Annotated in this window: 62 protein-coding genes (2 of these 62 cut by a window edge); 34 read left to right on the plus strand and 28 right to left on the minus strand. The window is 56.8% G+C overall.

Annotated elements, in window-relative coordinates; genetic code table 11:
* Nucleotides 1-494, minus strand: the 5' portion of a protein-coding gene (mltA, locus tag ACJ5NV_RS06830) for a murein transglycosylase A (RefSeq protein WP_411642891.1). It extends 478 nt beyond the left edge of the window; only the first 494 of its 972 coding nucleotides appear in the window; the start codon lies at nt 492-494; the stop codon falls past the left edge of the window.
* An 18-nt stretch (nt 495-512) separates the two neighbouring features.
* Nucleotides 513-1,175, minus strand: a complete 663-nt coding sequence (locus tag ACJ5NV_RS06835; protein WP_411643125.1) for a Tim44/TimA family putative adaptor protein — start codon at nt 1,173-1,175, stop codon at nt 513-515.
* A 109-nt stretch (nt 1,176-1,284) separates the two neighbouring features.
* Here ACJ5NV_RS06835 and ACJ5NV_RS06840 point away from each other — a divergent pair, with 109 nt between their 5' ends.
* Together ACJ5NV_RS06840 and secB are read left to right on the plus strand one after the other, a co-directional pair.
* Nucleotides 1,285-1,758 (plus strand): FxsA family protein, encoded by a 474-nt coding sequence (locus ACJ5NV_RS06840; protein ID WP_411642892.1) that lies wholly within the window; start codon nt 1,285-1,287, stop codon nt 1,756-1,758.
* 57 nt (nt 1,759-1,815) lie between these two features.
* Nucleotides 1,816-2,313, plus strand: a complete 498-nt coding sequence (gene secB / locus ACJ5NV_RS06845) for a protein-export chaperone SecB (RefSeq protein ID WP_411642893.1) — start codon at nt 1,816-1,818, stop codon at nt 2,311-2,313.
* On the opposite strand, the gene dnaQ is transcribed toward secB, so the two are convergent.
* Genes dnaQ through ACJ5NV_RS06865 form a run of 4 tightly spaced genes read right to left on the minus strand, consistent with a single transcriptional unit; the run spans nt 2,310 to nt 5,044 of the window.
* Nucleotides 2,310-3,041, minus strand: coding sequence for a DNA polymerase III subunit epsilon (gene dnaQ / locus ACJ5NV_RS06850; protein WP_411642894.1), 732 nt, complete (start codon nt 3,039-3,041; stop codon nt 2,310-2,312). The two genes, secB and dnaQ, sit on opposite strands and share 4 nt — an antisense overlap.
* Complete coding sequence (gene coaE / locus ACJ5NV_RS06855) at nt 3,034-3,624, minus strand: dephospho-CoA kinase (RefSeq protein WP_411642895.1); 591 nt, start codon at nt 3,622-3,624, stop codon at nt 3,034-3,036. Before coaE ends, dnaQ begins: the two co-directional genes overlap by 8 nt.
* Nucleotides 3,621-4,448, minus strand: coding sequence for a shikimate dehydrogenase (locus tag ACJ5NV_RS06860; RefSeq protein WP_411642896.1), 828 nt, complete (start codon nt 4,446-4,448; stop codon nt 3,621-3,623). Before ACJ5NV_RS06860 ends, coaE begins: the two co-directional genes overlap by 4 nt.
* Nucleotides 4,445-5,044, minus strand: a complete 600-nt coding sequence (locus ACJ5NV_RS06865; RefSeq protein WP_411642897.1) for a Maf family protein — start codon at nt 5,042-5,044, stop codon at nt 4,445-4,447. The genes ACJ5NV_RS06860 and ACJ5NV_RS06865 overlap by 4 nt, the downstream gene beginning before the upstream one ends.
* A gap of 397 nt (nt 5,045-5,441) precedes the next feature.
* Between ACJ5NV_RS06865 and hemJ the strand changes: the two genes are divergently transcribed.
* From hemJ to ACJ5NV_RS06900, 7 genes are all read left to right on the plus strand, one after another.
* The gene (gene hemJ, locus ACJ5NV_RS06870) at nt 5,442-5,891 is read left to right on the plus strand and encodes a protoporphyrinogen oxidase HemJ (RefSeq protein WP_411643126.1); all 450 of its coding nucleotides are present in this window, start codon (nt 5,442-5,444) and stop codon (nt 5,889-5,891) included.
* A 119-nt stretch (nt 5,892-6,010) separates the two neighbouring features.
* Complete coding sequence (rho, locus tag ACJ5NV_RS06875) at nt 6,011-7,282, plus strand: transcription termination factor Rho (RefSeq protein WP_411642898.1); 1,272 nt, start codon at nt 6,011-6,013, stop codon at nt 7,280-7,282.
* A 29-nt stretch (nt 7,283-7,311) separates the two neighbouring features.
* Nucleotides 7,312-8,592: a tRNA uridine-5-carboxymethylaminomethyl(34) synthesis GTPase MnmE gene (gene mnmE / locus ACJ5NV_RS06880; protein WP_411642899.1), complete on the plus strand. Its 1,281-nt coding sequence runs from the start codon at nt 7,312-7,314 to the stop codon at nt 8,590-8,592.
* A 3-nt stretch (nt 8,593-8,595) separates the two neighbouring features.
* A complete protein-coding gene (mnmG, locus tag ACJ5NV_RS06885) occupies nt 8,596-10,476 on the plus strand; it encodes a tRNA uridine-5-carboxymethylaminomethyl(34) synthesis enzyme MnmG (protein ID WP_411642900.1) in 1,881 nt (626 codons plus the stop codon).
* The gene (gene rsmG, locus ACJ5NV_RS06890) at nt 10,476-11,096 is read left to right on the plus strand and encodes a 16S rRNA (guanine(527)-N(7))-methyltransferase RsmG (RefSeq protein WP_411642901.1); all 621 of its coding nucleotides are present in this window, start codon (nt 10,476-10,478) and stop codon (nt 11,094-11,096) included. Before mnmG ends, rsmG begins: the two co-directional genes overlap by 1 nt.
* Complete coding sequence (locus ACJ5NV_RS06895; protein WP_411642902.1) at nt 11,086-11,910, plus strand: ParA family protein; 825 nt, start codon at nt 11,086-11,088, stop codon at nt 11,908-11,910. Before rsmG ends, ACJ5NV_RS06895 begins: the two co-directional genes overlap by 11 nt.
* On the plus strand, nt 11,900-12,796 hold the full coding sequence (locus ACJ5NV_RS06900; RefSeq protein ID WP_411642904.1) for a ParB/RepB/Spo0J family partition protein: 897 nt from the start codon (nt 11,900-11,902) through the stop codon (nt 12,794-12,796). Before ACJ5NV_RS06895 ends, ACJ5NV_RS06900 begins: the two co-directional genes overlap by 11 nt.
* Here ACJ5NV_RS06900 and hemW read toward each other — a convergent pair.
* From hemW to rph, 3 genes are read right to left on the minus strand one after another with little or no spacing between them, the layout of a single operon-like run.
* A complete protein-coding gene (gene hemW, locus ACJ5NV_RS06905) occupies nt 12,793-13,950 on the minus strand; it encodes a radical SAM family heme chaperone HemW (protein WP_411642905.1) in 1,158 nt (385 codons plus the stop codon). The two genes, ACJ5NV_RS06900 and hemW, sit on opposite strands and share 4 nt — an antisense overlap.
* On the minus strand, nt 13,943-14,548 hold the full coding sequence (rdgB, locus tag ACJ5NV_RS06910; protein WP_411642906.1) for an RdgB/HAM1 family non-canonical purine NTP pyrophosphatase: 606 nt from the start codon (nt 14,546-14,548) through the stop codon (nt 13,943-13,945). The genes hemW and rdgB overlap by 8 nt, the downstream gene beginning before the upstream one ends.
* Nucleotides 14,548-15,255, minus strand: coding sequence for a ribonuclease PH (gene rph, locus ACJ5NV_RS06915; RefSeq protein WP_411642907.1), 708 nt, complete (start codon nt 15,253-15,255; stop codon nt 14,548-14,550). Before rph ends, rdgB begins: the two co-directional genes overlap by 1 nt.
* A 115-nt stretch (nt 15,256-15,370) precedes the next feature.
* Between rph and hrcA the strand changes: the two genes are divergently transcribed.
* The 3 genes from hrcA to ACJ5NV_RS06930 all read left to right on the plus strand — a co-directional run bounded on the left by hrcA (nt 15,371) and on the right by ACJ5NV_RS06930 (nt 17,788).
* The gene (hrcA, locus tag ACJ5NV_RS06920; RefSeq protein ID WP_411642908.1) at nt 15,371-16,435 is read left to right on the plus strand and encodes a heat-inducible transcriptional repressor HrcA; all 1,065 of its coding nucleotides are present in this window, start codon (nt 15,371-15,373) and stop codon (nt 16,433-16,435) included.
* A 12-nt stretch (nt 16,436-16,447) separates the two neighbouring features.
* Nucleotides 16,448-17,002 (plus strand): nucleotide exchange factor GrpE, encoded by a 555-nt coding sequence (locus ACJ5NV_RS06925; RefSeq protein ID WP_411642910.1) that lies wholly within the window; start codon nt 16,448-16,450, stop codon nt 17,000-17,002.
* A 204-nt stretch (nt 17,003-17,206) separates the two neighbouring features.
* Nucleotides 17,207-17,788 carry a VOC family protein gene (locus ACJ5NV_RS06930; RefSeq protein ID WP_411643127.1) on the plus strand — a complete coding sequence of 194 codons (582 nt, stop codon included), beginning with the start codon at nt 17,207-17,209 and terminating at the stop codon, nt 17,786-17,788.
* On the opposite strand, the gene ACJ5NV_RS06935 is transcribed toward ACJ5NV_RS06930, so the two are convergent.
* Nucleotides 17,785-18,702 (minus strand): LysR substrate-binding domain-containing protein, encoded by a 918-nt coding sequence (locus tag ACJ5NV_RS06935; protein WP_411642911.1) that lies wholly within the window; start codon nt 18,700-18,702, stop codon nt 17,785-17,787. The genes ACJ5NV_RS06930 and ACJ5NV_RS06935 overlap by 4 nt on opposite strands.
* Before the next feature lie 80 nt (nt 18,703-18,782).
* Here ACJ5NV_RS06935 and pcaC point away from each other — a divergent pair, with 80 nt between their 5' ends.
* The 6 genes from pcaC to ACJ5NV_RS06965 are packed head-to-tail and all read left to right on the plus strand — an operon-like array spanning nt 18,783 to nt 23,822.
* Entirely contained in the window at nt 18,783-19,163 is a 381-nt protein-coding gene (gene pcaC / locus ACJ5NV_RS06940; RefSeq protein WP_411642912.1) for a 4-carboxymuconolactone decarboxylase, read from the plus strand.
* A complete protein-coding gene (pcaH, locus tag ACJ5NV_RS06945; RefSeq protein ID WP_411642913.1) occupies nt 19,160-19,885 on the plus strand; it encodes a protocatechuate 3,4-dioxygenase subunit beta in 726 nt (241 codons plus the stop codon). Before pcaC ends, pcaH begins: the two co-directional genes overlap by 4 nt.
* Nucleotide 19,886: 1 nt before the next feature.
* Nucleotides 19,887-20,486 (plus strand): protocatechuate 3,4-dioxygenase subunit alpha, encoded by a 600-nt coding sequence (pcaG, locus tag ACJ5NV_RS06950; RefSeq protein ID WP_411642914.1) that lies wholly within the window; start codon nt 19,887-19,889, stop codon nt 20,484-20,486.
* A gap of 1 nt (nt 20,487) precedes the next feature.
* Nucleotides 20,488-21,801, plus strand: coding sequence for a lyase family protein (locus ACJ5NV_RS06955; protein ID WP_411642915.1), 1,314 nt, complete (start codon nt 20,488-20,490; stop codon nt 21,799-21,801).
* The gene (gene pobA / locus ACJ5NV_RS06960) at nt 21,798-22,970 is read left to right on the plus strand and encodes a 4-hydroxybenzoate 3-monooxygenase (protein WP_411642916.1); all 1,173 of its coding nucleotides are present in this window, start codon (nt 21,798-21,800) and stop codon (nt 22,968-22,970) included. The genes ACJ5NV_RS06955 and pobA overlap by 4 nt, the downstream gene beginning before the upstream one ends.
* A gap of 18 nt (nt 22,971-22,988) precedes the next feature.
* Entirely contained in the window at nt 22,989-23,822 is an 834-nt protein-coding gene (locus tag ACJ5NV_RS06965) for a beta-keto acid cleavage family enzyme (RefSeq protein WP_411642917.1), read from the plus strand.
* 59 nt (nt 23,823-23,881) lie between these two features.
* On the opposite strand, the gene rpsO is transcribed toward ACJ5NV_RS06965, so the two are convergent.
* From rpsO to ACJ5NV_RS07000, 7 genes are all read right to left on the minus strand, one after another.
* Nucleotides 23,882-24,151: a 30S ribosomal protein S15 gene (gene rpsO / locus ACJ5NV_RS06970; protein ID WP_411642918.1), complete on the minus strand. Its 270-nt coding sequence runs from the start codon at nt 24,149-24,151 to the stop codon at nt 23,882-23,884.
* Nucleotides 24,152-24,286: 135 nt separating this feature from the next.
* A complete protein-coding gene (locus ACJ5NV_RS06975; RefSeq protein ID WP_411642919.1) occupies nt 24,287-25,135 on the minus strand; it encodes a calcium-binding protein in 849 nt (282 codons plus the stop codon).
* Nucleotides 25,136-25,231: 96 nt separating this feature from the next.
* A complete protein-coding gene (locus tag ACJ5NV_RS06980; protein WP_411642920.1) occupies nt 25,232-26,113 on the minus strand; it encodes an alpha/beta fold hydrolase in 882 nt (293 codons plus the stop codon).
* Nucleotides 26,110-26,622: a DUF1643 domain-containing protein gene (locus tag ACJ5NV_RS06985; RefSeq protein ID WP_411642921.1), complete on the minus strand. Its 513-nt coding sequence runs from the start codon at nt 26,620-26,622 to the stop codon at nt 26,110-26,112. Before ACJ5NV_RS06985 ends, ACJ5NV_RS06980 begins: the two co-directional genes overlap by 4 nt.
* A 42-nt stretch (nt 26,623-26,664) precedes the next feature.
* Complete coding sequence (gene truB, locus ACJ5NV_RS06990) at nt 26,665-27,570, minus strand: tRNA pseudouridine(55) synthase TruB (RefSeq protein WP_411642922.1); 906 nt, start codon at nt 27,568-27,570, stop codon at nt 26,665-26,667.
* Nucleotides 27,571-28,591: 1,021 nt separating this feature from the next.
* Entirely contained in the window at nt 28,592-30,625 is a 2,034-nt protein-coding gene (gene recQ, locus ACJ5NV_RS06995; RefSeq protein ID WP_411642923.1) for a DNA helicase RecQ, read from the minus strand.
* Between the two features lie 141 nt (nt 30,626-30,766).
* Nucleotides 30,767-31,096 carry a hypothetical protein gene (locus ACJ5NV_RS07000; RefSeq protein ID WP_411642924.1) on the minus strand — a complete coding sequence of 110 codons (330 nt, stop codon included), beginning with the start codon at nt 31,094-31,096 and terminating at the stop codon, nt 30,767-30,769.
* A 451-nt stretch (nt 31,097-31,547) separates the two neighbouring features.
* Between ACJ5NV_RS07000 and ACJ5NV_RS07005 the strand changes: the two genes are divergently transcribed.
* From ACJ5NV_RS07005 to ACJ5NV_RS07015, 3 genes are read left to right on the plus strand one after another with little or no spacing between them, the layout of a single operon-like run.
* Nucleotides 31,548-32,192 (plus strand): histidine phosphatase family protein, encoded by a 645-nt coding sequence (locus tag ACJ5NV_RS07005; protein ID WP_411642925.1) that lies wholly within the window; start codon nt 31,548-31,550, stop codon nt 32,190-32,192.
* Nucleotides 32,193-32,207: 15 nt separating this feature from the next.
* Nucleotides 32,208-32,807, plus strand: coding sequence for a glutathione S-transferase family protein (locus ACJ5NV_RS07010; RefSeq protein WP_411643128.1), 600 nt, complete (start codon nt 32,208-32,210; stop codon nt 32,805-32,807).
* Complete coding sequence (locus ACJ5NV_RS07015; protein WP_411642927.1) at nt 32,807-33,856, plus strand: saccharopine dehydrogenase; 1,050 nt, start codon at nt 32,807-32,809, stop codon at nt 33,854-33,856. The genes ACJ5NV_RS07010 and ACJ5NV_RS07015 overlap by 1 nt, the downstream gene beginning before the upstream one ends.
* A gap of 25 nt (nt 33,857-33,881) precedes the next feature.
* Here the strand turns inward: ACJ5NV_RS07015 and ACJ5NV_RS07020 are convergent, their stop codons facing one another.
* The 6 genes from ACJ5NV_RS07020 to ACJ5NV_RS07045 all read right to left on the minus strand — a co-directional run bounded on the left by ACJ5NV_RS07020 (nt 33,882) and on the right by ACJ5NV_RS07045 (nt 38,907).
* Nucleotides 33,882-34,208 (minus strand): DUF3775 domain-containing protein, encoded by a 327-nt coding sequence (locus ACJ5NV_RS07020; RefSeq protein WP_411642928.1) that lies wholly within the window; start codon nt 34,206-34,208, stop codon nt 33,882-33,884.
* A gap of 107 nt (nt 34,209-34,315) precedes the next feature.
* A complete protein-coding gene (locus ACJ5NV_RS07025) occupies nt 34,316-35,053 on the minus strand; it encodes an SDR family NAD(P)-dependent oxidoreductase (protein WP_411642930.1) in 738 nt (245 codons plus the stop codon).
* 1 nt (nt 35,054) lies between these two features.
* Complete coding sequence (locus ACJ5NV_RS07030; RefSeq protein WP_411642931.1) at nt 35,055-35,627, minus strand: DUF3833 family protein; 573 nt, start codon at nt 35,625-35,627, stop codon at nt 35,055-35,057.
* Between the two features lie 3 nt (nt 35,628-35,630).
* A complete protein-coding gene (locus ACJ5NV_RS07035) occupies nt 35,631-36,857 on the minus strand; it encodes an MFS transporter (RefSeq protein WP_411642932.1) in 1,227 nt (408 codons plus the stop codon).
* Nucleotides 36,857-37,612 carry a DUF1365 domain-containing protein gene (locus ACJ5NV_RS07040; protein ID WP_411642934.1) on the minus strand — a complete coding sequence of 252 codons (756 nt, stop codon included), beginning with the start codon at nt 37,610-37,612 and terminating at the stop codon, nt 36,857-36,859. Before ACJ5NV_RS07040 ends, ACJ5NV_RS07035 begins: the two co-directional genes overlap by 1 nt.
* Nucleotides 37,609-38,907, minus strand: a complete 1,299-nt coding sequence (locus ACJ5NV_RS07045) for an NAD(P)/FAD-dependent oxidoreductase (protein WP_411642935.1) — start codon at nt 38,905-38,907, stop codon at nt 37,609-37,611. Before ACJ5NV_RS07045 ends, ACJ5NV_RS07040 begins: the two co-directional genes overlap by 4 nt.
* A 124-nt stretch (nt 38,908-39,031) precedes the next feature.
* Between ACJ5NV_RS07045 and ACJ5NV_RS07050 the strand changes: the two genes are divergently transcribed.
* The gene (locus ACJ5NV_RS07050) at nt 39,032-39,688 is read left to right on the plus strand and encodes a sigma-70 family RNA polymerase sigma factor (RefSeq protein WP_411643129.1); all 657 of its coding nucleotides are present in this window, start codon (nt 39,032-39,034) and stop codon (nt 39,686-39,688) included.
* Between the two features lie 2 nt (nt 39,689-39,690).
* A complete protein-coding gene (locus ACJ5NV_RS07055; protein WP_411642937.1) occupies nt 39,691-40,350 on the plus strand; it encodes a ChrR family anti-sigma-E factor in 660 nt (219 codons plus the stop codon).
* Between the two features lie 6 nt (nt 40,351-40,356).
* Here ACJ5NV_RS07055 and ACJ5NV_RS07060 read toward each other — a convergent pair whose 3' ends face one another.
* The gene (locus ACJ5NV_RS07060; RefSeq protein WP_411642938.1) at nt 40,357-41,037 is read right to left on the minus strand and encodes an HTTM domain-containing protein; all 681 of its coding nucleotides are present in this window, start codon (nt 41,035-41,037) and stop codon (nt 40,357-40,359) included.
* Nucleotides 41,034-41,444, minus strand: coding sequence for a hypothetical protein (locus ACJ5NV_RS07065; RefSeq protein ID WP_411642939.1), 411 nt, complete (start codon nt 41,442-41,444; stop codon nt 41,034-41,036). Before ACJ5NV_RS07065 ends, ACJ5NV_RS07060 begins: the two co-directional genes overlap by 4 nt.
* A gap of 96 nt (nt 41,445-41,540) precedes the next feature.
* Here ACJ5NV_RS07065 and ACJ5NV_RS07070 point away from each other — a divergent pair, with 96 nt between their 5' ends.
* On the plus strand, nt 41,541-41,879 hold the full coding sequence (locus tag ACJ5NV_RS07070) for an ArsR/SmtB family transcription factor (protein ID WP_411642940.1): 339 nt from the start codon (nt 41,541-41,543) through the stop codon (nt 41,877-41,879).
* Nucleotides 41,872-42,351, plus strand: a complete 480-nt coding sequence (locus ACJ5NV_RS07075; RefSeq protein WP_411642941.1) for an SRPBCC family protein — start codon at nt 41,872-41,874, stop codon at nt 42,349-42,351. The genes ACJ5NV_RS07070 and ACJ5NV_RS07075 overlap by 8 nt, the downstream gene beginning before the upstream one ends.
* Before the next feature lie 519 nt (nt 42,352-42,870).
* On the opposite strand, the gene ACJ5NV_RS07080 is transcribed toward ACJ5NV_RS07075, so the two are convergent.
* On the minus strand, nt 42,871-43,308 hold the full coding sequence (locus ACJ5NV_RS07080) for an NUDIX domain-containing protein (RefSeq protein ID WP_411642942.1): 438 nt from the start codon (nt 43,306-43,308) through the stop codon (nt 42,871-42,873).
* Between the two features lie 76 nt (nt 43,309-43,384).
* Between ACJ5NV_RS07080 and hslO the strand changes: the two genes are divergently transcribed.
* From hslO to ACJ5NV_RS07120, 8 genes are all read left to right on the plus strand, one after another.
* Nucleotides 43,385-44,377 carry an Hsp33 family molecular chaperone HslO gene (hslO, locus tag ACJ5NV_RS07085; RefSeq protein ID WP_411642943.1) on the plus strand — a complete coding sequence of 331 codons (993 nt, stop codon included), beginning with the start codon at nt 43,385-43,387 and terminating at the stop codon, nt 44,375-44,377.
* Nucleotides 44,370-44,954, plus strand: a complete 585-nt coding sequence (locus tag ACJ5NV_RS07090) for a CoA pyrophosphatase (RefSeq protein WP_411642944.1) — start codon at nt 44,370-44,372, stop codon at nt 44,952-44,954. The genes hslO and ACJ5NV_RS07090 overlap by 8 nt, the downstream gene beginning before the upstream one ends.
* On the plus strand, nt 44,951-46,087 hold the full coding sequence (locus ACJ5NV_RS07095; RefSeq protein WP_411642945.1) for a CCA tRNA nucleotidyltransferase: 1,137 nt from the start codon (nt 44,951-44,953) through the stop codon (nt 46,085-46,087). The genes ACJ5NV_RS07090 and ACJ5NV_RS07095 overlap by 4 nt, the downstream gene beginning before the upstream one ends.
* Nucleotides 46,080-46,661 (plus strand): LysE family translocator, encoded by a 582-nt coding sequence (locus ACJ5NV_RS07100; protein WP_411642946.1) that lies wholly within the window; start codon nt 46,080-46,082, stop codon nt 46,659-46,661. The genes ACJ5NV_RS07095 and ACJ5NV_RS07100 overlap by 8 nt, the downstream gene beginning before the upstream one ends.
* A 46-nt stretch (nt 46,662-46,707) precedes the next feature.
* Nucleotides 46,708-48,552: an ABC transporter ATP-binding protein gene (locus ACJ5NV_RS07105; RefSeq protein WP_411642947.1), complete on the plus strand. Its 1,845-nt coding sequence runs from the start codon at nt 46,708-46,710 to the stop codon at nt 48,550-48,552.
* Nucleotides 48,549-50,381 carry an ABC transporter ATP-binding protein gene (locus ACJ5NV_RS07110; protein WP_411642948.1) on the plus strand — a complete coding sequence of 611 codons (1,833 nt, stop codon included), beginning with the start codon at nt 48,549-48,551 and terminating at the stop codon, nt 50,379-50,381. Before ACJ5NV_RS07105 ends, ACJ5NV_RS07110 begins: the two co-directional genes overlap by 4 nt.
* Nucleotides 50,382-51,584: a class I SAM-dependent RNA methyltransferase gene (locus tag ACJ5NV_RS07115; protein ID WP_411642949.1), complete on the plus strand. Its 1,203-nt coding sequence runs from the start codon at nt 50,382-50,384 to the stop codon at nt 51,582-51,584. It begins immediately after the preceding gene.
* Between the two features lie 174 nt (nt 51,585-51,758).
* On the plus strand, nt 51,759-52,160 hold the full coding sequence (locus ACJ5NV_RS07120) for a L,D-transpeptidase family protein (protein ID WP_411642950.1): 402 nt from the start codon (nt 51,759-51,761) through the stop codon (nt 52,158-52,160).
* 48 nt (nt 52,161-52,208) lie between these two features.
* Here the strand turns inward: ACJ5NV_RS07120 and dalA are convergent, their stop codons facing one another.
* Complete coding sequence (gene dalA / locus ACJ5NV_RS07125; RefSeq protein ID WP_411642951.1) at nt 52,209-52,763, minus strand: divisome-associated lipoprotein DalA; 555 nt, start codon at nt 52,761-52,763, stop codon at nt 52,209-52,211.
* Between the two features lie 167 nt (nt 52,764-52,930).
* Between dalA and ACJ5NV_RS07130 the strand changes: the two genes are divergently transcribed.
* Entirely contained in the window at nt 52,931-53,512 is a 582-nt protein-coding gene (locus ACJ5NV_RS07130) for a L,D-transpeptidase (RefSeq protein ID WP_411642952.1), read from the plus strand.
* 24 nt (nt 53,513-53,536) lie between these two features.
* Here the strand turns inward: ACJ5NV_RS07130 and ACJ5NV_RS07135 are convergent, their stop codons facing one another.
* A protein-coding gene (locus ACJ5NV_RS07135) for a serine/threonine-protein kinase (RefSeq protein ID WP_411642953.1) crosses the window boundary here: on the minus strand, nt 53,537-54,568 show its 3' portion. The gene runs 261 nt beyond the window's last position; 1,032 of the gene's 1,293 nt are visible here — the last part of the coding sequence; the start codon falls outside the window, past its right edge; it ends in the stop codon at nt 53,537-53,539.

A 54,568-nucleotide genomic window follows, 5' to 3' on the forward strand; every position in this document is an offset into this window, starting at 1 on the left:
TTCTTTGCGGCAAAGCCGACTCGTGTCGGACTTCCGTCGGACATGCGTATGCGGCCTGACCCCTGCACTTGAAGAAAAAACACATCCACCGGATCGGCGAGCCAGGCGATTTCCAACCCTTTGCCTGCGAGTGGTCGGCCTTCTTCGATCTGTCGCCGCGTCAGATATGGGCGATCCGGTGTCAGATCATCGGGTACTGCGTAGATCGGGTAGGGGTATGCGTCGCTTTGTTGGCGTGCGCCTTTCAGTTCCGGTTCAAAATAGCCGGTGAACAGCATGGGGGTGCCGTCTTCGACCAGAACAGGTAGAAACTGCGTTTCAAAAAAGGCGCGTGCTGTGTGGGTAGTGCGCGCGGCCATACAGACATCTGCCCATACCGGATCAGAAAGCTGATCGCTGGAGGTCAAAAAAACATCAAGGGCGGCCTGATGATTATCAGCCGCCCATCCGTTCAAATCGTCAAAGGACAGTAATCTATAGCTCGCCCCGGACATCACACAGCCGACACAGGTTCATTCGCCGGTCGCGACAAGCCGCCAGTTGGGGTCGCCGGCATCCATCTTGCGGGAAAAGGTCCAGCTGTCTTTCTGGCGCTTGATCTCTGTCGCGCTGCCTTCGATCACGTCACCGCCATTGTCGCGGACCACTGATGTCAGTTCGCTTTTGAAACGAACCGTAATCTCGCCTTCTTTGGTGGTTTCGTCGAATTCCGCCGTTGTCAGGGTCATATCGCTGATCCCGATAAAGTTGGCTTCGACCGTGACACCTTGACGCTGGCGTTCATCAACAACGGTGGCGAATGCCTCGTAGATATCTTCGGAGATGAAAGGCAGGATGCTTTCCAGATCGCCTTTTTCAAATGCCATCAGGATCATTTCGTACGCTCCACGGGCGCCACCCAGAAATTCACCCACGTTGAAGGGTGGATCGACGCGCTTCATCGCGGCAAGTGCCTGCGCGCTATCAGAGCCTTCGGGCACGTGATCGGTGATATCCAGATCGGGGCCACCTTCGATCACGTCAAATTCAGGACGCTGGCGGCGGCGGTCCACATCAGGGCGGGTCACCGCAGGTTTTTCATAGCCTTCGCGCGTGCCAAGGACGCCGCGCAACCGCAGGATCAGGAAAATCGCGATGCCAGCAAGCACCAAAAGCTGGATAATCGGTGAGTTCATCGAAACCTCTTTCAGGGTGGGCATGGAAACACCCCCGTTCGGACCCTATGTAGGTGAGGGGTAGCGTCAAGTCCACCTTACCGCATAGAAGTATAGAAAGGCACGCATCATGTGGCTGTTATTCGCGTTTATCGCCATCCCGATGATCGAAATCGCGCTGTTCATTCAGGTTGGCGGTCTGATTGGCCTATTGCCGACGCTGTTGATCGTGCTGCTGACGGCGGTTGCGGGGACTTATTTGGTGCGCAATCAAGGTCTGCGCGAGTTGGGGAACCTACAACGTGCCTTTACCGATCTGCGCGACCCGACCGAACCGCTGGCAAATGGTGCGATGATCCTTTTTGCGGGGGCACTGCTGCTGACGCCCGGTTTTTTCACCGATGCCGTTGGTCTGTCACTTTTGGTGCCGGGCGTTCGTAAGTCCGCCTATGTCTGGCTGCGTTCCAAGATCAAGGTAAAGAGCTTTCGCATGGGCGAAAACCCGCAAGAGCGCCCGGATGATCAGGTTATTGATGCCGATTTCAAGGATGTTACCCCAGATAAGCGCCCAACACATGGCAATTCTGGCTGGACCCGGCATTGAGGACCTGAACACAGGCTGATAGGAACGCGCCAAGCAAATTTAACCGGAGCGTTTCCAATGTCTGATACCCCCGAAAACGGCGCAGAGCCCGCACAGCAGCAAGCACAGGTGAAAAGCCGCGTGCTTGCGCAATATATCCGCGACATGTCCTTTGAAAATATTCTGGCGCAAAAGGGCGTCAGCGGGGACGCACAGCCGGAAATTCAGGTGCAGGTTAACCTTGATGCGCGCAAGCGGTCTGCTGACAACCAGTATGAGATCATCACAAAGCTGAACATCACCAGCAAGACCAAGGACAAGGGCGAGCCGCTTTTTGTTCTTGAGATTGAATACGCCGGTGTTTTCCATGTGGAAGGTGTACCCGAAGAGCAGATGCACCCTTATCTGTTGATCGAATGCCCACGGATCACCTTCCCGTTCCTGCGCCGGATCGTCAGCGATGTGACCCGTGATGGTGGTTTCCCACCGTTGAACCTAGAGACAATCGACTTTTTGGCGCTTTACCGCACCGAGCTTGCCCGCCGGGCAGAGACCGAAAAAGCCAAAGTAAACTAAGACGACCTTTTCCAAAGCGCGCCGTCGCCCAGGCTGTCGATAAAGGCAGAATGGGCGGCGGCTTCTTCATTGGTGAGCTTTGATTGTAGCGGTGTCGGCCGTGGTGTCGGCCGCCAATCATCTGATTTTGTATCGCCGCCGGCCCGTTGCGTATTTGCCGAAAGCGCAAAGTCAGGTTGCCGCCCGCCGATCAGTTCCAGATAAACCTCTGCCAAGATTTCACTGTCGAGCAGCGCGCCGTGCAGCGTCCGTGATGTGTTGTCGATACCAAACCGGCGGCAAAGCGCGTCTAGCGAGGCGGGCGAGCCCGGAAACCGCCGCCGCGCAATCGCCAATGTGTCTAGCGCTTGGTCCATCGGCAGTAGTGGTCTGTTCAGCCAGCCCAGTTCAGCGTTGAGAAATTTCATGTCGAATGCTGCGTTGTGGATGACCAATCTGGCATCCCCGATGAAATCAACGAAATCCTGCGCGATATCCCGAAAGAGCGGCTTGTCCCGCAGTGTCTGCTGGCCCGGTTTCGGGTCTTGCGGCGGTTCGAGCAGATCCGGCCCGATCCCATGTACGCCGAAAGCCTCTGCCGGCATAGACCGCTGCGGGTTGATATATTGGTGATAGGTGCGGCCCGTGGGCATATGCCCGATCAGCTCAATCGCGCCGATTTCGACGATCCGGTCGCCTTCTTCCGGCTCAAACCCTGTAGTTTCGGTGTCGAGTACGATCTCACGCATGTTGCTGCCTTTTCAGTTCCGCGATCAGGTTTCGCACGTCTGCGCGGGTGCCGTCCAGCGTCAGCGTCTCAATGATATGATCGGCGCGGGCGCGTTTTTCTGCGTCAGGTATCTGGCGCGACAGGATGAGATTGAATTGTTCTGCGGTCATTCCTAGACGTGCGAGCACGCGGGCTTTCTGAACGTCAGCCGGGGCCGTGACCACAAGCACGGAGTCGAGCCATGACGCGCCGCCGGTTTCATACAGTAGCGGGATGTCGAAGACCAAGATCGAAGCGTTATGCCTGTCGATGAAATGCTGGCGATGCTGAGCGACAAGCGGGTGGATGATTTTTTCAATCCCGCTGAGCGCCTGCGGATCATCGGCGATGATCTGTTTCAACGCGTCGCGTGAGACCATTTTGTCAATGACCGCAGCGGGGAAGGCGGAACCGATTTCTGCAATGGCTGCAGGATCTTGGGTATAGAGTTCATGCACGGCCGCATCGGCATCCCAAACCGGGATACCCTCATCCCGGAACATCTGGGCGGTGGTGGATTTGCCCATCCCGATGGAGCCTGTCAGGCCAAGGTAGTATGTCATGAAAGAACGGCGCGCCGGGTTTCTTCATCAACCTCGGGACGTTTACCGAACCAGCGTTCAAAGCCGGGGACGCCCTGATGCAGCAACATGCCCAACCCGTCGACTGTGCGGCAGCCTTTGGCTGCGGCTTGCTTCAGGAATTCGGTCTGAAGCGGGTTGTAGACGATATCGGTGACAACTGCGTCGGGGCGTAGCGCTTCGAGGGAGACTTTGAAGTCTTGCGCGCCAGTCATCCCCAGCGATGTGCTGTTGATGACGGTCGTGGCATTGGCCAGCATCGCGCCAGCTTTGACCCAATCAACCACCTTAATGCGCGCGCCGAACTCTGCTTTCAGCCCGTCGGCCTTGAGCCGGGTGCGGTTTGACAGGAAAATCTCTGGCACCCCCGCATCGGCAAGCCCCACAATAATTGCACGGGCCGCGCCGCCTGCGCCGAAGATCGCCGCCGGGCCAGCCTTTGGATCCCAGTCCGGGGCGCCTTGCCGTAGATTGGCGATGAAACCGTAACCATCTGTGTTATCGGCATAAATACCACCGTCTTCCTTAAAGATCAGCGTATTTGCCGCGCCGATTAGTGTGGCACGGTCCGAGACATGGTCGGCATAGTCGAGGACCCGCACCTTATGCGGCAGCGTGATGTTGGCGCCGACAAACCCCTGACCGGGAAGATCACGCAGCGTCTGCTGCAAATCGTCTTTGTTCACATGCAGGGCGGTATATTCGCCAGCCAACCCGTACCGCCTGAGCCAATGGCCATGCAGTTTGGGCGACAATGAGTGACTGATTGGGTCTCCGATAACGGCAGCACGGGGAATCTGTGTCATGATGGCAGTGTTCCGCGAAGGGTCAGATATGACAAGAGCTCAAGCAGGGGGAGGCCCAGAACATTGAAATAATCTCCCTCTATGCGTGTAAAAAGTCGCACTCCTTCTTCCTCTAACTTGTAGGCCCCCACCGCGTGGCGGATGCTGTCCCAGTTTCGTGCGACGTAATCGGCCAGATAGCTGTCCGAAGCGTCACGCATCTGTAGCCTGACCGTCCCCACATGACGCCAGAGCGGTTTGCCCTCACCATAGATCACAGCCGCCGAAAGCAGCTGGTGTTTTTGGCCCCGCATGGATGTCAGCTGCGAAAGCGCATGTTCGGGGCTGTCCGGTTTTGTCAGGATTGTGCCATCATGTGTAAGGATCTGATCGCAGCCGATCACCAATGCGCCACAATGCTTTGCAGCGATGCGTTGTGCCTTTAGCTCTGCGAGTGTGTCGGCGATGTCGCGCGGTGTTGCTTTTTCGGCCAGAAGTGACTGGCGCACCGCTTCTTCGTCAATCCGGGCGACCTGGACCATGAAATCCACACCCGCATTGCGCAGTAACGTCGCCCGGACTTCGGATCCGGAGGCAAGGATGATGGGGTCGGGCATGTGGATAACCTCTTGGAGAACTCATGTGTCAGTATGCGGGCCATTTGTGGGGATATCCGATGTTCCGCCCGGATTGTGAAGGACTCTGTTCTTACCCTTGGTTTCCTTTGCAGTTTTCCACCGTGGGCAAGCATAAGTCAGCGCTGTGGAAGAATCACCAGAGACGATGGAGTCAAGATGGGTACGTTACAAAAGTGTTAAGATGTTAATTATATGATTTTTATAGAGTATTTACGAAATTATCGTGTTTTCTGAAGCCCCTTCGCCAATCCGCTTCCTTGGGATAACATTGCGGATAAAAGAGATAACCACAGAAAATGGACCTACTATAAACATCATCATCTTTTCATTCTTAAAATATTTATTAATGAGAAGCGTAATCAGAGAAAGTTTGGCGATGATAGATTTCCTGAACAGCGTGTACCCATGGATCAAGGCGATCCATATCATGGCAGTCATTGCCTGGATGGCGGGTATGTTCTATCTGCCACGTCTGTTTGTCTATCATGCTGAGAGAGCGCAGGTGGGGTCTGAACTCGACCTTACTTTTCAGATAATGGAAGAGAAATTGCTGCGGGTGATTATCAACCCAGCTATGATTGTAACCTGGATCGCTGGTTTGATCATGATTGGACTTGGCGCATTTGATTGGGGATCGGTCTGGGCTTGGGTCAAGATTGTATCTGTGATCGCGATGAGTGGGTTGCATGGTTGGCTGTCTGCGCGGCGCAAAGAGTTTGCGGCAGGGACGAATACCCGGTCTGGCAGGACCTATCGGATCGTCAATGAGGTCCCGACCGTGCTGATGATGGTGATTGTCATTGCGATCATCGTGCGGCCCTTCTGAGCGCCGTTGACTCAACGGTGAGGGTTGCTTATGAAGGCTCTGCTTCCCGTCCGGGATAGCATACTCCATTCCTGCGTTTATAGAGCTTCGGCGATGTCAGCCGATATTAGGATTCTGTCATGTCCCACCATCGTTTGAACCTTGCTGATCTGAAGGCGCAGAGCCCAAAAGATCTTTTGTCGCTGGCTGAAGAGCTGGAGGTCGAGAATGCCTCGACCATGCGGAAGGGCGACATGATGTTCGCCATTCTCAAGGAGCGGGCAGATGAGGAATGGGTCATCGGCGGTGATGGCGTGTTGGAAGTGTTGCAGGACGGGTTTGGTTTTCTGCGGTCGCCTGAGGCAAACTATCTGCCGGGTCCGGATGATATTTACGTTTCGCCTGATATGATCCGCCAGTATTCGCTGCGCACGGGTGACACTGTCGAAGGCGTGATGAAAGAGCCGAATGACAGTGAGCGTTACTTTGCGCTGACCTCTGTCGAGCAGATCAATTTTGAAGAGCCGGAACGCGCGAAGCACAAGGTTGCCTTTGATAACCTGACGCCGCTTTATCCTGATGAGCGGCTGAACATGGAAGTTGAAGATCCGACAATCAAGGATCGCTCTGCCCGGATTATCGATCTAGTTGCGCCTATCGGGAAGGGGCAACGGTCGTTGATCGTCGCACCACCGCGGACAGGTAAAACCGTTCTTTTGCAGAATATTGCGAATTCGATCGAGAAGAACCATCCCGAATGCTACCTGATCGTGCTGCTGATCGATGAACGGCCTGAAGAGGTGACGGACATGCAGCGGTCGGTCAAGGGTGAGGTTGTGTCATCGACCTTTGATGAACCGGCGACCCGCCACGTGGCTGTCTCTGAGATGGTAATTGAAAAGGCCAAACGTCTGGTGGAGCACAAGCGCGATGTGGTGATCCTGTTGGATTCAATCACGCGGTTGGGCCGGGCCTTTAACACGACGGTGCCATCGTCGGGTAAAGTGCTGACAGGTGGTGTCGACGCGAATGCGCTGCAACGGCCAAAGCGGTTCTTTGGTGCAGCCCGGAACATTGAAGAGGGTGGCTCGCTGACGATTATTGCAACCGCGCTGATTGATACCGGATCGCGGATGGATGAGGTGATCTTTGAGGAATTCAAAGGCACGGGTAACAGCGAGATCGTGCTGGATCGGAAAGTTGCCGATAAGCGCGTGTTCCCGGCGATGGATATTCTGAAATCCGGGACGCGGAAAGAAGAGCTGTTGGTGGACAAGGCTGATCTGGCCAAGACCTATGTGTTGCGGCGGATTTTGAACCCGATGGGGACCACGGATGCTATCGAATTCCTGATCGGGAAGCTGAAGCAGACCAAGACAAATTCGGATTTCTTTGATTCGATGAATACGTAACTTATTGTTTTATAACAATGGGTTAGATCATGGATACTATTTTTGCCCTGGCCACTGCCCGTGGGCGCGCGGGTGTTGCGGTGATCCGTTTGTCGGGGGCTGCAGCCCTTGGGGCATCTGCACGATTGATGCGATCCGTTCCGGTGGCGCGCGGCGTGCGGCAGCTGCATGATGCAGAAGGCGCGCTTTTGGATGAGGCGCTTGTGTTGCAATTTCCAGAAGGGCGAAGCTTTACTGGCGAGCCGGTGATCGAACTTCACTTGCATGGCAGTCCCGCGGTGGTTGCGGCGGTGCTGCGCGTGTTGGGGAATGATCCGCAATTGCGTGCGGCAGAGCCCGGTGAATTTACCCGTCGTGCGTTGGAGAATGGCCGGCTGGATTTGGCGCAGGTTGAAGGTCTTGCCGATCTGATTGATGCGGAAACCGATGCGCAGCGACGCCAGGCGGTGCGGGTCTTTTCCGGCGCTTTGGGTGAGATTGCGGAAAGCTGGCGCGTGCGGTTGATCAGGGCGGCGGCATTGATTGAGGCGACGATTGATTTTGCCGATGAAGAGGTCCCTGTTGATGTGACGCCTGAGGTGCGTGAGCTGGTACAAGGTGTTCGCAGAGAGATGCATCGTGAATCCGAAGGTGTGCGGGTGGCCGAAAGGCTGCGTGACGGGTTTGAGGTGGCGATCATCGGGGAGCCGAATGTTGGCAAATCGACCTTGTTGAACCGGCTGGCGGGGCGCGATGTGGCGATTACCTCTGAGATTGCCGGAACGACCCGTGATGTGATCGAAGTGCGCATGGATTTGGAGGGTTTGCCAGTTACACTGCTGGATACGGCAGGTTTGCGTGATACTGATGATATTGTTGAGGGAATCGGTGTGAGCAGGGCACGTGCGCGGGCTGAGGAAGCTGATATCCGTGTCCATATGTTGGATAGTGATGATGATATACCCCAAGATGCGGGGGATTCGGATATATATGTCCGGTCAAAGGCTGACCTGCTAGGCCCGGGTGTAGCTGCCGTTTCGGGGAAAACGGGTGCTGGTGTTGATCAACTTGTGGCGCGCATTTCGTCGTTATTGCAAGAACGTGTTGCCTCTGTCGGTGTCGCGATGAAGGAACGGCATCGTGTGGCTATGGTGCAGGCTGTCGGATATTTGACAAACGTTGAAGAGAGCCTTGATTTGGAAGATGGCATGGCCGATCTACTTGCGGAAGATCTGCGGTCGGCAATTCGTGCGGTGGATAGCCTTGTGGGCCGCGTTGATGTAGAGCATGTGCTTGATGAGATTTTTGCCAGCTTCTGCATCGGTAAATGAGGAGTGTTTCACGTGAAACATCATGACTTCGACATAGTTGTAATTGGTGGCGGTCATGCCGGTGCAGAAGCTGCGCATGCGGCTGCACGAATTGGTGTGCGGACTGCTCTGATCACGCTAACCCGTGCGTCTATTGGTGTGATGTCATGTAATCCGGCGATTGGTGGGCTTGGCAAAGGGCATCTTGTACGTGAGATTGATGCGCTTGATGGTGTGATGGGCCGTGTGGCAGATCGTGCGGGTATTCAGTTTCGGTTGCTGAACCGCAAGAAAGGTCCGGCGGTACAGGGACCGCGCGCGCAAGCAGATCGTGCGATCTATAAAGCGGCTGTACAGCATGAACTGGAAACCATTGAAAACCTTGAGATCATTGAGGGTGAGGCCGTTGATTTTATCATGGATCACGGTCGGGTGGTTGGCGTTGAAATGGCGGATCAGTCACGCATCGGCGCCGCATCTGTGATTCTGACGACGGGCACGTTTCTGCGCGGCGTTATCCATATTGGTGATGTATCGCGGCCTGGTGGTCGTATGGGTGATAAGCCGTCGGTGCGGATGGCGGAGCGGCTTGATAGCTTTGATTTGCCACTGGGTAGGTTGAAGACAGGCACGCCACCGCGTTTGGACGGGCGTACAATTCGCTGGGATGTGTTGGAGCGGCAGCCGAGCGATGATGATCCCACGTTGTTTTCGTTCCTCTCCTCCGGTCCATTTGTCCAGCAGATTGATTGCGGGATCACCCACACAAACGAAAAAACCCATGATATCATCAGGGAAAACCTTGAACGCTCGGCAATGTATGGTGGCCATATTGATGGTATTGGGCCGCGCTATTGTCCGTCGATCGAAGATAAGGTTGTACGGTTTTCAGAGAAGCCGTCTCATCAAATATTTTTGGAACCTGAGGGGCTGAATGATCAAACAGTTTACCCCAACGGCATATCAACATCGCTGCCAGAGGATGTGCAGCATGACTATGTCAATTCGATCTATGGCCTTGAAAATGCGCGTATTTTGCAACCGGGCTATGCGATAGAATATGACTATGTGGATCCTCGGGCCTTGCAGCCAACGCTTGAATTGAAGAGCGTACCTGGCCTGTTTTTAGCGGGTCAAATCAACGGCACCACAGGGTATGAAGAGGCCGCCGCCCAAGGTCTTGTCGCTGGCTTGAATGCAGCTGCGCAGTCTCGAGCGCAAGAGCCGATCTATTTTAGTCGTCGCGAATCATATATTGGCGTGATGATTGATGACCTAATTACGCGTGGCGTTTCCGAACCTTACCGCATGTTCACCTCGCGGGCGGAATTCAGATTGTCATTGCGTGCGGACAATGCGGACCAGCGTTTGACGGCGTTGGGTCGTGAAATTGGGTGCGTTGGTAACTTACGATGGCGCAAATTTTCAGAGAAGTCTGATAATATTTCCAAAGCAAAACAAGATCTTAGCGATATAGTACTATCATCCAGGGCGATTGCAGACCTTGGTATAAAGTTAAACGCGGACGGCCCAAAGCGTTCTGCGCTTGAGGCACTATCACTTGCTGATTTTGAAGTGTCGCACCTACAGCAGTTGACCGAACAAAAGATTAATCATGCGCCAGACATTTTGGATCAGGTGAAGAAAGATGCACTGTATGCGCATTACATTGCGCGACAAGGACGTGACATTGCAGCACTTGAACGTGACGAACAACAGATTATTCCTGACAACATCGCGTATTCTGGTATCAGTGGTCTTTCTAACGAGCTTGTTGCGAAGCTTATTAGCGTTAAACCCCGGACAATTGCCCATGCTGGGCGTATCGAGGGGATGACGCCCGCAGCGTTGATGCTGATAGCGGCGACAATAAAGCGGCAGAACCTGGATCCGACCGGGACGTGATGATGGAATATCGCGTTGCAAATCAAAATGTTTCACGTGAAACATATGAGAAACTAACTGATTTCACAGATTTGGTGCGCAAGTGGACATCAAAAATCAATCTCATTTCGCCCAACACCGTTGAAGACATCTGGAAACGACATGTCGTTGATTCAGCACAAATTCACGCACTGGCTGGAATGGACTACAAACACTGGGTCGATATTGGCAGTGGCGGCGGATTTCCTGGTATTGTCATTGCGATAATTGCACAAGAATTCGCACCCGAAAGCGCTATAACATTGATCGAAAGTGACCAACGGAAAGCAACTTTTTTGCGCACTGCGGTACGAGAACTCTCAATTAATGCGAAAATTATATGTGATCGGATCGAAAATACACCGCCACAGAGCGCAGATATAGTATCAGCCCGTGCGCTAACCGCTTTATCTGCGCTTGTTCCCTTATTGCAGCGTCACATGGCACCGGATGCCCGTACAGTGTTGCATAAGGGCAGACGATATGAACAAGAGATCGCCGATGCGCGTAAGTCCTGGTCATTTACGCTTGAAGAACATGAGAGTTTGACTGATCCTGAAAGTCGGATTCTCGTCATGGAAGGGATAAGCTGTGCCGGGTAAAACTGCAACTTCTGCTCCAAAAATTATCGCGCTCGCCAATCAAAAGGGTGGGGTGGGAAAGACAACCACAGCCATTAATCTTGGCGCAGCTTTGGCTGAAAAGGGTAAGTTGGTCTTGCTTGTCGACCTTGACCCGCAGGGGAATGCGTCGACGGGTCTGGGGGTAGAGCGCGATAGCCGCAAGATTACCACCTATGACCTATTGGTCGGGGACACATCGCTGGAAAATGCGATTCTGCCGACATCGGTTAAGCACCTTTTCGTCATTCCGGCCACAACAGACCTTGCATCGGCTGATATTGAGCTGATCGATAACCAAAAACGCAGCTTTCTCCTCCGCAATGTTCTGCGCGATCAGAGTGTTTTAAAATTGGGTTTCGACTATATATTGATTGATTGCCCACCATCGCTCAATATATTGACAGTGAATGCGATGGTTGCCGCAGATTCCGTGATTGTCCCACTGCAAAGTGAATTCTTTGCATTGGAAGGCTTGTCGCAGCTCATTCTTACCGTCCGAGACGTCCGTCAGTCTGCAAACCCGGACCTGAAGATCGAAGGTATCGCGCTGACGATGTATGATTCGCGTAATAATTTATCGCTTCAGGTTGAAGAAGACGCGCGCGAAAACATGGGCGACATGGTGTTCAAGACCGTGATTCCCCGAAATGTACGCGTCAGCGAATCGCCATCGTTTTCAATTCCCGTTCTCGCCTATGATTCCGCTTCAAAAGGAAGTAAAGCGTATCGCTCACTGGCAAATGAAGTGATCAATCGTTCAAAGAAATCGAAGGCAATACAGCATGGCACGTAGTACAAGTGGCAGCAAAAAATCCCGTGGGCTGGGGCGCGGTCTTTCGGCGCTGATGGCAGATGTCGGTCAAGACGAGATGGAGGCGCAGACGCCGCGTCGCCCTGACATGATGGTGCCGGTCGAACAGGTACGCCCGAACCCGGACCAGCCACGCAGAAGTTTCGACGAAGACGCCCTGCAAGAACTAGCCCGTTCCATCGCAGAAAAGGGTATTATTCAGCCTTTGATCGTCCGTGCTGCGCCCGGTAATGCCGATGGCTATGAGATTGTGGCTGGTGAACGTCGCTGGCGTGCCGCGCAGATGGCAAAACAGCATGAAATTCCGGTGCTGCTGCGCGATTATGACGATACAGAGGTCCTTGAAGTCGCGATTATTGAGAATATTCAGCGCTCTGACCTTAATCCAATCGACGAAGCAGCCGGTTATCGCCAGTTGATGGACAAATTCGGTCACACACAAGAGCAACTGGCGTCTGCGCTTAGTAAAAGTCGCAGCCATATTGCCAATCTGATGCGCCTTTTAGCGTTGCCGAATGAAGTGCAGCAATATGTGATCCGAGGCATGCTCTCGGCCGGGCATGCAAGGGCGCTGATCGGGCATGATCGGGCGGTTGAACTGGCGCGTGAAGTAATTCAGCGAAAGCTGTCTGTGCGTGATGTCGAAAAGCTCGCGAAAAAGGGCCCTGCGATCAAGAAACGTGCGGTATCCGGCGCGCCTGTTCCCAAAGATGCAGATACCGTGCAGATCGAAAATGAACTGACGGCGAGCCTGCATATGAAGGTGACGATTGATCATAAACCCGGTGACGAAGGTGGCAGGCTTTCGATTAGTTACAAATCTCTTGATCAGTTGGATGATCTCATGCGCGCCCTATCAGGGGGCTAATCGGCCAACAGCGTTCGCAAGACGGCATTCAATAGCGGTTTTCCAGTAGGGGTCAGCCGCAGTGCCCCACCGTCTAGGAAAGCAAAGCCACCATCGCACAAGTTATTGATTTTCAAAAATAAATCATCACGCTTTGAAAGCGCAAGCCGATCAAGCAATACACCTTCATCAAGGCGCATCCCCATCAGCAACAGCTCCGTTGCGTGATCTTCGACGCTCAACATCTCATGCGACAGATCGCCATGACCGCGTGTCGTCACTTGCTTTAGCCAAGCCCCCGGTGACATGACAGCCTCGGTCGCGTGGCGCTGCCCTTGCGTTGTCAGCCGCCCATGTGCGCCTGGACCGATGCCAGCGTAATCGCCGTAGCGCCAGTAGATCTTGTTATGGATGCTTTCGCATTCGGGCCGGGCGTGGTTGGATACTTCATAGCCGTTGAAACCGGCGGCACCGCATAGGTCTTGTGTCAGCTCATACATATCTGCTGCCACATCTTCATCCGGCAGACCGCGCAGCTTGCCTGCTGCGTAGCGGTCGCCAAAGGCTGTGCCCGATTCAATCGTCAGCTGGTAAAGCGACAAGTGATCAATCGCCATGCTCAACGCCTGTTCCAGTTCAGCCTTCCAGTCTGCTAACTGCTGTCCTTGCCGCGCATAAATAAGATCAAAGCTGACCCGCTCAAAGGCACCGCGCGCAATGTCGAACGCGGCCCGTGCTTCGGTGACGTTGTGCAGCCGTCCCAATGCTTTCAGATCAGTATCATTCAGGGCCTGAATACCCATGGAAACACGGTTTACACCTGCGGCCCTATAGCCGTTAAAGCGCCCTGCCTCCACCGATGTGGGGTTGGCTTCCAGCGTGATTTCGATGTTGTTCGCCATAGGCCAGGTCGCCCGCACCTTTGTCAGGATCGCATCGACGATATCCGGGTCCATCAGGCTGGGTGTGCCGCCACCAAAAAAAACGGATCGTAACACGCGGCCTTGTGTCAGCATCCCAACACGATCAATTTCACTCAGATAGGCGTTGCACCAAGCTTTTTGGTCAATCTGGGCAACAACATGGCTGTTGAAATCGCAGTAGGGGCATTTTGCCTGGCAGAAGGGCCAATGAATATAAAGCCCAAAGCCGCCATGTTCCCAATCCTCAGGCAAAGCAGGCCTTCAGCTTGCGGAATGCATCTGCACGATGGCTGATCTTGTTCTTTTCCCAGCGATCCATCTCGCCAAAGGTGATGTCATAGCCGTCGGGTTGAAAGATCGGATCATAGCCATGGCCCTGATCGCCCCGCATGGGCCAGACGATTTGGCCGAGCATCACGCCGGGGAACACCTCATCATGCCCATCGGGCCAGGCCAAGACCAGCGTGCAGCAAAACTGGGCGTTGCGCGGGTAGGGGGCCGAGACCGCCTCTAGCTCATTCCAACTGCGTGTCATCGCCATTTTGAAATCACGCCCATTGGACGTTTCGGCCCAATCGGCAGTATGAACACCTGGCGCACCACCCAATCCGGCGATTTCGATTCCGCTATCATCCGCCAGCGCAGGCAGCCCGGTGGCTTTAACAGCGGCATGTGCCTTGATCCGGGCGTTGCCAACGAATGTGCTCTCAGTCTCTTCCGGTTCAGGCAGGCCGTGGTCGGCATTTGAACTGAGCGTGATCCCATAGGGCGACAGTAAATCGGAGATTTCTTCCAGCTTGCCGCTGTTATGGGTCGCCACAACCAGCTGATCACCCGTGAACTTGCGCATTAGCTGACAGCTCCCAATTGCAGTTGGGTCAGTTCGGCCACACCTTTTTCAGCCAGATCCAGCAGGCCGTCCATTTGCGCACGGCTATAGGTGGCACCTTCGGCAGACATCTGCACCTCGATCAACTTTCCGCCGGTCATGACGAAATTCCCGTCAACGCCGGCTTCGCTGTCTTCGGGATAGTCTAGATCAAGCACCTCTTGCCCCGCATAGATCCCGCAGGAAATCGCGGCGACAGGATCGACCAGCGGGTCTGAAATCACGTCGCCCGCCTTCATCAGCTTTTGCACCGCCAGTTTCAGCGCAACCCAACCGCCGGTGATGGACGCGCAGCGCGTACCGCCATCTGCCTGAATCACATCGCAATCCACAACAATCTGGCGTTCTCCCAAGGCAACCCGGTCCACACCCGCACGCAGGGACCGTCCGATCAGCCGTTGGATTTCCTGTGTCCGTCCGGATTGGCCATTTTTGGCCTCCCGCCGCATGCGTGTATTTGTGGCGCGCGGCAGCATCCCGTATTCTGCGGTCACCCAGCCCAGCCCGGAATTCTTCAAGAAAGGTGGTACACGTTCATCAATAGTCGCGGTACACAACACATGTGTGTTACCACATTTGATCAGGCACGACCCTTCGGCATGCATCGTCACGCCCGTTTCAATCGACACTTTCCGCATTTCATTGGTTTGACGGCCGGATGGGCGCATGGGACTACTCCTGTTTCCTGTCTTGCCGGGATACGCCGCCCCTTTCTGAAATCCAACCCCGATTGACGGCAGAAACAACTTCGTTTTAATTGCCGCGCCTTTGTCAGAGGACAGGATGATCGACCAGACGCCAAATATCCAAGAGATGAATGACCGCTCGCGCGAGGTCTTTCGCCGTATTGTCGAGGGCTATCTCGCAAGCGGTGCGCCTGTGGGATCGCGAACGCTGACCCGTGATTTTTCGGAAAAAGTCAGCGCGGCCACGATACGCAACGTGATGCAGGATCTGGAATTTCTTGGCCTTCTGGACAGCCCCCATGTCAGCGCCGGGCGCATACCCACGCAGCTGGGACTGCGTATGTTTGTCGACGGGCTGTTGGAAATCGGCGATCTCGAAAGCGAAGACCGCGACAAAATCGACCGCACTTTTGGCAGCAATGATCAGGATGTCGCCTCTGTCCTTGATCAGGTAGGCGAGGCGCTGTCGGGTGTCACACAGGGTGCCAGTCTTGTTCTGACGCCAAAGCATGAAGCCCCGATCAAGCATATCGAATTTGTCTCGCTATCCCGCGAGCGGGCGCTGGTTGTGTTGGTCTTTGCAGATGGTCACGTGGAAAACCGGATTTTCACGCCACCCGCCGGGCAAACGCCGTCTTCGATGCGCGAAGCAGCGAATTTTCTTAACGCGATTGCCGAAGGGCAGACATTGTCAGACCTCGGTGCCGTCATCGCACGCGAGATTACGGCGCGTCGGCAGGAAATTGATGCTCTTGCCGCCGAACTGGTCGAAAACGGCTTTGCGCTGTGGGAAAATGAAGGCGAACCGACCGAACGGCTGATTGTGCGCGGACGTGGAAACCTACTGTCAGAAGGCGAAAGCGAAGCAGACCTTGAACGCGTTCGCAGCCTCTTTGACGATCTTGAACGCAAGCGCGATATTGCCAAATTCCTCGATCTGGCAGAAGAGGGCGACGGCGTACGCATTTTTATTGGCTCAGAGAACAAATTGTTCTCACTTTCGGGTTCCTCTCTGGTGGTTTCCCCTTATATGAACGCCGACCGTAAGATCATCGGCGCCGTTGGCGTCATCGGCCCGACGCGTCTCAACTATGGGCGCATCGTGCCAATCGTGAATTATACTGCACAGCTGGTGGGCAAACTAATTGCCGACCGCTCCTGAAGGGAAACATTGATGTCCGACAAGGAAGAAACACTGCAAAGCCTCGATGAACTCGCTGCCGAAGGCGACGAGATGGAATCGCAGGCAGCGCAAGCGAGTTTTGATGAAATCGAGGCGCTGCGGGCAGAGCGTGATGATTTCCGCGACAAATTCATGCGGGCCTTGGCTGATGCCGAAAACACCCGCAAACGCGCTGATCGCGACCGCCGCGAAGCAGAAAACTATGGTGGGTCCAAGCTCGCCCGCGATCTGCTGCCCGTTTATGACAACATGCAACGCGCTTTGGCTGCCGCAAAAGAGGGCGAAGAGAAAGTCCCTGATGCTCTGTTGGAAGGTGTCGAACTGACGATGCGCGAGCTGATCAACGTGTTCAAAAAGCACGGGATTGATCCGATCACCCCAGAGGTCGGCGATAAGTTCGATCCGCAGCAACATCAGGCCATGTTCGAAGCCCCTTTGCCCGGCACCAAAGCAGGCGAAATCATTCAGGTCGCGGCGACAGGTTTTATGTTGCACGACCGCTTGCTGCGCCCTGCACAGGTTGGTGTGTCCTCTAACCCTGGCTAAAATTTCCCGCCTGAACCCACATTGCCAAGATGCGGCTTTGATCCTGCATCTTGGCTGAGTGGGGACGGCGCGGGCCATCCCATATGCGTGCTGAAATAGCTGACACGCGGTGGTCTCTTCGGCAAGATAACGGCGACAACTGGCGGGAATGCGGGTGAGCTGTGATCCATTGCGAAAACGAAGGGGACGATGATGGCGGACAAACTGATGAAGATCCAAACACAAGGCGTGCACCACATCACGATTATTGGTGCCGACCGTCAAAGCTCCATCGACTTTTGGGAGGGCACGCTTGGCATGCCCTTCATCTTTGACCAACCTAATCTGGATGATCCGAACGAAGGCCATCTCTATTTTGATCCCGGCGACGGGCGGCTGATCACCATTTTCACCAATGAAGATCGTAAACCGGATGCCTCTGCCGTGCCAGAATCTGTCGGATCCTTGCATCACCTTGCGCTGAACGTCAGCCAAGCCACGTTCTGGCAGGTGGCTGAACGTCTTGATGCGCGGGGCGTGTCCCATTCCGGCCCCGTCGACCGGGGCTTTATGGATTCGATCTATTTCCGCGATCCGCTGGGGCTACGGCTGGAATTGGCCAGTTACCGGTTTGAACCACCCCAAGGCTGCCGCCATGCGGATGTGATGATCGCGGCGCATCGTATCCGGGTGGATCGCGGCGACCGGAATATCGAACGTCAGCATCTGGCGGATGCGATCACTGAACTGGTTGAACGGCGGCAACACTCGCTGAGCGGTGACCGCAGCGCGCGAAACCCATATTAATCGGCGCTGTGCAGCGTCCCGGCGGACAGGTGCAAAAGTTCGATCAGATAATCAGCATGCCTGTTTTCGTTTCGGGTGTGTTGCAAGGTGATGCCAACCGCGCCTGACATGTAATCGGCCCCCAGATTGAACCGGATCAAGCTGCCTGCATCCAGTTCGCGTGCGACGACCCCGCGCGAGATGAACCACAGCATGTCCGAATTCATCAGCAGCGGTAGCGCAAGGTTCAGCGATACCGTCTCGAGCGTCGGATGCAGATGGGTCAGACCGCGCGCATTCAGAAATTCATCCACGATGCGGCGAATGATCGACTCGCGCGTGGGCAGTATGACAGGGCTTTCGGCCAGCGCGTGTTCTACACTGGCTGTTCGCTGTGGATGGTCCGCCCGTGCGACCAATTCGATGGGATCATCATAAAGAAACTCGAACCGCAGACCCGCCATTTCGTCCGGTGCGGGCATCCGTCCCACCATCAGATCAATCGCGCCCGCCCGCAGCCGATCCAGCAGATACCCATGCGGGCCGGTGGTGACGGAAATCGACACGCCCGGTCTATCCTGCACGAAATCCAAGGTAACAAAGGGAAACAGCCCGCCTGTGACCGTTGGCAATACGCCAACTGAAATAGCGTCCTGTCCACTTTGCCCGCTGACGGCCTGAACGCCTGCTTCCAGGCTGCTGATCGCTGTCAGCGCATGGCGGCGAAACATCTTGCCCGCCGCGGTCAAAAGCATCCGGCGACCGACCCTGTCAAACAACGGATTGCCCAAGCTTCGTTCGATATCGGCGATTGTCTTGGACAGGGCCGGTTGTGAAACACTCAACTGACGTGCGGCGGCAGTCACGGATTCCATTTCAGCAACGGCAAGAAATCCAGCAATATGGCGCAGCTTAAGATCACGTGGTATAATCATTTGGTTATGAATAAGCCTGATAAATCTATTTTCAATCGAAAAACAAACATTCTAATTTCAGGAAAGGAGGAGATCACCACATGAACGAACGCCATGATCGCGGAATGCAGGTGCGACGACAGGTTTTGGGTGACGCCCATGTGGATCGGGCAGAGGCGCAGAAAAGCGATTTCGACGCTGACTTTCAATCCCTGATCACCGAAGCAGCCTGGGGCACTGTTTGGGCGTCTGATGGGCTCAGCACCCGCGAGCGTTCCATGCTGACCATTGCGCTGCTGGCCGCGCTGGGCAATTTCGATGAAATTCCGATGCATATCCGCGCAACAGCCCGCACCGGCGCCACAGCACAGGATGTTGCCGAGGCGCTGCAACATGTTGCGATCTATGCTGGTGTGCCGCGCGCCAATCACGCGCTGAAACTGGCCAAAGCCACCTATGCCGAAATGGGGAGCGAGACATGACAAAAGGCCGGTTGATCCCGCGCGATCGCAGCGCGCATCCCGTTGCGCATGATCTGGATTACAAAACCTCGGTCGCACGGTCGCCAAACCTTGCGCTGATTTCGCTCGAATCCACCCCGACCGAAGAGTCTGGCCCGCGTTTTGGTCATAACAACTTTGGCCCGCTGGATCATGATCTGATCCGCAACTGGTCCGGTGGCAAGGCCGAGGCAGTGGGCGAACGGATCTTGGTGCATGGCCGCGTGCTGGACGAACAGGGCAGGGGCATTCCCCACGCGCTGGTCGAGATTTGGCAAGCAAACGCTGGCGGTCGCTATCGGCACAAGAAAGACGGCTATCTTGCCCCGCTTGATCCGAACTTTGGCGGCGCAGGACGTTGTCTGACGGATGACGTCGGACACTACGCCTTTATGACGGTCAAACCGGGTGCTTATCCTTGGCCGAACCGGGGGAATGACTGGCGACCTGCACATATCCACCTTTCTCTGTCCGGCCCGTGTTTTGGCCAACGGCTGATTACCCAGATGTATTTCGAAGGCGACCCGTTGATTGATCGCTGTCCCATCGTGGCCACAATCAAGGATCGCAGCCAGAGCGACCGACTTATCGCGCCGCTGGATATGGCGCAATCGCGCCCTCTTGATTACCTCGCCTACCGCTTTGATATCGTTCTGCGCGGCCAACGGCAGAGCTTCTTTGAAAACCGGCCGGAGGGGCTTTGACATGGTACAGAAGCACGAAATTCTGCGCGAAACCGCATCCCAGACGGCCGGACCCTATGTGCATATCGGACTCATGCCCAGTCATGCCGGCAATCACCAATCGTTTGAGACTGAAATCGGCGTGAGCCCCGTCACCGATGCGGCCAAAGGCAAGCGGATCGAAATCACCGGTAAGGTTCTGGATGGCACCGGCTGGCCGTTGCGTGATGCGATGATCGAAAGCTGGCAGGCGGATGCTGCTGGCCGCTATCTTGGCGATGCCTCTGCTGATCCGGGTGTCACCGGCTTGTGTCGCTGCGCCATTGACCCTGAAAGCGGCACCTACACCTTGCGCACGATTAAGCCGGGCGCGGTCGCTATGCCCGATGGCAGCATGCAATCACCCCATATCGCCCTGTGGATTGTGGCGCGGGGGATCAATACCGGACTTCTGACGCGCGTCTATTTCGAGGATGCGGATCGGGACGCGGACCCGGTTCTGGGTCGTATCGAACACCGCAACCGTGTCGACACGTTGATCGCTACGCCCCAAGGCGATGGGCGTTACCAGTTTGATATTCGCCTACAGGGACTGGGTGAAACCGTGTTCCTTGATATCTGAGATGACACTTTCACCACTCGATAGCTCGCTTTGGCAGGGGCTTTATGGTAGCGCCGCAGCGCAGGACCATCTGGATGATGCGGCGTTGATCCGCGCGATGGTAACCGTCGAGATCGCTTTGGCGCGGGCCTGTGATGCCAGTGGCATCACGCCAGAGGGCAGCGGTGAAGAGATTGCCAAAGCGCTGGCGGGTGTAACGATCGCGCCTGCTGTACTGGCGGAAGGGGCCGTGCGGGACGGGGTGCCGATCCCAGCGTTACTGGCAGCGCTGCGTGCCAAACTTGATCCGTCACTGGCCGAGGCGTTGCATTGGGGCGCGACCTCTCAGGATATTATCGATACGGCTACTGTACTGTGCCTTGGCCGATATGCGGATCACATGTTGTCCGTTACAGACGCGGTGATCGAAAACATCGCCACTCTGGCAGAGGCAGAAGCAGAAACACCGCATTTGGCGCGCACCCGTACCCAAGCGGCGGCACCCACCACGTTTGGCGCGACGGTGGCGATCTGGGGGGCCGGATTGGCCGAAAGCCGCGCTGACATCGCCATTGCTGCGAAAGGGATCGCAACCGTCTCGCTTTATGGGGCGGCTGGTACGGGCGCAGCGCTGGGTACTGAGGAAAACATCGTGCGCGCCGTGCTTGCGGATGAGCTTGGGCTGGAAGCCGAACATATGCCGTGGCACACGCGGCGCACCCGTATTAGTCGTTTCGCCGCAGCGGTCGCTGCCCATGCGGCGCAATGTGGGCGGATTGGTGCGGATCTGGCCCAGCTTGCCGCATCCGGCACCGCAGAGATCCGATTGTCCGGCGGTGGATCATCTGCCATGCCGCATAAGGTCAACCCGGTGCGGGCCGAGGCGGCACAATCGCTTGCCCGACTGGCCACACATTTGCAGGCGGCAGTGTCCGAGGCCGCAATTCACCCGACCCAGCGTGATGGCGCAGCATGGGGGCTGGAATGGCTGGCGCTGCGTTCTGTTTGCGGTGCTGCGATGGCAGCACTGGACAATATCGCCTTGCTAATCCGTGATCTGACGCCGGATCGTGACGCGATGGCCCGCAATCTTGCAGAGGCCGGACCGGGCGTAATTTCAGAACAGCTTATCTATCTTCTGGCACGGCAGATGCCCCGGTCAGACGCCCGACACCTCGTCACTGCGGCGTTGAAATCCGACGATCCAATCCCGGCACTAGCGGCAGATTATCCCGATATCGACTGGGCGAAGGTCACGGATATGTGCGCCGCGTCAGGAAATGCGCCAAAGCACGCCAGGTCTTTCGCGGCCAAGCATAAAAGAGGCATGTCATGAAAACACAGATCGCCATCATTGGCGGCGGTCCGGCAGGGCTGCTGCTATCCCAGCTTTTGCATCAAAGCGGCATCGACAGCATCGTGCTTGAACGCAAATCAAAGGACTACGTTCTTGGCCGTATTCGGGCAGGGGTGTTAGAGGCGGGATCTGTTTCCGTGTTGAAAGAGGCGGGCGTCGGAGACCGTCTGATGGCCGAAGGGCAGCCGCATGAAGGGGTGGAGCTAAGCTGGCACAACGAACGGTTGCGTATTGATCTGGAAGCGCTGACCGGACAGGTTGTGACCGTTTACGGCCAGACAGAAGTCACCCGCGATCTTTATGACGCTGCCGAAAAGCGCGGCTCCCGGATTATTGAAGAGGCCGAGGTCGTTCGCATCGAAGGTGTTGAAACAGACGCGCCCATCGTTGTTTATAAGCAGAACGGCGCGGAACACCGGGTTGAAGCACGCTTTGTTGTGGGATGCGACGGGTTTCACGGACCCTCGCGAGAGGCGATACCGCAAGATGCTCAGCGATCTTTTGAGCGTACCTATCCATTTGGTTGGCTGGGCATACTGTCCGAAACGCCCCCTGCGACGCATGAACTGATCTATGCGACGCATGAACGGGGCTTTGCGCTGTGTTCCATGCGGTCAGACAAGATCAGCCGCTATTATATTCAGGTGCCCGAAACCGAAAAAGCCGCGAACTGGACCCCAGACCAATTCTGGGAAGAGCTAAAGCGCCGCATCCCCGAAGACGTCGCCAATGGCCTGGTTACCGAAGGCAAGGTCCTTGAAATGTCGGTCGCCCCGTTGCGGTCCTTTGTGTCTGAACCGATGCGCCACGGCAGCCTTTTCCTTGCCGGGGATGCAGCCCATATCGTGCCGCCAACAGGGGCAAAGGGGCTGAACCTTGCCATTGGCGACGTGCATTACCTGCATCAGGCGCTTGATCTGGCTTTCAACCACAGCAAAAATGACGGGATCGACAGCTATTCGGATACCGCGCTTGACCGGGTGTGGAAGGCAGAGCGGTTTTCATGGTCCATGACATCCATGATGCATGACTTTCCGCAGCTTGGCGGATTTGAAAAACGGATGCAAAAGGCCGAATTTGACTACCTAATGCATTCTGAATCCGCCCGCCGCGCGTTAGCGGAAAACTATATCGGCCTGCCGTTCTGATACCTTTACGAGAGAATAATGAAAACCCCAGCCATCATCTGCGTCGCTATCACTGGTTCTGTTCCGACTAAGGCGGATAATCCAGCGGTTCCCGTCACCATAGACGAACAGGTTGAATCGACTCATGCCGCGTTCGAGGCAGGGGCGGCAATCGCCCATTGTCACGTCCGCGATGACCAAGGTAGGCCGACCTCTGACCCGGCCCGTTTCGCGCGTCTGAAAGAGGGAATCGAAAAACACTGCCCTGGCATGATCGTGCAGCTGTCAACCGGTGGACGATCCGGCGCGGGCAAGGATCGCGGCGGCATGCTGTCACTTGCCCCGGATATGGCGTCACTTTCGGTCGGGTCGAACAACTTTCCCTCGCGCGTCTATGAAAACGACCCGGCACTGGTGTCTTGGCTGGCAAGTGAGATGCGCACATATGGCGTCAAACCGGAGATCGAAGCCTTCGATCTGAGCCATATCTTTCAGGCGAAACTGATGCAGGACCGCGGCGACCTGTTGGGCACTCCTTATGTGCAATTTGTCATGGGCGTGAAGAACGCGATGCCTGCTGACAAGCAGGTTTTCGATTTCTATGTTGCAACTGTGCAGCGGTTGTTTGGTGCAGATGTGCCGTGGTGCGCCGCCGGCATCGGACGGCATCAGGTTGAGCTGAACACTTGGGCCGCAGCAGCGGGCGGCCATTTGCGCACGGGACTAGAGGATAATATCCGCATGAACCCCTCAACTCTCGCACCCTCAAACGCCGCACTTGTTCAACAGGCGGCAGATATTGTAGCGGAACATGGGCGCAGCGTGGCGACACCTGCGCAGGCACGCGAATTGCTTGGGCTCCGCGCAGCGTAACACAAACAAAAACGCCCGCCAAATGGCGGGCGCTCTTAATTCCGAAAAGACTGGTCGGCTTAGCGACGCAGGCCCAGACGCTTGATCAGGTCCTGATAGCGGGCTTCGTCCTTGCCACGGGTATAGTCCAGCAGCTTACGGCGCTGGGCGACCATTTTTAGCAGGCCACGACGACCGTGGTTGTCTTTCTTGTGGGTCTTGAAATGCTCTGTCAGCGTCGCGATGCGGCTGGACAGAATAGCAACCTGAACTTCGGGCGAACCGGTGTCGCCGTCCTTGGTTGCGAATTCTTTCATGATCCGTGTTTTTTCTTCAGTAGTAATCGACATCGGGGTCTCCTTGTCTAAAGGGTGAATGGCGCAATCCGGGATGTCGTCCAGAAAGGCCCGTGGAGGGGTCCGTCAGGGGGGATTCCCCTTACGGATGGCTGCGTTTAGGGGGATTTTCCCAAAAAGAAAAGGGTTTTATGCGGCGACGAAGGACACCGCAGACAGATCAAGTTCGCTCAGATTGGTGAAGGTCGCCATGATCTCTCCGTCAGCGCGCAGAACCAGCCCGGCATCGGACAGCGATGTGCTCAACTCTGGCAGTGTGCCTTCATAGGGGATTTCGATCACGTCTTCTTCGGGGTTAAAATCTTCTATTGTGGCATCTGCATGCGCAGTCAGTATGAACCGGTCGGCCCCGGTGCCCCCATTCAACGTGTCGCCTGTGTCACCCATCAGCGTGTCATCCCCCGCGCCGCCATTCAGGAAGTCACGGTCATCATCGCCACGATCATAAAGAACATCATTGCCTGATCCGCCATGCAAGGTATCGGCCCCGTCACCACCCACGAGCACATCGTCATCCAGCGATCCCAGCAGGGCGTCGTCACCATCACCACCCATCAGGATGTCATTGCCGCCACCGCCGTTCAGCGTATCGTCACCGCGGCCCCCGGCGATCACATCGTCGCCGACATGACCATAAAGCGCGTCGTCGCCATCACTGCCGTCGATCTGATCATCGCCCCGGCCGCCATGAACCGTGTCATCGCCGTCGCCGCTGACAAGAAGATCATCGCCATCTTCACCGTGGACATGGTCGTCACCCGCGCCGGTTTGCACGGCGTCATCCGCATCGCCGGAAAAGATCACCGTGTCGCTGTTGTCGGGCGCGATAATCTCTTCCATGGATTTGATTTCGACACTTGGGTCATCCGGGTCCTCGTCCGGGGTGTCAGGTCTGTCCGTGCTCACATCGCCGAAATCCGTCCCGGTCAGGACAAAAGCTGAAATGGCAACGCCTGCTATTGCAAAGATTTCGAACATGATCACAACCCACAGATATCAGGGCCACCCCGGCCCGACGGATGTCGCGTACTACCACAGGCAGAGCATATTTTCGCGCGCAATCTGGGAGGATGGTTAACGGAAAAAAGGCAGGAAGCTGTCAATCACCGCCTGCGGATTTTCCTCCATCGCGAAATGACCGGAAATGCAGGAGCTATGGGTCATCGCGTTCACCCAAGGCTGCCACAGCGCAGCAGGATCACCCGTCTGCGCAGGAAAGCCACCCTCTGCCCAGAGGAAATGCATCGGGCTGGTGATCTTGTGACCCGTGGCGCGGTCCGCCTCGTCCAATGCTCTGTCAAAGGTTGCACCGGCCCGGTAATCTGCGCACATTGCGTGCAGTCGTGCCGGATCGGCGGCCTGCGTGCGATAGCTAGCGAGCGCGGTATCCGAAAAGGTCGCCAATGACTTATCCAAGGTCCAGGCAGAAAGCGTCCAGTCGATATAACCGACAGGGTCTGCGCCAATCATGCGTTCAGGCAGGGGCGCGGGCTGCGCCAGAAAGGTCCAGTGATAGGCTTTCAACCCCAGATCGGCAGTCCAGTTCGCCCAGAAATCCCCGGTCGGAACAATCTCGATGATCCCCAGCTTTATCAAGTGATCAGGATGGTCGAGGGCAAAGCGATAGGCGACCCTTCCACCGCGATCATGCCCAAGCACATGCGCAGCCGGTATATCAAGCGCATCCATCAGCTCGGCAATATCCGCCGCCATGCTGCGTTTTGAATAGGTGCTGTGATCGGCATCATCCGCAGGGGCGTCGCTTGCGCCATAGCCACGCAGATCAGGGATGATGACATCGAAATGCGCTGTAAAAGCCGGGGCAACGCGTTCCCAGCAATGATGGTTCTGCGGATAGCCATGCAACAAGATCAGCGGGGTGCCCTGCCCGGCGCGGTGAACCGACAGGCGCAGATCGCCGCATTGCACAAAGGATTGTTTGAAACCGGTGATCATGCGGGGTTCCACAAAACAGGTTGCTGGCGGTAGGCGATATACAGCGGATGCTTGGGGTGACCATGTTTGCTCAGCCCCAATGTGTAAAGAGGCTTGCCCGTTTCGCGCAACAGTACCTCGGTCGCAGGGCCGCGTGACAGATGCGCGCCATGGGTGCCCCATGCGGCGATGATCTGATCCGCCCATATGGCCCCGTCACGCAGAACGGCATCATTGTCAGGTCCAACCGGATCAGAGGCTTTGCGCATCATATGCGGATCGGTTTCGCGCCAGGCAAAGATATTGGTGACCTGAAACGCGCCAAACCCCAGTGCCCGGGCGCGGCGTTCACAACGCTCTACGGTCGGATCGTTCTGCACCTCTGTCGCCTTGGAGGGGTTCAACATCACAAAAAGCACACGTTTCCCCGCCGGGTCCCACGTTCGGGTCAGCGCATAGCGATAACATGCGCAATCCGAATAAAGCGCCGTCGAAGGGGCATCATCCTTGATATGTGTGCGGGTAATCATGGTGCAACAGATGCCACGTCGTAAGGTGGGTCTTGACCCACCCTATGCAACAAAAACGCGGCTTGGCTGAAATTCCCCACCGCGATAGGTGCCCACAGCAATGGCGCGACCCTCGTAAGAGGCCCAAACCTCTTCGCCGAATTCCACATCGCTGGCAATCACTGTCGCCGGGTTGCCGTTGCGCAGTTTCGCGACACTTTCAGCCAGACAGCGGACCTCTTGCAGGTCGGTCAGCCCGATTTCAAGCGGTTGAACATATGTGTCCAGCTCAGGCGTCTTCGCCAGCCGTTCGATATCCTCAAGGGTGATCCCATCTTTGGCCTGAAATGGGCCTGACCAGCTGCGGTGCAGCGTCACCACATGGGCATAACAGCCCAACGCCAGCCCCAGATCGCGCGCGATAGAGCGGACATAGCCGCCCTTGCCACAGGTCATTTCCAGCACCACGTGATCCGCGTCCGGGCGATCCACCAGCAACAGCTCTTCAACCCAAAGCGGACGGGCCGCCAATTCCATCTCTTCGCCATCGCGGGCCTTTTTGTAGGCGCGCTCACCATCCACTTTTACTGCGGAAAACTGTGGCGGGACCTGCATGATGTCGCCAACAAAAGCTCCCAGCGCATCTTTGATCGCCTGATCATCCGGGCGCAGGTCGCTCTCGGCGATCACCTCACCTTCGGCATCATCAGTATTGGTGGCCTGACCCAGTCGGATGGTAAACACATAGGCCTTCAGCGCGTCGGTAATATAGGGCACCGTCTTGGTCGCCTCACCCAATGCCACGGCCAGCACGCCTGTCGCTTCGGGGTCGAGCGTGCCCGCATGCCCGGCCTTCTTAGCATCCAACGCCCAGCGTACCTTGTTCACCACAGAGGTCGAGGTCATCCCGGCCGGTTTATCCACCACCAGCCACCCCGAAAGATCCCGTCCCTTGCGTGTACGCGCCATGATTATACCCCTTGTCAGAATGGACGCTTGCTAGAGGGATGTGGGTAAGGGGTCAAGATCACCAGTTTGGGGGTGTCATTGTCGAAGAAATGACAGAGGAGTCGATTTTTGGCTTAGGTTCAGTACACAGTAGGCAGCGTATCAGAGCGAAGTATGAAATTTGACTGTACATAATATGAAGCCTGCTTTGCAAACTTCCGTACCGTGCATAAGAATACATATGAGGAAGTTTGCGAATGTTCAGTAGGTGAGAATGCCGAAGAAGGTGTGTTGCGTGTTGCCGAACAAAATTATTGGAAATAACCAACGCAACAAAACACTCGCGATTATTTCCAGTAGCTTTGGCCTGATCATGCTTTTTCTTGCCGTGTTGATCGGGACTGCACCCGGAGGACCCTACCTGTGGGCTTCGTCGATCCCCATGGCGATAGCTATCGGAATTTTCTGGCTTTGTGCCAGATTATATCGGCATCCCGTAGCGTCATATGCAACCATTTGCTTTCGCGCAGACGGGTTCGAGCTAAACCTCAAACGCCCATTTCGGTCGGTACGCTCATATTCGCTCAAATGGTCCGAAATACTAGAAATTGTGCATGTCAGTGGTGGTTATGGGGTATGCTATCTTGACTTTGTTCTGTCTCATAGCGGTGCGGTTCGGCACGGGTTAGTCAGTGAGACGATGCGAGATAATGCGATTGACCCTTATAGATGCAGGGTCATAAGTATCCCATCAAATCTAATAGGTTTGCCGGTTGCCACCGTCATCGACAGGTTTCAGAGCGAAGCGGAGTGCGCAAATTATCATATGCAGCCGTCGCAGTTCAGATATTATTTCGTTATCTCAAAATCATACTATACTGTTTCGAAAAGCGGCGGCATCGAAAGCTAAGATGACTAACAAGATGATCAAGTCATCATGGAATGCGAACCGAAATCGAAAGAACTAGTAAATACTAGCCGAAAATCCCAAAATTTTCCAGCGGCTAGACGCCGCTGTGGTGAGTGATTTCACAGTTATCATTCACCCACCCTCCAGCACCTCTAAAAACGCGTCGCCGAACCGTTCTGCGTATTTCTCGCCGATCAGCCGTTCCAGTTGCCCTGCATCGGCGCTGCGCATCTGTGCGACCTTCGCCAGCATCGCGGCAGAGCAGCTCATGGGTTTGTCGGTGCCATGCGGTCCACGGGTCAATGCGGCTTGGACTTCCAGCAGCCGGTCATAGATCGCCCCTTCGTCGCGGCCTGCCAGTTTGCGGCGTGCGGGATGCACTTCTTCCACCGCCCCAGCGATGACCTCCAGAAAAGCGCGGCCATAGCTTTCCAGCTTTTTCGCGCCCACGCCGCCAACCTGTGCCATTTCATCCAGCGTCATCGGGCGGCGTTCGGCCATTTCGATCAGGGTGCGGTCGTTGAAGATGATATAGGCGGGGGCATTGGCCTGTTCCGCTAGAAAACGACGTTTGGCCTTGAGCGCAGACAGCAGCGGCGCATCCTCGTCGCTGACCTGCATCCGGACCTTGGGACCTGCCTTGGCGGCTTTGATCGTGTCGCGCCGCAGTTCAATCGTGGCTTCACCACGCAGAATAGGCCGCGCTTTTTCGGTCATGCGCAACGCGCCATGGCGGTCCCGGTCGGGGCGCAACAGATCATGGCCCATCATCTGTCGGAAAATCGCCTGCCATTGGCGTTTGTCATAATCCTTGCCAACACCATAGGTCGGCAGGCTGTCATGGCCGCACTGCTGGATCTTATCGGTTGTATTGCCCAGCAAGATATCAATCAGATGCCCCGATCCGAACCATTCTTCGGTCCGCAGCGCAGCAGAAAGGGCCATGCGCACAGGCGTTGTGCCGTCAAACACCTCTGCGGGTTTATCGCAGAGATCGCAATTGCCACAAGGCGCGGCCTCTTCCCCGAAATAGCCAAGCAGGGTTTGGCGACGGCAATGCAGCGCCTCTGCAAGACCCAGTAACGCGTTCAGCCGCCCGTGATCGGCGGCGCGGCGTTCCGGTGGGGCCAACCCTTCATCCACCTGCTGGCGGCGATAGCGGATATCGTCGGGACCAAAGAGCGTCAGTGTTTCAGCCGGGTCGCCATCACGCCCCGCGCGGCCAATTTCCTGATAATAGGCTTCGATGGATTTCGGCAAATCCGCATGGGCGACCCAACGGATATCTGGCTTGTCGATCCCCATGCCAAAGGCGACTGTGGCGCAGACAATCAGCCCGTCCTCTTGCTGGAACCGGCGTTCGACAATGCGGCGATCCTCTGCCTCCATCCCGCCATGATAGAAACAGGCCGAGTGGCCCACGTCGTTCAGAGCTTTCGACAATGTCTCAGTCTTGGCGCGGGTGCCGGTGTATACGATCCCCGACTGGCCCTTGCGGGCGGCGGCGAAATTCAGGATCTGTGCACGCGGCCCGTCTTTGACCGCAAAGGCCAGATGGATATTGGGCCGGTCAAAACCCCGCAGAAAGGTTGCGGGCTGTGCGCCATCGAACAGCTTTTCAACGATCTCAACTTGCGTTTCTGTATCCGCCGTGGCGGTAAAGGCTGCCAGCGGCACGTTCAATGTGCGCCGGAGTTCACCGATCCGCAGGTAATCGGGGCGGAAATCATGTCCCCATTGGCTGACGCAATGGGCCTCATCCACGGCGATCAACCCGATCCCGGCGCGGCGCAGCATATTCATCGTGCCACCCGCCGCCAGCCGTTCGGGCGCCATATAAAGCAGCTTTAGCGTGCCTGCTTCAAGCGCTTCCCAGACAGCATCGGTTTCTTCGGGCGTATTGCCGGACGTCAACGCGCCTGCCTCTACCCCCGCTTCGCGCAAGCCACGCACCTGATCGCGCATCAGGGCGATCAACGGCGAGATCACCACCGTCACCCCATCACGGACCAGCGCAGGCAGTTGAAAACAAAGCGATTTGCCCCCCCCGGTTGGCATGATCGCCAGCGTGTTCTGCCCGTCCACCACCGCTTGCACGATATCCTGCTGACCGGGGCGGAAGGCATCAAAGCCGAATACATCACGAAGAAGCGTGGCAGCGCTCATGGTCAGGGGCCTGTCGGATTGTTTATGCTCTTGGCGCACAATCCCATGCCACATGGCCCGCCACAAGTAACCCAGACGTCGCGGCACAAAAAAAGCCGATCCCGTTTCCGGGACCGGCTTTCCGACAGGGAGGATGTCGAATTAGTTGATGTCGAACGACTTGGTTGCGACAACTTCGCTGCCGACTTTAACCAGTGCCAGCACGTCACGTGTGGTTTTGCCGCCAGTGTTAACGCGAACGTCAGGGTTGGCGCCAGCGTTCAGCATTTCGGTACCCAGAAGCGCACCTTGCTGACCGGCGTGGTAGTCATAGATTTCGACCACGCTAGCATTATCAGCCGTGATCAGGCCCAGTTCCAGCACGGTGCCTTCATCAAGGCGTGGACCGTTTTGGAAATATGTGTCGGCAGCAGCTGCACTTGCGACAGTTGCGGAAGCAGCAGCGGCGAGAATGATTGTTTTCAGAGACATGGTTTTATCCTTCGAAAGTGTGCCCGGGGAGATGGGCGGTTGATGTGTTGCAGCGTGAATGCTGCGTTGTTGATGAGCATAAGATTATCGCTGTGAGGGCATTCTTGAAGGGCTTCACTGATCACGAAAATGGTGACCGAAGTGATCGGGTTCAGCGCTTGAAATTTGATCACAGAGCGCCATATGGCTTCTCATGTGCAGGGGTGCACATTAATCTATATTAAATGGTGCGCCCACTGACGTTGCGTCAGTATTTGAGAACATCGCGTCCTTTCAGCCGATCACAAATTTCAGTCCAACGCAGTTTCGTGAAGCGAAAATATTTCTGCTTTTTGTCGTGCCCGTGACCGATCTGAAACATCACGAGCGCAAAAACCGGCTGCGATCCCATGATGATCCCGTTGCCAAGGGTCAGGCGACCCCGTAACCATGATCCGTCAGGAGGGGTGCGATGGGCGAAATCATTCTTGTGCGTCATGGTCAGGCCAATTCAACGGCCAAAGATGAGTTAAGCTATGACAAGCTGTCTGATTTGGGCCACCAGCAGGCACGCTGGTTGGGGACTTATCTGCGCGACCGTGAAGATCCCTTTGACAAGGTGATTTCCGGCAACCTGCGCCGCCATCAGGAAACCGCAGCTGGCGCGGGCTATCCCGCCCCCGTGATCGACCCGCGCCTGAATGAGATGGATTACTTCAACCTTGGTCAGGCGTTGCAGGATGTGCACGGGGTGCCGGTTCCGGGCCCGGATGAATTTGCCGCCCATGTGCCGCAGGTGATGCAAGCCTGGCACAAGGCCGAAATCCAAGGGGTGGAAACCTTCGCCTCGTTCGAGGCGCGGGTGACATCGGTTTTGCAGCAAGCCGCAAAACCCGGTGTTCGCGTGCTCTGTATCACTTCGGGCGGGGTGATTGGCATGATCATTCGCCACCTTCTGAACCTTGATCCAACCCGGATGGCGCATGTGCTTTTGCCGATCTACAATAGTTCTGTGCATCGGGTACATGTGATCCCACAGGGGCCGATCCTGGCCGGGTTCAATGCGATCCCGCATCTTGATCACCCTGACCGCACCCATGCGATCACCCATTACTGAAGGACGCGCCGGATGATGAAGCTTCACTATGCGCCGCACACCATTTCTGTTGCTGTGGCAATAGCGCTGGAAGAGGTCGGCACACCCTATCAGGCGGTTCATGTGGATTTTGCAGCGGCACAGCAGACCACATCCACCTATCATAAAATCAACCCCAAGGGCCGGGTGCCTGCGCTGGAAACGCCGGATGGTATCCTGACCGAAACGGGCGCGTTGCTTGAATATGTGGCACCGGGGCTGGTCCCCGAAAACGCCTTTGCCGCCGGTCGCATGCGCGAGCTGATGTATTATCTTGCCAGCACAATGCATGTGAACCACGCGCATAAAATGCGCGGATCGCGCTGGGCAAGTGCGCAAAGCAGTTTTGATGATATGGCGGGTAAGGTGGCCGAGAATATGGCGACCAGCTGCGCCTATCTGGAAGAAGAGCTGGAAATGCTGCCCTTCCCATCCGGCAATGGGCAGGTCGTGTCCGATTTCTATCTTTATGTCGTGCTGTCATGGTTGTCGGGGGACGGTGTGGATATCGCTGATTTCCCGATTTTGCAGGATTTCCAGCATCGCATGAACACACGCAGATCCGTGCAAGCAGTGTTTGAGAAAGGAATGTTGTGATGGTGCATCTTTGGCTCCGCTCTGAATCGCGTGCGAATGAAGAACGGGTTGGCCTGACCCCGCGCGGTGCCGCGAAACTGGTGGATGCCGGTTTTAAAGTCACTGTTGAAGAAAGCAGCCAGCGGATCATTCCCATCGCTGACTACGCCGCCGCGGGCTGTGTCATTGCGTCTGAGTTTTCCTGGACGGATGCACCCGATGACGCAATCATTTTCGGGCTGAAAGAATTGCCCGAGGACGACACCCCGCTGCGGCACCGCCACATCATGTTCGGACATGCTTATAAAGGGCAGCCATCGGGCCGCGTCTTGCTTGACCGATTTCAGGCCGGGGGCGGAATGCTTTATGATCTGGAATATCTGATCGACGGTGACGGGCGACGGGTGGCGGCGTTCGGATATTGGGCGGGCTATGCTGGGGCGGCAGTATCGCTATTGTGCTGGATGGCGCAGCAGCGGGGCGGCATCGCTGCGCCGGTGAAAGCCTATCCCAGCGCCAACCATATGTTGGCAGAGATGCAAGAAATGCTGGTCGCGCTGGGCACGGATCGCCCCACCGCGCTAATAATTGGCGCATTGGGACGGGTCGGCACCGGTGCGGCGGATCTTTGCACTGCGATGGGCGTGGCGACGACAGGGTGGGACATGGCCGAAACGGCCTCTGGCGGGCCGTTCCCTGAGGTGCTGACCCATGACATCTTTCTCAACTGCATTCTGGCACGGCCGGGGACACCGATCTTCGTTCCGGCCAGTGCAAAGGTGGCACCCCGCAAGCTTTGCGTGATTGGCGATATCGCCTGCGACCCCGACAGCGACTTTTCCCCGATCAAGGTCTATGAGCGGACAACCACATGGGAAGAACCGGCGTTGCGCGTTCATGACAATCCGGTTCTGGATGTGATGGCCATCGACAATCTGCCGTCCATGCTGCCCACAGAAAGCAGCGATGATTTTGCCGGGCAGCTATTGCCGCATTTGCTGGCGCTGGGCGATCTTGACAAGGGTGTCTGGGCGCGCGCTTTGGGTTATTTCGAAAGGGCGGTGGGTTAAAACCCACCTTACGCAAACCGCTCGGTCACATTTTACGATAAAGCGCGCCCTCTGCTGCGCTGGAATCGACGCCCAAAGCCTCGAGTCCGCTTTCCAGATGATCGGCCAGATGCGGTGACCCCTTCAGATAGCTTGCTGTCGGGGTCGTTGCCTCTGTTTCGGCTGTACGCAGGGCTTCTGGCAGATCCTCTGCGGCAAAACTGCCCCGCCCGATCCAGAAAACCGCCACCAGCCCGATTTGTTCATCCTCGGTCAGTTGGTTGACGAAGCCGTCAAATTCATTCTCGGCCCGGTGCAGTTCCCGGGCGAGGATGATCACTTCGGCGATTTTGTCGGACGATATGGGTAACATGGCGTGCTCTCCTTTGCCCCAATCTGGGACATCATAGCACAGTTTGCTTTGATCTGACGCAAGTGATGATGTTACGCGCGCTTTGTCTTCATATCCATCAACGTACCCTACTTTGCGCCGAACAGCCGATAATACATCCAGTCCGGCATGAATTGCGACAGCCGGAACACCCAGGAAAACACCATCGGGAAGTTTTTTTTAAAATCATCCGAGTTCATGTGGTCGAAAAATTCCTTTGCCGCGTCTTCCGGTTCCATGATGAAAGGCATGTGAAAATCATTCTTTTCGGTCAAGCGGGTTTTGATGAAACCTGGATTGATCATCTGCACCTTGATGTCAGACGTCCGCAGGTCGGCCTGCATGGATTCTGCCAGCGCCATCACCCCGGCCTTGGATGCGGAATACCCGATGGCACCGGGCAGCCCGCGAAAACCTGATAATGATCCGGTCAGTACGATATGGCCCCGACCGCGGGCGACCATGCCCGGAATAGCCGCGCCGACAACGCGCGATGCGCCAAGGAAATTCACCTCGCCCATCATGTCTGCCTTTTCATTATCCCATTCGCTGGCCTTCATCGGCCAGTACACCCCGGCGAGGTAGACAACACCATCCAACGGTCCAGCCTCTGCTGCGGCTTTTTCGACGGCCGCACGGTTGGTCACATCCACGGTGATATATGACGCTTTGCCCGGCAATTCCGCTACAAGGTCCTTTAGCCGGTCTTCGGAGCGGGCAGATACGATCACTTCGGCCCCAGCACGGCTGAGGCAAAACGCAACCTCGCGCCCCAGTCCTTCGCTTGCACCCACCAGCCAGTATCGTTTTCCCTGCCACTCTGTCACGTTATTCTCCTGTGTATAATGCTTCGCGCGGTCTCATCGTGGCGACAAGTTCCGCCACCTTGATACCAAACTTTCGAAACTGGCTGCGGTTCATTATTGATCCGTTGGACAGTAAATACATCCAATCCGTCACATCCAGCACATGCCCGCCCGCCGCATCTGTCAGCTGGATGCGATAATGAAGCCCAACGGCCGATCCATCCTGTTGACCGGTCCCGGCGCCGACCACGTCTGGTGCCTCTGCCTTGATCTTTCCGTCGTTGCCAAGGGTAAGGGTCCAGACCCGTTCCTGCACCGTACCACTGTTATAGCGGAAAACCTCGGTCATGGTGCCGACATTGCCTTGCCATGATGCTTCTACATCTGCGACAAAGCGTGTGGTCACCCGACCTGTTGGTCCGTAAATCACCCCTTCGCAGATCAGCGATCCGTTGAAACGTTCACGGATGTCAAAACGCGGGCCGTCCCTGTAATCTGCCGGTTGCTGCGCGGGAAACGCAAGGTAGCGCCGGGTAAGTAGTACCATCAACAATACCAGCGCGGCGCCCAGTAATAAAGAGATCAATACAGGCATTGGTTACTCCTCAAACGTCGTGGCGACGAGCAATGCGATCGCGACGAGCTTCAAAACAGACGGCAAAACCGCATAAAGTATCGTAATCATGCTCAGCGCCGCGCCGGGCTGTTGTGTCCCCCCGGCATCAAACCCGGACTGTTCCAGAACAGGCAAAAGAACCACAGCAGCGAACGCCAGCGTGAACTTGTTCACGAGATTCCACAGTCCAAACCCCTGCCCGCCATTGGGTGAGATCACCGCCATGCGTTTTGCAAACATCGCAGGCAGCAGCGTCAAATCCGCCCCGATGCTGGCACCGCTTACGACGCAGATTACGGCAAAAGGGATCACATCACCCGCGCCTAAGCGCGCCGTGTAGCCGAATGAAAGCACAGCCAGCACCATGGCGATTAGCAGGACTGGCTTTTCCCCATACCGCTGCGCCAGTGCTGACCAGATCGGTGATGAACATGCGGCGGCAAGAAAGAACAACACCAAAAGCCCGCCTTCCCAGCCGGGCGCGTCCAGACGGCTTTCGACGAAGAACAGAAACAATGTCGATGACACAGCCAGCGGCGTGGCGTTGATCAAAGCAAGGATCAGCAGCTTGCGCGCGGTGGTATCCGCGATAATTTCCTTGATTTGTGTTGATGCGGCTTTGGTGCGGCCTGTCCACTCGGGCCACATGAAAAAGGCGGCGATCAGTGTTGCAATGGCGAAACCCCCTGCAAACACGGCAAACGGGTCCGCCACCACACCCATCAGCAGGGTGGGTATAACGGCCGCGATGCAGACGCCCAGCAACGCCCCGCTTTCGCGCCATGCAGCCAGACGCACATGGCCCTTGGGACCATCACCTGCCTTGCGAATGCCTTGGGCGTAGAAATTGATGCTCAGAAAGCTGAACGCGGTGAATAACCCGGTGATTGTCAGACCGAACCACCAGATCGGTTCAATCGGCGGGACGACAGCAAACAGACCGATCATTGACAAGGCCAGCAGAACAGTCGTCGACGTCACCACCAGTTTTTTGACCGCGCCCATCCGTTCGCTAATCCAACCCAGCGCCGGGTCCTGCACCACATCGAACAGGCGCAGACCAAAAAGCACCGCACCCAGCGCGGTCAGGCTGACCCCATAGGTGTCGGCATAGTATTTCGGCGCGTAAATATAAATCGGCAGCCCGGCACCGGCCAACACGGCGGCAAAACCGGAATAGGCTGGAAGTCTTTCCCGCAGGGCCTGCATCAGCTGACCTCGTCTACGGGTGGTTTTGGCTGTGATCGGAACGTAGCGCCCTTGAACCAGAGTTTCAGCGCTTGCCAGTGGATCAGTGCCAGAACCCGGCGCGATCCGAACGGACGGCGCACAGCAGATGTGAGAATAGACAGGTTCGTCAACGGTTTTCGTGGTCCTGTCAGCGTCGCAACCAGCCCGCCATTGCCGCGCGTATAGTCGATCCAGACCCCGATCCGATCGGGCTGAATATCAAAGCGAAAGACGTAACTGCCCTCCACCGGCTGAAAGGGCGAAACATGCATCAGCTTTTGGGCTGACAAGGTTTCTGCCTTGGTAATCGCGCGTCCATCCGCATGGCGGCACAGATAGGAATGGCGGTCACCAAAGGTGTTGGTGACCTCGGCAATCACTACGCGCAAAGTTTCACCCTGATCATAGCACAGCCAGAATGACACCGGGTTGAACACATGACCCAGCACGCGCGGTTGGGCCAACAGCTCAATACGGGCGGGGGCGTCGATATCCTGCGCTTCCAGCACATCGCGAACCCACGCCGCGCCGCTGCCTTGCCTAGGTGCACCGCCATGGTCACTGTCTTGCACCGACATCAGATTGCCTGCGTTTTGGGCAAACAGGGTTGGTGTGCTGACTACCGCTTCCGCATCCAACAGCACATAGTCGATGGAATAGCGAAAGCCGTTCTGCACAGCGCCGCGCCGCCCGTGATAGGTCACTGCCGCGATATGATCGACGGTGCTGTTCACTCTGCCGCCATATCCAGCCGCTCTACCGCGTTCAGCGCGTGAACAACGTCAAGCGCGCTTGCCAGCCCGTCCTCGTGGAACCCGTTTTTCATCCATGCGCCGCAGAACCAAGTGCGGTTGGACCCATTCATCGCCGCTGCTGCTTGTTGCGCGGCGAGGGCCTCCAGATCATAGACCGGATGGCGCAGGGTCACCTCGTCCCAGATCAGGTCTTCGCGGATGGCGCGCTTGCTGTTGAGGGTCACCATCATATCCTCGCCTGTCAGCCAGGGTTGCAGCGAATTCATCCAATAGGTCAGATCAATCTCGGCGGTGTCGCGACTGTCAGCCTCGGAATAAACCCAAGACGACCAAACCTGTCTGCGGCGGGGCATCACGGAAGTGTCGGAATGCAGCACAACGCGGTTCGGCTGATAGCGGACTGCCCCCAGCACGGATTTTTCGACCGCAGTGGCGTCTGACAACATGGCAAGGGTGTCATCCGAATGGGTGGCAAAGACGACCTCGTCAAACAGCTCCCACGTTCCGCCTTTAGATTTTACCTCGACACCGGTGGGCACACGGCGCACCGCATCGATCGGTGCATCAAGGCGAATATTCACGCCACGTCGAACCATATCCGTGCTTAGACGGCTGACATATTCCTGCGACCCACCGGCGACCGTGTACCATTGGTGCTGGCCCGTGGCGCTGAGCAGGGCGTGATTGTCGAAGAATTTCATCATCGCATAAGCGGGGAAATCCAAGATCTTCTCTTTCGGGGTGGACCAGATCGCGCCGGAAAACGGTAGCAGATAATGGTCACGGAAATAATCGCTCAGACGCAGCTTTGTGAGGAGCTCACCAATTGTCAGAGTCTCATCGCGGCTGGCCTGCAAGCCTTCGGCATTGAAGCGCAAGATATCACGGACCATGCGCAGGAACCGGGGGCTGACGACATTGGTGCGAGTGGCAAACAGCGCATTCAGACTGGCCAGACCATATTCCATCCGGCCCCCGTCAAAGGAGGCACCGAAGCTCATATTGCTTTTGACGACGGGCACATCAAGCTGATCGTACAGCGCCGTCAGATGGGGGTAATTGGCATAATTGAAGACGATAAAGCCGGTATCGACCGGTTCATCACCATTGCGACCCGCCATGCGCGTGCGGGCATGACCGCCAAGGCGCTTTTCAGCCTCAAACAAAACCACATGATGGTTCGGGGCCAGCGCATGCGCCGCACCCATTCCTGAAACCCCTGCACCAATAACCGCAACTTTTCTGGGCACGGCTGTCCCCGCTTCAAAAGGCATTTTCAACTGCTCCGTGACCTCAACGCTTTGTTCTGTAATCTTTACGCAAGCCGTGCCTCGCTGGATCACAGGAAAATCGCATCGATGGTGTGATCCAATGCCGAACGACCTGCGTAACAAGCATATGTTGACGGACCATAATGTTCTCGTGAAAGCGGATGCGCCTGCACCGACACCGCCCTATAGTGGGTGGGACAGCAAGCTGTGCCGCAGATCGAGGGCGAAGACGTTGACAGTGGAAGAAACGACCAAACGGGTGGCGTGGCTCGCGCAGATTACGGCAGTGCGTGATCACGGCGACAAGGCCGCATTCGCGGAACTCTTCGCCCATTTCGCACCGCGGGTGAAGTCGTTTTTGATGAAATCGGGGGCCAGCCCGGACCTGGCAGAGGAATGTACACAAGAGGTGATGGCGACCCTGTGGCGCAAAGCGCATATGTTTGATCCGCGTAAGGCAAGTGTATCTACATGGATTTTCACCATTGCCCGAAACCGCAAGATCGACCTGCTGCGCAAGCAGCGGCGACCAGAACCCGAAGACCTGCCATGGGGCCCTGAATCAGAGCCAGACCAAGCCGATGCGCTGGGTCTGCAACAGGAAACACAACAACTGGGCGCGGCCATTGCGGCCTTGCCGCCTGAACAAAGGAAACTGATCGAAAAGGCCTACTTCGGCGAGCTGACACAAAGCGAAATCGCCGCCGAAACCGGTCTGCCACTGGGCACGATCAAATCAAGGATCAGACTGGCGCTGGATCGCCTGCGCCATGCAATGAAATGACGATGACAATGAAAACGATTAAACACCACCTGACAAAGCCCTTGCTGATGGGCTACGCGGCCGGCACCTTGCCAGAGGCGTTCAACCTTGTTGTGGCGACGCATATTTCCATGTGCGACGAATGCCGTGCGGCCCTCGCCGAATATGATGCGCTGGGCGGTGAAGTGATGATGGGAACGGACCCTGTTGATCTGTCGCAGGATGCATTCGCCGCGACAATGGCCAGGATTGAAAGCGGCGAAATTGACCGCAAAACCATGACACCAAAGCCCCCATCTGGCGGTGTGTTCCCTGCGCCATTGCAGGATTACGTGAATGGCGATCTTGACGCTGTGCGGTGGCGCAGGGTCGGGGGCGGTGTGCGGCAGATGATGCTGCAGACCGGGCAGGGGGCGACAGCGCGCCTGCTGCATATCCCTGCCGGAACCGCCGTACCGGATCACGGGCACCGGGGCATGGAATTGACGCTGGTGTTACAAGGTGCCTTCGTCGATGAAACTGACCGTTTCGGCACTGGTGATCTTGAGGTCGCGAATGAAAACCTGAACCACACCCCAATCGCAGAGGCGGGGATGGATTGCATCTGCCTTGCCGCAACCGACGCGCCGCTTGCGTTCAACGGGCTGTTGCCGCGGATTGCGCAGCGTTTTGTCGGTATCTGATTGTCTTCAGAATAACCGCGCCTGTAACCATATCAGCGCAGGATAGGATGCAGGCCATATCCAGAAAAATCGATTCAGCCCGAACAGGCAGGCATTGGCCAGATGAAACAGGGCGCCCAGAAACAGCGCCGCAAATAACAGGCGCTGGTCAAGCAAGGCAATGGGAAACAGAACCTCGAACATCATCACCACCCAGGACGCGGCACAAAGAAGTCGCGGCCGGTGCGCCAACTGACGGAGCGTTTCGCTGACCGGGTAGGCGGAAAAGGCAAATACATCCCGTAGCGCCGCACCTGAGCGCCAGTCGGGATTGATGATCTTCACTTGGCCCGAGATAAAATAGGACATGATCACCTGAAACCCCAGATAGGCGAGGATCCGTTCCTGCCAAGCCGGGTCGCGGACGAGTTCAGCCAGCAGCAACATGAACAGGACCAGTAGCCCCATCTTGTCGCTGCCACCGTTATATGGACCGTCGAACCGACGCAGCAACCAAAGGCTGGTCAGTGCCAGACCAGCAAGCATAGCCAGAGGCCAAGCGCCAATCAACAAAGCGACTGATAGCCCAATTCGCAGCATGTGGATATTGCGCAGGTCTGCGGGGCCAGTCAGATGTTCAAGCCCCGCTTGGATAAATGCTAGCGCCATCAGGATCTGCGTCAGATGAATGCAGGCGTCCAGCGTCATGGCACGCTGCGAATGTCGGACAGATAGGTAATCTCGCGGGTGATCCGTTCCGCCTGACGGCTGACATGGACCAGTCGGAACTGCAGATGCGTGTTGGCCTGCGGCAGATCGGCGGCGATGCGACGAAGGATCTCATCCCGCACCTGATCCGTGGGCGCGATGATCAGGCGCTCGGTTAGGGTAACCATGAACAGATATTCGTTCCAACTCGGATTCCAGAACAGACGGCCCAGCACTTGCAACGGGACCACGCGTTGTGGGCGTGGGCGATATTCCTGCCAGACGCGGTCCTCTTGCGCTGGGTCGTCGAATACGGCCCATTGCAGTCGGGGCGACGGCTCCACCGCCTTGAAAAAGCGCCACGAGGGGATCAGCGCAGGCAGGAGGAGCGAAATAATACGGATCATGGGTGCAGTTAAGCCTGACTGGCTTAGATTATGGTTAACAGTGCGGCATATTTTACCATTTATTTAATTAACGAATCAGTATAATAATAATCGCGCATGGATAATATTGCGGAACTCGACCTGATCTTTGGTGCCTTGGCCCACCCGGCGCGACGGGCAATCCTCGCGCGGTTGGCGCAAGGGGCGGCCACGGTCAATGAGCTTGCTGCACCGTTCAACATGAGCCTGCCTGCCATCTCAAAACATATCCGTGTGTTGGAAAACGCGGCGCTGATCACACGTGGGCGGGATGCGCAGTTCCGGCCTTGTGCGCTGAACGGCGAACCTATCGCGGCCGTGGCACAGTGGGCTGATCAATACCGCCACATCTGGGATGCCCGGTTCGATAGGATGGACCAAATGATTATTACAATGAAGGATTCAACGAATGACTGACCAACAAAACTGGGTGAAGATCACGCGGACATTTGATGCTCCAATCGCTCAGGTCTGGGACATGTGGACTGACCCCGCGCTTTTCAAACAATGGTATGGCCCGATGGGCATGCAGGTGCCCACGGCTGAAATGGATGTCACCATCGGTGGCACCCGCAAGATCTGCATGGCAGCGCCGCACCGCGACATGAAGATGTGGTTCATTGGCGTCTATAAGGAAATCAACCGTCCCGCGCGGCTGGTGTATACCGAAAGCATGTGTGACGCCGATGGGGTTATTATCGCGCCCGAGGCGATGGGCATGCCCGCAGGCCAACCCCAAATCACCGAGGTCATCATCGACCTAAAAGAAGTGGACGGCAAAACCCAAATGACCATGGTGCATGTGGGCGTACCCGAAGGTTCCGCTGGTGAAACTGGTTGGAGTCAGGCCTTTGACGGATTTGAAAAGGCTCTGCAAACAGCGGCTTAAAGCGGCTTTAATTTTCATTGAAACGGAAGGGTTTCATAGGAGGCATGTTTCATGATTCACCCTGTTGAGGAGGATCAGTTCATGCCCACCCTGCATTCCGCCGATATGCGCGCGCCCATAACTTTCTGGCCGCGTTGATCCATCAAGACCCGGATATCACGCTCAAGATATTTCAGAGCGCTCTGATGGAGTAATATGACTTAATCGGGTCAGTCTCTGGTCGTGATAAAGCGCTCAAGCGGCTCTGATACCCTGCGTCAACGCCTCCTTTTTGAGCCTGCAGCCGCGCGGTGCGCCTTGATGATGGAACGGTCGATGAAGATCAGGGCATCCTCATATTACTGTCGCAAGGGGCTCGAAAATGGCTTCGCCAAACACCGCGTTCACCCCATCTGACATAGCGATTTTAGAGCTTGGTAGTGGTTTCTTCGACAGCCTCAAGAATTGGCGGCATGTTGCAATACGTTACGACCGGAAGTCTTCCGATCAGCAACCGTCACATTGGTTTGTCGCCCGCCCCTAACCCAACAGCGGGCGAATAAAAGCTGCGTCCCCTTCGTTAGCCACTTCTTGCAAAGCCAGTTGCGCGTCCATCCATGCCGCAAAATGTCCGGGTTCACTGGGCGGACCCAGTGGCCGGACAGGGTAGGCCAGATAGATATGGCAGATTTTCTCGGCGTTGATACCGTATTCCGGCATGTAAACGAACCGGCGAAAGGCCCCCAACCTGCGCGGCTTCGCGATCCGCCAGCCGGTTTCTTCGAACACTTCGCGGTGCAGCGCCTGTAGCGGGCTTTCGCCGGGGTCGATCCCGCCGCCGGGCAGTTGGAACTCGTGATGCGGCGCACCCTGATACGTCATCAGCAGCTTGCCGTCCCGCGGCAGGATCGCGTAGGCACCCGGCCTGTGCGTGTACCGGTTCCCGCTTTGCGGCGCATCGCCATACCGTCTGATCATAGCTTACCCCTTGGACCCAAGCTTGCCCCGCCTATATAGGCGCGGTATGCCAGCCCCTGACATGTAAGGAAAGCCTATGAGCCTCGGCACCCAAATCGCCTGGGACGATACCGTCCTGCCCTTCCAACTTGACGCGTCCGACATCCGTGGCCGGGTGGCGCGGCTGGATGGTGTGCTGGAACAGGTATTGTCGCAGCATGACTATCCGCCGATGATCGAAGGGCTGGTCGCCGAAATGGCCCTGTTGACCGCGCTGATCGGTCAGACGATCAAACTGCGCTGGAAATTGTCCTTGCAGGTGCGTGGCTCTGGCGCGGCGCGATTGATCGCGACCGATTACTATGGCCCGACCGAGGATGGTCAGCCTGCGCGTATCCGTGCCTATGCCTCATATGACGCGGACCAATTGGATCACACGGCAGACCCGTTTCCACAGATCGGCCAAGGTTACTTTGCGATCCTGATTGATCAGGGCAAGGGGATGGCCCCGTATCAGGGGATCACCCCAATTGCGGGCGGGTCACTGTCCAGCTGTGCCGAAACCTATTTTGCACAATCCGAACAGCTGCCCACGCGGTTTTCACTGAGCTTTGGCCAGTCGCAATTGCCCGGTGAGGCAAGCCGTTGGCGTGCCGGGGGTGTCATGTTGCAGCATATGCCCAAGGCTTCGCCGCATGTGATTGGTGAAGGCGGCTCTGGCGAAGATGGCCTGTTGGACGCTGCCGATATCCTTGACGCTGATGAAGGTGAAAACTGGACCCGGGCCAATACGCTGCTGGATACGGTTGAAGAGATTGAGCTGATCGGCCCGACCGTTGCGCCGACCGACCTGCTTGTGCGTCTCTTTCATGAAGAAAAGCCGCGCGTCTTTGACCCGCAGGCGATTACCTTTGGTTGTTCCTGCTCTGTCGAAAAGGTCAAGCAGAGCCTGTCGATCTATTCGGCCAAGGATATCAGCACGATGGTCACTGACGAAGGCACCGTCACCGCCGACTGCCAGTTCTGCGGGGCGCATTATATCTTTAACCCCGATGAACTGGGGTTTGAGGCAAAGGATGCCAGTGCCTGACCTGTGCACCAGTTTGCTTAACGCGCTGTCACGACCTGGCAGCGCGTCATCGGATTTTGATCTGAACAAGGGTATTACCGCACCGCACCGGACGCTCACCCCGGCTGGCGTGTTGATCGGCATAAGGGTTGAGACGGAAACCGTGATCCTGACCAAACGGTCTGCCCGGCTCAAACATCATCCTGGCCAGATCGCCTTTCCCGGCGGCAAGCAGGACCCGACCGACCAAAGCGTGACGGATGCCGCCCTGCGCGAAGCGCACGAGGAAATCGGCCTGCCACGCAGCATGGTGACTGTGCTGGGCAGCCTGCCGTCGCATCAGACTGTGACCGGCTTTGCCGTCACCCCCGTGGTGGCTACGGTCCATGGCCCCTTTGATCCTGTACCAGAGGCAGGTGAGGTCAGCGAAGTCTTTGAAGTACCGCTTGCCCATCTTGCCGACCCTGCAAACTATCGGGTTGAAGGTCGCCGCTGGCAAGGTCGCAGGCGACACTACTATGCTGCGCCCTATGGGCCCTATTACATCTGGGGCGCGACAGCCTGCATATTGCGCGGGTTGGCAGAGCGGTTGTCATGATGCAGGTCACTGCCAGTTGGCTGACGGACCCCGCGTCGCAGCAAGTGTGCCGGTTGTTGACGGACGCAGGCCATCAGGCGTGGTTTGTGGGCGGCTGTGTGCGTAACAGCCTGCTGGGCGAACCGGTGGCTGACCTAGACCTGTCCACCGATGCGCATCCAACGCAGGTGACTGCGCTTGCCAATGCGGCAGGGCTAAAGGTGATCCCCACAGGGATTGATCATGGCACTGTCACCGTTGTTACCGACGGCATCCCATTTGAAATCACGACCTTCCGGCGCGATGTGGCCACGGACGGGCGGCGCGCGACCGTGGCTTTTGCTGACAATATGACCGATGATGCGCGGCGGCGCGATTTCACGATGAACGCGCTGTATGTCGATGCAGACGGGCGTATCGCCGACCCGCTTGGGGGGCTGCCTGACCTGCATGCACGGCGGGTTCGCTTTATCGAAGATCCAGATCAGCGGATCAAAGAGGATTACCTGCGCATCCTGCGGTTCTTTCGCTTTTATGCTTGGTATGGGAATGCGGACGCGGGGCCAGATGCCGATGGCCTTGCGGCCTGTGCGGCCAATGTGGAAGGGCTGCAATCCCTTTCAGTGGAACGGATCACCAGCGAACTGCTGAAGCTGCTTGCCGCCCCTGATCCGGCTCCGGCTGTTGCTTCTATGGCTGCGACAGGCGCACTTGCGCAGATATTGCCGGGAAGTTCCGCCGCTTTGTTACCGGTACTGGTGCATCTTGAACCACAGGCCGACCTCACGCCGGACGCGATCCGGCGTCTCACGGTGCTGGGGGGTACAGCGGAAACAGACCTGCGTCTGCCGAAAGAGACAGAGCGACGGCTTGCGCTGCTGCGCTGCGACATGGCGCTGCCGGAATTGGCCTATCGCGAAGGTGCGGATGTCGCGCGCGATGCGTATCTGCTGCAATGTGCGGCGCTGGGGCGAAACCTCCAAGCGGATACTTTGTCCACAATCCAGCACGCTGCCGCACAGGGTTTTCCGCTGCAAGCGCGCGATCTGATGCCTGATCTGCAAGGACCAGCACTGGGCAAGGCGCTGAGAGCGGCTGAGCAGCGCTGGATCGCGTCTGGCTTTACGCTATCCAAGGGTGATCTGCTTGGCTGAGCTGTTTCCGCTTTTTGGTTTCGTCTTCTTCGGGCTGTTTTCGCCGGGGCCGAATGTCATCTTGCTAACAGCCTCGGGGGCCCGGTTCGGGTTTCAGCGAACGCTCCCACATATTCTGGGCGTGGCCTGTGGTGTGGGGATTACCGCAGGGCTGACAGGGCTTGGTATCGGCGTCCTGCTGAACGCACAGCCAAAGCTGACCCTTGCCTTGAAAATCGGAGCGAGCCTTTGGATCCTTTGGATGGCGTGGAAGCTTTGGCATGCGGATATGACGCAGCAGCGCGCGGGCGACAGGCCGTTCACATTTCTTGAGGCTGTGTTGTTCCAATGGGTCAACCCCAAGGTCTGGGCGGTCGCCCTAAGCGCCACAGCCTATATCGCGACCCTGCCGCCGGTTACGCAGGGGCTCACCTTGGGCGCGACATTCGCGGGGCTGAATCTTGGTGTTTGCCTGTTCTGGACCAGTGCAGGGGCGCTTTTGTCTTACCTGCTGACAAACCCGACGGCTTGGCGCGTATTCATGCGGATCATGGCTGTTGCGCTTGCGGGATTTTCGCTTCTGGTTTTCCTCTGACCGAAAGCTTGCTAAGACACCGGCATAATACCGGAAGGCAGGCCCCATGTTTCGATGGTTCGAAGGTCTTGTCGATCCCTATACCACGTATCAGGAGACCGACACGCCGCCCAAGCGGCTCTACCCGTTTCTGCGCAGTTACGCAGAACCGTTCAAATGGATTTTGCTGATCAGCGGGATCGGATCGCTGGTCGTGGCTGCGGTGGAAATCTGGCTGATGAGCTATGTCGGCCGGCTGGTTGATACGCTGTCCAGCGGCACCCCGGCAGAGGTTTGGGCCCGCTACGGTATGGAGTTTCTGCTGGTCGCGGTCTTCATCCTGACCCTGCGCCCGATCCTGCATATCCTGCAGGTTTTGCTGTTGAACAACACCATCATGCCGAATTTTGCCACGCTGGTCCGCTGGCGGGCGCATCGGCACGTGCTGCGCCAGTCGGTCGGCTGGTTTGAGGATGATTTCGCAGGCCGGATTGCAAACCGGATCATGCAGACGCCATCCTCAGCGGCAGAGGTGGTCTTTCAGCTTTTCGATGCGCTCACCTTTGCTGCGGCCTATGTAGTCGCTGCCGCGGTGCTGCTGGGGCAGGCCGATATCCGGCTGGTTATCCCGCTTTTGCTGTGGCTGGTGCCCTATCTGTTCTTGCTGCGCTGGGTGGTCAAACGTGTCGGCCCGGCGTCAGAGGCCGCGTCGGATGCCCGCAGCAAGATCACCGGACGGATCGTGGACAGTTATACGAATATCCATTCCGTCAAGATGTTTGCCCATCACGACCGGGAAATTGATTATGCCAAGCAAGCGATAGAAAAGGGGCGGCAAACCTTTCTGGCTGAAATGCGGCTTTATACCATCATGGATGTCGGCCTGATGATCCTGAACGGTTTTCTGATCGTGGGTGTTGTCGGATGGGCCATGTGGCTGTGGGGCACGGGTGCGACCTCTGTTGGCGTGGTGGCGGTTGCCACAACACTGACATTGCGTCTGAACGGCATGTCCGCCTGGATCATGTGGGCCACCAGCAATTTCTTCCGCGAGCTGGGGGTCGTGTCCGAAGGGATGCAAACTATCGCCCAGCCAGTGAAACTGCTGGATCAGACAACGCAGCGTTTGCAGATCTGTGCGGGCAAGGTCGAAATCACAGATTTGTCGCATCACTATGGCAAAAAAGCAGGTGGTCTGGACCGGATCAACCTGACCATCGCGCCGGGTGAAAAGGTCGGGCTGGTCGGTCAATCCGGTGCGGGCAAATCGACGCTGGTCAAGCTGTTGTTGCGGTTCTACGACGCCGAAAAAGGGACCATCCGGATTGATGGGCAAGACATCGGGCATGTGATGCAGGACAGCCTGCGTCTGGGCATCGGCATGGTGCAGCAGGATAGCTCGCTTTTGCACCGGTCGGTGCGCGAAAACATCCTGTACGGCCACCCGACCGCAAGCGAGGACGAAATGATCGCAGCCGCCCGCAAGGCAGAGGCTCATGATTTTATCCTTGGGCTCGAAGATAACGAAGGCAACAAGGGCTATGACGCCCGCGTGGGTGAACGTGGCGTAAAACTGTCAGGCGGCCAACGGCAGCGGATCGCGCTGGCGCGGGTCATCCTGAAAGACGCGCCTCTCCTGCTCTTGGATGAAGCGACGAGCGCCCTAGATAGTGAAGTGGAAGCCGCCATTCAGCGCACGCTTTATGGCATGATGGAAGGCAAGACAGTGATCGCGATTGCGCACCGGCTGTCGACCATTGCTCAGATGGACCGGATCATTGTGATGGATCAGGGCCGCATCATCGAAGACGGCACGCATGAGGCTCTTTTGAAGCAGAACGGACAGTATGCACGGTTTTGGGCGCGGCAATCAGGTGGCTTTCTGGGTCAGGATGCGCAGGTGGCTGGATGAAACCAGAACGTTGGATTAACCCATTCGAGCCTGCCGTAGGTGCCCCACCCCAAACGCTGATGGCATTTCTGCGGTGGTGCCTGCATGGCAGCGGTAAGGTCACCCTGCTGGCCGGGGTCGTTTCGGCCCTAGCAGGCACGCTTGAAGTGATGACCGCGCTAATGCTGGGCTGGGTCATTGATGCGGCGATCACATCGCAGGCGGATCGCTATTTCTCCGACAACCTGATCATGCTGGCGGGCGTTACCCTTTTCTTTGTGATCCTGCGACCGATCATTCTGGGTGCTTCCGGGATCATGCAGGCTGTGGTTGTGGGGCCATCGCTCAGCAATCTGATCCTGTCGCGGTTGCACAGGCATTCGCTTGGCCAGTCCGTGACATTCTTTGACGATGATTTCGCAGGACGGATCGCGCAAAAGCAGATGCAGGCCGCGCGGGCCACGACTGATCTGATCGTCGATATGATCCATACTGTTGCCTTTGCGCTGGCATCGCTTGTCGGGTCGGTCATCCTGCTGATGACCATCGACCTGCGCACGGCAGCGCTGCTTGCGCTTTGGGTTGCGGCCTATATCGGGATGATCCGGTTTTTCATGCCGCGTATCCGCACACGGTCCAAGGCGCGGGCCGCAACACGGGCAATGGTCACCGGGCAGGTTGTCGACACGATCACCAATATTAAAACGGTTAAGCTTTTCGCCCATGACGATCACGAAGACCGGGCGGCCATTGATGCAATGGAAAACTACTGGGGGACGGCGGTCAACTATGGTTGGATGTCCGCGTCATTCCGATTTTGGTTGATGGCGCTGGGCGGGCTGTTGCCCATCTTGCTGGTGGGCACGACACTTTATTTCTGGACCACAGGCGCGGCCACTGCGGGTGATATCGCTGCGGCAGGTGCCATCGCGCTACGACTGTCGCAGATGACTGGCTGGGTCAGCTTCACGCTCATGGGCATGTACGCCAATGTGGGCGAAGTCGAAGATGCGATGAACACGCTGAGCCCGCCACATAAGCTGACCGATGCGGATGGTGCCGACCATCTGAACGCGCATAAAGGCGCGATTGACCTGCAACATGTGACCTTTAGATATGGCGGCGGTCCGGGCGGGCTGGATAATGTCAGCCTGAATGTCACACCGGGTGAAAAGCTGGGGTTGGTAGGCGCGTCCGGAGCGGGGAAATCCACGCTCGTCGCGTTGCTGCTGCGGCTATATGATACCGAAAATGGCAGCGTGCTGATCGATGGGCAGGACGTGCGGAACGTGACGCAGGAAAGCCTGCGCCGCCAGATCGCCATGGTCACGCAGGAAACGGCGATGTTCAATCGGTCCGCCCGTGACAACATCCGTTATGGCAAGCCTGACGCGACCCAAGATGAAATCGAAGCGGCGGCACGGCAAGCGGAGGCACATGAATTCATCCTGAACCTGCGCGACCACAAAGGGCGCACCGGGTATGATGCACATCTGGGCGAACGTGGCGTCAAACTGTCCGGTGGCCAGCGCCAACGGATCGCTATTGCCCGTGCCATCCTGAAAGACGCGCCGATCCTCGTGCTTGACGAAGCCACCAGCGCGCTCGATTCCGAGGTGGAGGCGTCCATTCAGTACGCGCTTGATGCGATCATGGAAGACAAGACCGTGATCGCCATCGCCCATCGTCTGTCCACGCTTGCGCGGATGGACAGGATCATCGTGCTTGACGCGGGGCGCATCGTCGAGCAAGGCACTCATGCCGATCTGCTGGCACAGGACGGGCTTTATGCCCGCTACTGGAACCGGCAGTCTGGCGGGTTCATCAATGTGCAAGACGCGGCGGAATAAATGGTGACCATCGAAAGCCTGACGCATCTTGGCCTTGGCCGGGCCTCTGACGGGCAATCGCTGTTGCCGCGCGTGCTTCCGGGGGAAGAGGTCACAGTTGCCCAAGACGGCACCCTGCGCATTGTGACCCCGTCAACCGATCGGGTCGCCCCGCCGTGTCGGCATTTCAAAACCTGCGGCGGTTGCGCGATGCAGCATGCCAATGATGATTTCGTCGCGACATGGAAGCAGGACATCGTTGAAAAAGCGTTGCGGGCGCGCGGGTTGGCGCCTGAATTCCGGCCGATCACAACCTCGCCCGCGCAATCACGCAGGCGGGCCAAGCTGTCCGGCCGTCGCACCAAAAAAGGCGCAATGGTCGGCTTTCATGCCAAGGCGTCCGACACGCTGGTCGCGGTACCCGATTGCCAGCTTCTTACACCGCGATTGCTGGGCAGTTTCACCGCGCTTGAGGCGCTGACAGTGATCGCCTGCTCGCGCAAAGGCGAGATTGACCTGACGGTCACAGATACAGATCTCGGCCCGGATGTGCTGGTCGGCACCGACAAAGAGCTGACCCCGCAATTGCGAATCGAATTGGCAGCATTCGCCCAGCAACACGGGCTGGCGCGTTTGGTCTGGAACGATGAACCGGTGGTGACACTGAATGCGCCGGTACAGGATTTCGGCGGAACAGCTGTCGTGCCGCCGCCCGGCGCGTTTCTTCAGGCGACTAAACATGGCGAACTGGCGCTGCTGGATGCCGTCGAAGACGCCACGGCATCCGCACGCCATATTGTCGATCTTTTCGCAGGGTGCGGCACCTTTACCCTGCCGCTGGCCAAACGGGCGGAGGTGCACGCCGTCGAAGGTGAATCCGCCATGCTGCAAGCGCTTGACTACGGCTGGCGCGATGGCCATCAGCTTCGGCGCGTCACGACGGAAACGCGCGATTTGTTCCGCCGCCCGCTCGAACCAGATGAGCTGCGCCGCTATGACACTGCGGTCATAGACCCGCCCCGCGCAGGGGCCGAGGCGCAGATCGCCACGCTTGCCGCCTCTGACATTAAGACAATCGCCATGGTCTCGTGCAATCCTGTGACCTTCGCACGTGATGCGCGCATACTTGTTGACGCTGGATTCACCGTGAACTGGGTGCAGGTTGTCGATCAGTTCCGCTGGTCACCCCATGTCGAACTTGTTGCGGCGATCACACGCAAATAAGTCAAATCTCTCAGTTTTCCTATTGCATGACCGATTTTTGGTGTAAGCAGGAAAAAAACGGCGAAGACCGTAAAAATGGGCAGAATGATGATATCAAGAAGAACCGTAATGGTCGGTGCAGCGGCAAGCATTGCCGGCTGTGGGGCATCCGCAACGCAGTATAGCGGACCGACAGTGACTCGTATTCAAGTGTTCAAATCGCGGCGTGAAATGCAGCTGCTGCACAATGTGACACTGTTGAAAACATACAAATTCAATCTGGGGTTTGAACCTGCGGGCCACAAAGTTCAGGAAGGCGATGGGCGCACGCCCGAAGGCGCGTACCTGATCAACCGGCGCAATCCGAACAGCCGGTATCACCTGTCGATTGGTATTTCCTATCCCAACACCAATGACATTGCCCGCGCCCGCGCGCGTGGGGTCAGGCCGGGCGGGGATATCTTTATTCACGGAACGCCAGATGCCTATGTGAACCAGCAAGACTGGACCTGGGGCTGCATCGCGGTGAAAAATGAAGAGATGGATGAAATCTACGCGATGGTGCAGACCGGCACCCGGATTTTCATCTACGCCTGAACCCTTGCGTGCCCGCGACGGGCACGCAAACGTTTAAATCAAAATGCGTTAGAACCCTGCGGATGGGATTGGGCGGCTCATCGCTGGATCACTGCCCATGTTGAGTGTCCACCACAGTTTCCCTGCGGGTTCCTGAAACCATGCGATTCCCATGTAACGGGCATCGGCATCCATAAGCACTGATCGTGTATCCGGCTGCCCCATCCAGGCGGCAAGTGTCTGCAACTCTGTCTCATATGATTCAGAGATATTCTCGCCCAGCAACCGACCGGGGAAACCCACACGGCGGGCGCGGTCCAGCGGGCTGGACCCGTCAGATCCGAAAAGCCAAGGGCGGTTTTGGATCGACATGTCGCGCGCATGGGTCGCGGCGGCAGCGTTCAGGCGGGGATCAAGCTGCACGGGTGCAAGGTTCGCCTTTGCCCGTAGCGCATTCACTGCATCAAGCATCCGAAACTGAACCGCAGCCTCGTCACCGGCGTCGATCCTGTAGACCGTTGGCAGTGGCAGACCGTCCGGTCCAAGCGCACGCCCCGCGCCGCCGCCAGCACATGCGGTCAGGCTCATGGCGGCAAGGCCCATCATCAGTTTACGTCGGTACATGTGTCTGCTCATCTGTTGCGTCGATATTCCTTAGCGGCAAAGATGGCGTAGTTCAAACACACATGGCACTGACAACGTCACTGTTACGATTGTTTGATTTGCCGTCATAGCCTTCCCGCTCTAGATAAAGGATCAAACCAGAATTCTGTTCCAAAGCGGAGACCGAAATGACGAAAAACCTGTCGCGCCGTGGCTTTCTGGCGACAACCGCCGCCGTAATCGGAACAGGCGCTGTCGCACAGAGCAGCAACACCACCGAAATCGAAGGCGATATTTCCGATGCTGTGCAGCGGAATATCTCCAGTTTTCGGTCGCTGGATTGGCAGCCTTATTTCAGCAACCTGCATAACGGGGCCATTCTGGTCGATATCCAGTCGCGCGCGCTGCATTACTGGTCCGAAGATCAAGCGATTTACAAGCTTTTCCCAACCAGCGTGCCCTTGACCGAAGACTTAACACGGACAGGCCGGACAGAAATCACTCGCAAGGTCGAAGGACCCAGCTGGGCGCCGACACCTTCGATGAAAGAGCGTAATCCAGAATGGCCTGACTTCATTGGCCCTGGTCCTGACAATCCGCTTGGGACACATGCGCTTTACCTGTCGTGGCAGTATTACCGGATTCACGGTACCCATGACACGCGCAAGATCGGGCGACGGTCATCAAACGGCTGCATCGGGCTCTATAATGAGCAGATTGCTGAGCTGTTCGGATATGCCAAGGTTGGAACGCAGGTTTTGTTGATCTGACGCCACGGCGTCAAGTCAAAGGGATCAGTTCAAAAGCGTTTCAGCGACGCGAATAATTTTTTCAGTCTGGACGACAGACAGCGAAAACACCGCCAGTATCCAAGTTGCGCGGATAGCATCAACCTGAGACCATATTCTCGCCGCAAAGCCGCGGTCTGGCAGAACGGGCACCGGGAACGGATCCACGCGCGACGGGCGGCTCTTCATCAATGGCAGCCGGCGTCCCTGATGAGGTTCTTCATGCACAAAGCTCTGCGGTTCAGATGCTGGTGCGCGTCTGGACTTTGGCTTGGGGCCGCCCATTTTGTGCACGATTTCCTCTGTTTCTGCATTGAACTCTGCCACCCAAGCAGGAACTGGCTTGATATCTGCCTGCTTTCGCTGAACAGGGCTTGCTGATTGCTGGTCTTCCAATTTGGAATTGCGCACATATTCGTTTGTTTCTGAAACCAGTTTGCTCAGCACCGCGCCCAGAACATCGTCAGCCTTTTTTTCTGGCAAGGCCATCGGCTGGGTTTGCCGTCGGCGTGGCGCGATCATGTCAGCCCATTCCTGCGCCGATTGCAGCCGTTCCTTAGGCAGAACGCACATGGCCTTATCAATCGCTTCCAGAAACTCTGGGGTGTATTCGTCAAACCGCCCTGCAAGCGGTTCACATGGATCAACGCCACCACTGGCAACTTCGGCCATGCGGGTCTGACTGTTGGCCGGGACATCACCTGAAATTAGGTGGTAGAATGTTGCGGCCAACGCATAAAGATCGCTACAGGGGCCTTGTTTGCCACCAGCAAAATAGAATTCCTGTGGGGAATAGCCGTCTTTCACCACCAAAAGCGCGGAGAGCGCCCGACTTTCGCGGCTCGCTTCTTCGCGGGCCGCGCCAAAGTCAATCAGGACAGGATTGCCCCATTTGTCTATCAGGATGTTATCGGGCGAAATATCACGGTGCAGCAGATCCTGCCGATGCACCATATCAACCGCATCCAGCAGGCGGATCAGGATCTCTCTGATCTGGCGGGGGTCCAGCGATTGACCCTTGCCCTTGATGAACTGGCG

This window comes from Loktanella agnita, assembly GCF_046640325.1.
In the GTDB taxonomy this organism is placed as follows: Bacteria; Pseudomonadota; Alphaproteobacteria; order Rhodobacterales; family Rhodobacteraceae; genus Yoonia; species Yoonia agnita.

Bases quoted from the DNA above. Each gene is read 5' to 3' on its own strand.
- rsmG (WP_411642901.1), top strand. From the start codon at position 10,476: ATGATGGAATATCGCGTTGCAAATCAAAATGTTTCACGTGAAACATAT.
- ACJ5NV_RS07115 (WP_411642949.1), top strand. From the start codon at position 50,382: ATGGTGACCATCGAAAGCCTGACGCATCTTGGCCTTGGCCGGGCCTCT.
- ACJ5NV_RS06865 (WP_411642897.1), bottom strand. From the start codon at position 5,044: ATGCCCGACCCCATCATCCTTGCCTCCGGATCCGAAGTCCGGGCGACG.
- ACJ5NV_RS06985 (WP_411642921.1), bottom strand. From the start codon at position 26,622: ATGATTACCCGCACACATATCAAGGATGATGCCCCTTCGACGGCGCTT.
- recQ (WP_411642923.1), bottom strand. From the start codon at position 30,625: ATGAGCGCTGCCACGCTTCTTCGTGATGTATTCGGCTTTGATGCCTTC.
- ACJ5NV_RS06840 (WP_411642892.1), top strand. From the start codon at position 1,285: ATGTGGCTGTTATTCGCGTTTATCGCCATCCCGATGATCGAAATCGCG.
- ACJ5NV_RS06860 (WP_411642896.1), bottom strand. From the start codon at position 4,448: ATGACACAGATTCCCCGTGCTGCCGTTATCGGAGACCCAATCAGTCAC.
- ACJ5NV_RS07010 (WP_411643128.1), top strand. From the start codon at position 32,208: ATGAAGCTTCACTATGCGCCGCACACCATTTCTGTTGCTGTGGCAATA.
- truB (WP_411642922.1), bottom strand. From the start codon at position 27,570: ATGGCGCGTACACGCAAGGGACGGGATCTTTCGGGGTGGCTGGTGGTG.
- pobA (WP_411642916.1), top strand. From the start codon at position 21,798: ATGAAAACACAGATCGCCATCATTGGCGGCGGTCCGGCAGGGCTGCTG.
- ACJ5NV_RS07130 (WP_411642952.1), top strand. From the start codon at position 52,931: ATGACGAAAAACCTGTCGCGCCGTGGCTTTCTGGCGACAACCGCCGCC.
- secB (WP_411642893.1), top strand. From the start codon at position 1,816: ATGTCTGATACCCCCGAAAACGGCGCAGAGCCCGCACAGCAGCAAGCA.
- ACJ5NV_RS07095 (WP_411642945.1), top strand. From the start codon at position 44,951: ATGATGCAGGTCACTGCCAGTTGGCTGACGGACCCCGCGTCGCAGCAA.
- ACJ5NV_RS06835 (WP_411643125.1), bottom strand. From the start codon at position 1,175: ATGAACTCACCGATTATCCAGCTTTTGGTGCTTGCTGGCATCGCGATT.
- ACJ5NV_RS07075 (WP_411642941.1), top strand. From the start codon at position 41,872: ATGACTGACCAACAAAACTGGGTGAAGATCACGCGGACATTTGATGCT.
- ACJ5NV_RS06935 (WP_411642911.1), bottom strand. From the start codon at position 18,702: ATGATTATACCACGTGATCTTAAGCTGCGCCATATTGCTGGATTTCTT.
- ACJ5NV_RS07015 (WP_411642927.1), top strand. From the start codon at position 32,807: ATGGTGCATCTTTGGCTCCGCTCTGAATCGCGTGCGAATGAAGAACGG.
- ACJ5NV_RS07080 (WP_411642942.1), bottom strand. From the start codon at position 43,308: ATGATCAGACGGTATGGCGATGCGCCGCAAAGCGGGAACCGGTACACG.
- hrcA (WP_411642908.1), top strand. From the start codon at position 15,371: ATGATCGACCAGACGCCAAATATCCAAGAGATGAATGACCGCTCGCGC.
- ACJ5NV_RS07005 (WP_411642925.1), top strand. From the start codon at position 31,548: ATGGGCGAAATCATTCTTGTGCGTCATGGTCAGGCCAATTCAACGGCC.
- ACJ5NV_RS07065 (WP_411642939.1), bottom strand. From the start codon at position 41,444: ATGATCCGTATTATTTCGCTCCTCCTGCCTGCGCTGATCCCCTCGTGG.
- ACJ5NV_RS07030 (WP_411642931.1), bottom strand. From the start codon at position 35,627: ATGCCTGTATTGATCTCTTTATTACTGGGCGCCGCGCTGGTATTGTTG.
- ACJ5NV_RS07020 (WP_411642928.1), bottom strand. From the start codon at position 34,208: ATGTTACCCATATCGTCCGACAAAATCGCCGAAGTGATCATCCTCGCC.
- dalA (WP_411642951.1), bottom strand. From the start codon at position 52,763: ATGTACCGACGTAAACTGATGATGGGCCTTGCCGCCATGAGCCTGACC.
- ACJ5NV_RS06900 (WP_411642904.1), top strand. From the start codon at position 11,900: ATGGCACGTAGTACAAGTGGCAGCAAAAAATCCCGTGGGCTGGGGCGC.
- ACJ5NV_RS07070 (WP_411642940.1), top strand. From the start codon at position 41,541: ATGGATAATATTGCGGAACTCGACCTGATCTTTGGTGCCTTGGCCCAC.
- pcaG (WP_411642914.1), top strand. From the start codon at position 19,887: ATGGTACAGAAGCACGAAATTCTGCGCGAAACCGCATCCCAGACGGCC.
- ACJ5NV_RS07000 (WP_411642924.1), bottom strand. From the start codon at position 31,096: ATGTCTCTGAAAACAATCATTCTCGCCGCTGCTGCTTCCGCAACTGTC.
- ACJ5NV_RS07055 (WP_411642937.1), top strand. From the start codon at position 39,691: ATGACAATGAAAACGATTAAACACCACCTGACAAAGCCCTTGCTGATG.
- ACJ5NV_RS06975 (WP_411642919.1), bottom strand. From the start codon at position 25,135: ATGTTCGAAATCTTTGCAATAGCAGGCGTTGCCATTTCAGCTTTTGTC.
- ACJ5NV_RS07045 (WP_411642935.1), bottom strand. From the start codon at position 38,907: ATGCCTTTTGAAGCGGGGACAGCCGTGCCCAGAAAAGTTGCGGTTATT.
- ACJ5NV_RS06925 (WP_411642910.1), top strand. From the start codon at position 16,448: ATGTCCGACAAGGAAGAAACACTGCAAAGCCTCGATGAACTCGCTGCC.
- pcaH (WP_411642913.1), top strand. From the start codon at position 19,160: ATGACAAAAGGCCGGTTGATCCCGCGCGATCGCAGCGCGCATCCCGTT.
- ACJ5NV_RS06980 (WP_411642920.1), bottom strand. From the start codon at position 26,113: ATGATCACCGGTTTCAAACAATCCTTTGTGCAATGCGGCGATCTGCGC.
- rho (WP_411642898.1), top strand. From the start codon at position 6,011: ATGTCCCACCATCGTTTGAACCTTGCTGATCTGAAGGCGCAGAGCCCA.
- coaE (WP_411642895.1), bottom strand. From the start codon at position 3,624: ATGACATACTACCTTGGCCTGACAGGCTCCATCGGGATGGGCAAATCC.
- mnmE (WP_411642899.1), top strand. From the start codon at position 7,312: ATGGATACTATTTTTGCCCTGGCCACTGCCCGTGGGCGCGCGGGTGTT.
- hslO (WP_411642943.1), top strand. From the start codon at position 43,385: ATGAGCCTCGGCACCCAAATCGCCTGGGACGATACCGTCCTGCCCTTC.
- pcaC (WP_411642912.1), top strand. From the start codon at position 18,783: ATGAACGAACGCCATGATCGCGGAATGCAGGTGCGACGACAGGTTTTG.
- ACJ5NV_RS07050 (WP_411643129.1), top strand. From the start codon at position 39,032: ATGTTGACGGACCATAATGTTCTCGTGAAAGCGGATGCGCCTGCACCG.
- ACJ5NV_RS07035 (WP_411642932.1), bottom strand. From the start codon at position 36,857: ATGCAGGCCCTGCGGGAAAGACTTCCAGCCTATTCCGGTTTTGCCGCC.
- dnaQ (WP_411642894.1), bottom strand. From the start codon at position 3,041: ATGCGTGAGATCGTACTCGACACCGAAACTACAGGGTTTGAGCCGGAA.
- hemJ (WP_411643126.1), top strand. From the start codon at position 5,442: ATGATAGATTTCCTGAACAGCGTGTACCCATGGATCAAGGCGATCCAT.
- ACJ5NV_RS06955 (WP_411642915.1), top strand. From the start codon at position 20,488: ATGACACTTTCACCACTCGATAGCTCGCTTTGGCAGGGGCTTTATGGT.
- ACJ5NV_RS06965 (WP_411642917.1), top strand. From the start codon at position 22,989: ATGAAAACCCCAGCCATCATCTGCGTCGCTATCACTGGTTCTGTTCCG.
- rph (WP_411642907.1), bottom strand. From the start codon at position 15,255: ATGCGCCCATCCGGCCGTCAAACCAATGAAATGCGGAAAGTGTCGATT.
- rpsO (WP_411642918.1), bottom strand. From the start codon at position 24,151: ATGTCGATTACTACTGAAGAAAAAACACGGATCATGAAAGAATTCGCA.
- ACJ5NV_RS07110 (WP_411642948.1), top strand. From the start codon at position 48,549: ATGAAACCAGAACGTTGGATTAACCCATTCGAGCCTGCCGTAGGTGCC.
- ACJ5NV_RS07105 (WP_411642947.1), top strand. From the start codon at position 46,708: ATGTTTCGATGGTTCGAAGGTCTTGTCGATCCCTATACCACGTATCAG.
- ACJ5NV_RS07060 (WP_411642938.1), bottom strand. From the start codon at position 41,037: ATGACGCTGGACGCCTGCATTCATCTGACGCAGATCCTGATGGCGCTA.
- rdgB (WP_411642906.1), bottom strand. From the start codon at position 14,548: ATGCGCAAGTTCACGGGTGATCAGCTGGTTGTGGCGACCCATAACAGC.